This window comes from Rhodobacter maris, assembly GCF_900217815.1.
GTDB classification, from domain to species: Bacteria; Pseudomonadota; Alphaproteobacteria; order Rhodobacterales; family Rhodobacteraceae; genus Rhodobacter; species Rhodobacter maris.
In genome coordinates this window covers 391938-446308 of the sequence record NZ_OBMT01000001.1, presented here as the reverse complement: position 1 = coordinate 446308, position 54371 = coordinate 391938, and the positions used below count along the sequence as shown (strand labels likewise).

Below are 54371 nucleotides of genomic sequence, written 5' to 3'. Positions count from 1 at the left end.
TTCGGCGCGCGCCTCGAAACTCGAGACGCCAATCGCCGGAATGCCGAGCGACAGGGCGAGCCCGCGCGCGGCGGAGACGGCAATCCGCACACCGGTGAAATTGCCGGGACCAATGCCCACGCCAATCGCGGCAAGATCATGCCAGCCGAACCCGGCGCCTGCGAGCAGGTCTTCCAGAAGCGGCATCAGCCGTTCGGCCTGCCCCTTTGCCATCTCTTCGACCCGTTCGGCCAGCACCCGCTCGCCCGCAATCAAAGCGGCCGCGCAATGCGCGGCCGATGTGTCGAAGGCCAGAATGACGGGCTCAGCCGGCAACGGCGCGCACCTCGCTCACCTCGGGGATGTAGTGGCGCAAGAGGTTCTCGATCCCCATCTTCAGCGTGTAGGTGGAGGAGGGGCAGCCCGCGCAGGCGCCCTGCATGTGCAGATAGACCACGCCCTTTTCAAAGCCGTGGAAGGTGATGTCGCCACCATCGCGCGCCACCGCCGGACGCACGCGGGTGTCGAGCAGCTCCTTGATTTGGGAGATGATCGCGCCGTCCTCGCCATCATCGGCGCCGCCTTCGGTGTGGCCACCTGCCGCCGCGCCCATCAAGACCGGCTGGCCGGACTGGTAATGCTCCATGATCGCGCCGAGGATCGCGGGGCGGGCGTGCGACCAGTCGGTCGCCTCGTCCTTCGTCACGGTGACGAAATCGGCGCCCAGAAACACCGCTTTCACGCCTGCAACGCGGAAGATCCGGCCCGCGAGCGGCGAGACCTGTGCGGCCTCTTCGGTAGTGAAATCGGCGCTGCCTTCGCCCAGCACATCGAGCCCGGGCAGGAATTTCAGCGTGGCGGGGTTCGGGGTGGTCTCGGTCTGGATGAACATCGATGCCTCCTTGGCTTGCGGTCTATATGCGCGCGCCAAGAAAAATAATCAAGTTTGCGCCGCACGCGGCTCAGAAGATGCGCGGGGCAATCTCGGCGGGGTCTGCCACCTCGGGTTTCCAGAACGCCGTTGCTTCCGGGCCAAGCGCGGCAAGAACCCGCGCAAAGGCTGCGTGATCGACATAGCGCCAGAGCGCGAAAGCCGTGGCCTCGATGGCGTTATCGGGCGTGAGGTTGTGATGCGGACGAAGTGCCTGCGCGCGCTGCGTCATTTCTGCGCGGGTGCCGAAGGGCAGGGGCGCCGCGGCAAGATCCCAATGCGCCAGAAACAGGCCGCGCAGCACCACCGGCAGGCAATCGGCGAAAGCGAGCGCCTCGGGCGGCGTCAGGCAGGCGCGAAAAGCGCGCAACACACCCTCGACCGCAGTGAAGGCCATGTTGTCGGACACAAGTCCCATCCGCTCGCGCGCGTCGAGAAGGAAGGCCTGAAACTCCTTCTGGGCGTGCCGATAGGTCCAGGGCATCGGCATCTCAGGTGATCGCTTCGAGCCGTTCCTTCGACATGTCGCCCGGCACGATGGTGACCGGGATCGGCAAGTTGCCCGAATTGCGGCTCATCTGGGTGACGAGCGGGCCGGGCCCGGCCTTTTCGGTGCCCGCGCCGAGCACGAGCACCCCGATCTCCGGGTCTTCATGCACGAGCGCGAGGATCTCCGTCACCGGGTCGCCCTCGCGGATCACGAGTTCGGGGTTCACCCCCTGCTTGTCACGCATCCATTTGGCGAAAACCTCGAAATGCGCCTCGATCGCCTCGCGGGCTTCGGCACGCATGATATCGGCCACTCCGATCCAGTGCTGGAACTCCTCGGGCGAAATCACCGACAGGATCGTCACCCCCCCATGCGTATGCGCGGCCCGCATCGCGGCATAGCGCATCGCATTGAGGCATTCACGGGTCTGGTCGAGCACGACGAGAAACTTGCGCATCCGCACCTCCGGCATTGCCGCCATGATCACCCTCCCGATGCGTTTTGGCAACTGCGGTCCGGGCCCTCCCCGGCCCGGACCGCTTGCGTTCAGAGTCTTTGGCCCGCGGCGAAGTCCCAGTAAAGGCTGCGGATCCGGTCCGTCACCGGATGATCGCCATAGGTGACATCGTCAAAGGCGCTTACTGGCGTGACCTTGGCGAAGTTGCCCGAGAGGAACACCTCGTCGGCCTGCCGCACATCCTCGACGCTGAGCACGCATTCGCGCACCTCCATGCCCGCGGCGCGCATGTTGGCAATGTGGCGCGCCCGTGTGATGCCGGAAAGGAAGGTTCCGTTGGCGATGGGCGTCATCGCCACGCCATCCTTCACGATGAACAAATTGGCCGAGGCCGTCTCGGCGACATTGCCCATCGCGTCGCAGACGAGCGCATTGCCAAAGCCTTTGCGCTTGGCCTCTACCAGCATCCGCGCGTTGTTCGGATAAAGGCAGCCCGCCTTGGCGTTGCAGACGTTGTCGGCCAGCACCGGGCGGCGGAACTGGGTCGTCGTCAGCGTGGTTGCCTTGTCGGCAGCGGGCATCGCCACCTCTTCGAGGCAAAGCGCGAAGCGGGTGGAATTGGCGAGCGGCGAGATGCCGAGCTCGGAGCCGTCAATCGCCCAATACATCGGGCGCACGTAAACTGCCGCGCCGGGCGCATATTTGCGTAGCCCCTCGCGGGCGATCTCGACCATGTCTTTGGCGGAAATCGTCGGCGTGATCATCAGCGCTTCGGCGGAGCGGTTCACCCGCGCGCAATGCAGATCGAGATCGGGGATCAGTCCCTCAAAGAGCCGCGCCCCGTCGAACACCGAAGAGCCCTGCCAAAGCCCGTGGTCGGCGGCGCGCATAACCGCAATGTCGCCCTCGTGCCATGCGCCCTCGAACCATGTGCGGATATTCGTGCCGAATGCCATCTTGCGTCTCCTTTTCGTGGCCGGATGCTAAGCACCGCGCGGCGCAAAGGTCCAGAGCGCGGATTGTATCGGTTCGAGGCCCGGGGAATGGCTTGCGGGGCGGCGAGAGGCGTCTCGACGGGTTGGTGCCGCCCGTTCGAGATGCTATCGCTGGCCGGACCGATCACGACCGATGAAAGGCCTCCGATGCGTAAGGATCTTCAGATCAGCTCTGCCGTGGCGCCTGCGCTTTTGGTGGTGGGTGGTTCGGGGCGGCTCGGTCGGCTGCTGCGCCGGGCCTGGCCGCTTGCAGGGGCGGGCGTGCGGCCGCTCTGGCAGGCGCGGGACGCGGAAGCCTTCGCGGGGCTCGGCGGCCCCGATCTCGTTTTCGATCCGCTGGCGGAGCCCGCGGCCTTTGCCGCTGCTGCTGCGGCGGCGGATGCGGTGCTGATGCTGGCCGCGCCGGTTACGGGCGATGCGGCGCAGCTTGCGGTGACCACCGATCTGGCGCGGGCCGCGCTGCGGGCGGCGGCGGGGCGGCCGCTTTTTCTGGCCTCGTCGGCGGCGGTTTACGGGCATCCCTCAGGGCTTTGCCGCGAGGAGGAGCCGCCCGCGCCAGTGGCCGATTACGGCCGCGCCAAAGCCGCGATGGAGGCGGCGGTCGCGGGTGCGCCCGGCGTCGTAGTGCTGCGCATCGGCAATGTGGCGGGGGCGGATGCGCTTCTGGGCCGTCGCGTCGCAGGCGTGCGCCCGCTCCATGTCTTTGAAGACGGGCGCGCGCCGCGGCGCAGCTATATCGGGCCGCAAGCGCTGGTGCGCGCGCTGGCGCGGCTCGTGCGGCTCGCGGCGGCCGGGGCAGATTTGCCTGGCGTGATCAATCTCGCCCTGCCCGGCGCAGTGGGGATGGAGGCGCTGCTTGAGGCGGACGGCCAGAGCTGGGCGCCGCTTCCGGCACCTGCGGGGCTGATCCCGCGGGTCGAGTTTGAGCTGCGCCGCGCATGCCTGCTTGGCCTCGTGCCCGAGGAGGAAGCAACCGCGCGGCGCATTGTCGCGGATTTGCGGGCGCTTGAGACTGTGCCCGCAGAGGCATCGCAAAACACGGTTGGGGCCGGAGAAGGCAGGACGGCATGAGCTTTTCGAAACGTCTGTTCGACATCGTCTTTGCGGTGCTGCTGCTGCTGCCGATCGGGGTGATGGCGGGGACCGTTCTGGGGGTGCTGATGCTGACCCAGCCGCGGCCCTGGTTTTATGCCGCCGAGCGGATGAAAACGCCGACCGAGGCATTCCGGCTCTGGAAGTTCCGCACCATGACGGTGGTGGCCACCGACGCCGGGGTCTCTGGCGGCGACAAGGCGGCCCGGATTACCCCGGCGGGAAGGGTGCTGCGACGCTACCGGCTCGATGAACTGCCGCAAATCTGGAATATTCTGAAAGGGGATATCAGTTTTGTCGGGCCGCGCCCGCCGCTCCGGCTCTATGTCGAGCGCTTCCCCGAGATTTACGCGCGGGTGCTGCAAAACCGCCCCGGCGTGACCGGGCTCGCCTCGATCCATTACCACCGCCACGAGGAATGGCTGCTCGCCCGATGCCGCTCGGCGGCGGAGACTGACCGGATCTATTGCGCCCGCTGCATCCCCGCCAAGGCCCGACTCGACGGGATTTATGCGCGCCATGCGTCGGTCTGTTTCGATCTGCGTCTGATCGGGCGGACGATCGCGCGGATGCTGGGCGGTCGCCGGCGTCCCGCACGCCGGGGCTGAGGCCCGGTCCGAAGCGCAGATGGGCGAAACATTGCCTGAGGACGAGGCGTGGCGGGCAGTTCGGATGCAGACTGTGGCATTAAATCGCTAGTTGTGATTTTCTGCGACTGCAAATGGTTGACCCGAGTCGTTCGCGGGGTATTGTCGGGCATAAATTTGAACAGGAGGACGGGCGCTAAGTGTTCGTCAAGTCCATCATATCGCTGAACAGGCGCCAGAAGGCAGTCATTCTGCTGACGATGGATCTTCTGCTTGTCGCAGCGTCCTATTTGCTTGCGCTGATGCTTCTGACAATCGACGGACCGGTCCTTCCGGGCGGTCTGGGAGGGGCGCTGGCGCAGCTTCCGGCGCTGCTCGTGATGGCGGGGGCGCTGTCGCTGACGCTCGGGCTTTCTCGGCGTCGGCTGCGCGATTACGAGGGCACGGCCATCGCGCTCTCGGTCTTGCTTGCCGTCGTGCTGGCCGCCGGATCCTTTGTTCAGGCGCGGCTCACCGGGCTGAGCTTGCCCGGTGGCGTGCATGTCGTCTTTGGCCTGCTCTGTTTCATCGGCGTCTTCCTGAGCCGGCTCTCGCTGATCTGGGTGCTCACCGAAATTTACCGGCATTCCCGCAACTTCAAACGTGTGGCGATTTATGGGGCCGGGCGCACCGGCATGGCGCTTGCGCAAGAGCTGCGCAAGAGCGACGATTTCGTGGTCTGCGCCTTTCTGGACGACAATGCCGCGCTGCGCGGGATGACGCTTGACGGACTTCCGGTCTATCCCGGGGTGCAGGCCGGCAAGGTGATCGAGCGCTACAAGGTTGACCGGGTGATCCTGGCGATGCCCTCGCTTTCCATCGACAAGCAGACGTTCCTCTCGAAACGGCTCGAAAAGCTCGGGTTGCAGGTGCAGAGCCTGCCTGCTTTCACGCAGTGGCATGGCGGGGCGGAGCTGCGCAAGATGCTCACCCCGATCGGCCCGGCCACGCTCCTGAGCCGCGATCCGCTGTGCCAGAACCTTCCGGCCGGCAACAACGCCTATTGCGATGCCAAGGTGATGATTTCCGGCGCGGGCGGCTCGATCGGGCTGGAGCTGTGCCGTCAGGTGGTGGCCTGTCGCCCCCGCAAGCTCGTGTTGTTCGAACTCTCCGAACTTGCGCTCTACAATGCCGATGCCGAATTGCGGGTGCTGGCCGAGGCGGTGGGGGTCGAGATCGTCCCGGTGCTCGGATCTGTAGCCGATGCGGTGCAGGTGCGCCGCGTTCTCGCCGAGCACGAGATCGAGATCGTGCTGCATGCCGCCGCCTACAAGCATGTTCCGCTTGTCGAGATCAACCCGCGCACCGGGTTGGCCAACAACACACTCGGCACGGCGGTTCTGGCGCGGGCGGCCCGCGACGGCGGCGTCCGCCGTTTCGTGCTCGTCTCGTCCGACAAGGCGGTGCGGCCGGGCAATCTGATGGGCGCCTCAAAGCGCTTTGCCGAGCTTCTGGTGCAGGATCTGGCGGCGCGGCCGGGCAAAACTGTGTTCTCGATCGTGCGCTTTGGCAATGTGCTCGGCTCCTCGGGCTCGGTGGTGCCGCTGTTTCAGGAACAGATCGCCCGTGGTGGCCCGGTGACGCTGACCGACGAACGCGTGACGCGCTATTTCATGACGATCCAGGAAGCCTCCAAACTGGTGCTGCTGGCGGGTTCGTTTGCCGAGGGCGGCGAGGTCTTCGTGCTGGACATGGGCAAGCCGGTGCGGATCGGCGATCTGGCGCGCAAATTGATCTCGACGGCGGGCTATACCGTGCGCGATGCGCAGAACCCCGACGGCGATATCGAGATCGTCACCACCGGGTTGCGCCCCGGAGAGAAGCTGCATGAAGAACTGATGGTGCGCCGTGGCGCCACCACCACCGCGCATCCGAAGATCATTTCGGTGCGCGAGGATCATCTCTCCGAGCTGGAAACCGCTGCGGCGCTGCGCGATCTGCGCGATGCGATCGAGCGCGGCTCGGATGCCGATGCGATAGCCGCTGTGGCCTGGGCCGTGCCGGAATATGCGCCCAAGAGCCTGCCCGAGGACGCGCTGCAATGCCAGGTCGTGCGGGCACGGCGCAATCGGGACCGGGACGTTCCCGCCGAGTGATCACCCGAACGGATTGGCGGGATAGCCCACGCCGGTCAGGTAAAGCCCCTGTGGCGGGGCCACGGGGCCACAGGCGGCGCGGTCTTGCGCGGCAAGGGCCGCGGCAACATCTTCGGGCGCCCAGGCGCCAGCCCCCACCCGCTCCAGCGTGCCGACGATCGAGCGCACCTGATTGTGCAGAAAGCTGCGCGCGCGCAGCGCAAAACGGTATTCGTGTCCCTGGGGCAGGGCGATTTCCTCGAGCGTGATCTCGTCAAGCGTCTTTACCGGCGATTTCGCCTGGCACATCGTGGCGCGGAAAGTGGTGAAATCGTGATGTCCCACCAGATGCGCCGCCGCCTCCCGCATCGCGCCCGCATCGAGCGCGTTCTGCACTTGCCAGACCTGACCGCGCTCGAACACCACCGGCGCACGCCGCGCCACAAGACGGAACAGATAGCGCCGCTCGATGGCCGAGAACCGGGCGTGGAAATCCTCCCCCACCCGCGCACAGGCGGTGATCGCCACCGGGGCCGGGCGCAGATGGTGGTTGAGCGCCTCGGAAAGCCGGAACGGATCCCAGTCTTTCGTCAGATCTGCATGGGCGACCTGTCCCGTCGCATGCACCCCGGCATCGGTGCGCCCGGCCGCGGCGATGGTATGGGGCCCCGGTTCGAGCCGGGCAAGGGCCGCCTCCACGGCGCCTTGCACCGAGGGCTGATCGGCCTGCCTCTGCCAGCCGGCGAAAGGGGCCCCGTCATATTCGATCCTGAACGCATATCTGGGCATGGCGGGGCGATACCGCGGCCGCGTCTCCCGTGCAATGGTCTTGGCCGGGGCCGCGCCCCCTGCGCTGCTTTCGCCCCTGTGAATCGGCGTGTCCCGCGCCTATCTTGTTACAAAACAGGAAAGGCAGCGCAGTGGGTATCACCGAGATTGCCGATGACATCGGCCGCAGTATCGAGGGGCTCGGCTCCTCGGTTTCCGAAGCCCTGTTCGAGCCGGTTATCCGGCTCGGCGTCACCGGCCTCTCGCGGGCCGGCAAGACCGTTTTCATCACCTCGCTGGTGGCGAACCTGCTCGACCGGGGGCGGATGCCGGCGCTGACCGGTGCCGAGCGCATTCGCGCCGCTTACCTCAAACCGCAGCCCGACGACACGGTGCCGAGGTTTGATTACGAGGATCATCTCTCCGATCTGACCGGCCCCGAGCCCCATTGGCCCGAGGGCACGCGCGCGGTCTCTGAACTGCGCCTGAGCTTCCGCGTTGCTTCGGGCGGGCTTCTCGGGGGCTTGCGGGGCCTGCGCACCGTGCATCTCGATATTGTGGACTATCCCGGCGAATGGTTGCTCGATCTGGGCCTGATCGAGCAAAGCTTTGACGAATGGTCGACCGGCGTGCTCGATCGGTTGCCGGGACGACCCGGGGCGGATGACTTTCTCGCCGCGCTTGACGAGGTGGACCTCTACGCCGACCTGGAGGAGCCGCGCGCGAAAGCCCTCGCAGAGGCATTCACAAAGCATCTGCATGCCTCCCGCGAGGCAGGATTCTCGGATTGCTCGCCCGGCCGTTTCCTGCTTCCGGGCGAGATGGCGGGCTCGCCCGCGCTCACCTTTGCCCCGGTGCCGCCCGGCCGCTACCCGCGCCATTCGCTCGGCCGCGAGATGGCGCGCCGGTTCGACGCTTACAAGCGCGAGGTGATCAAGCCTTTCTTTCAAGACCATTTCTCCCGCATCGACCGGCAAGTGGTGCTGGTCGATGTGCTCGGCGCGATCCACGCCGGGCCGGCCGCGCTTGAAGATCTGCGCCAATCCATGGCGGGCATCCTCTCCGCCTTCCGCCCGGGGGTGCCGGGGCTTTTGCTCACGCTGATGGGGGTGAAAAAGGTCGAAAAGATCCTCTTTGCCGCGACCAAGGCGGACCATTTGCACCACGCCCAGCACGCGCGGCTCACCGCGATCACCGAGGCGCTGTTGCGCGAGGCGAAGGACCGGGCCGATTTCGCCGGCGCGCAGACCATGGCGATGTCGCTTGCGAGCCTGCGCACCACCTCGGAAGACATGATCCCGCATGAGGGCGAGGAGCTTCCCGCGGTGCGCGGGCGGCTGGAAAATGGCCGCTCGGTGGCGCTTTACCCGGGCGATCTGCCCGAAGACCCGGCGCAATTGCTCGCCCCGGCCCGCGAAGGTGCCGAGAGCTGGCTTGATGCCGATTTCGGGCTGATGAATTTTGCCCCCGCGCCCGTGGTGCTGCGCCCCGGTGAGGGGCCGCCGCATATCCGGCTCGACCGCGCGGCCGATTTCCTGCTCGGGGACAAGCTATGAGAAAACCGATCGTTCTCGACCTCGACGCCCCGCCGGTATCGCCTGCAGATGTGCCCCCCGTCGTCGACGTGCCCCCGCCCTCCGAGGTTCCGCAGGGGCGGGCGATGCAGATCGCCACGCGCCTTGCCGCAAGACCCCGCTCAAAACTCACCCGCTTTTTCTGGCAGGCAACTTCGGCGCTCGTGGGCTTTCTCGTCACCATTGCGCTTTGGCGCTTCGTTGACGGGCTCTTTGCCGCGAACCCGATCCTCGGCTGGGTGGCGAGCCTGCTTCTGGGCTTCTTCGTGCTTGCAAGCCTGCTTGTGACGTTGCGCGAGGTCTCGACCTTCGCGCGGCTCGACCGGCTCGACAAGATCCAGCAGGAGGTAACCGAGGCGGCCACGCAGGATCAGCTCAAGGCGGCACGCGCCGTGGTGAGCAAGCTGCAAAAGCTCTATGCCGGGCGGCCCGACATGGAATGGTCGCTCTCGCGCCTGAAGGAGCGCGCGCCCGAGCAGCTCGATACGCATACGCTTTTGCTTTTGACCGAGACCGAGCTGATGGCACCGCTCGATGCGGCGGCGCGGCTTGAGGTGGAGGCAGCGGCGCGCACCGTGGGCACGATCACGGCGATCGTGCCGCTTGCGCTCGCCGATGTGGCAACCGCGCTCATCGCCAATATCCGCATGATCCGCCGCGTGGCGGAAATTTATGGGGGCCGGGCCGGGGCGCTGGGGGCGCTGCGGCTTGCGCGCACGGTGATGACGCATCTGGTGGCAACGGGGGCGGTCGCCGCGGGGGACGATCTGATCGACACGGTCGCGGGCGGCCATGTCGCGGCCAAGCTCTCGCGCCGCTTTGGCGAGGGGATCGTCAACGGTGCGCTCACCGCGCGCGTCGGCATTGCCGCGATGGAGGTCTGCCGACCGATGCCGTTTTCGGCCTTGCCGCGCCCGAAAGTACGCAGCCTCACCGGGCGCGCGCTCTCGGGCGTGTTCTCGAAAGCGAAGGACGACTAGCGCAGGTTCGGCACGGCATCGGGGGGGCGTCCGACATCCTCGACGCCCATCCTGAGCCCCTTGCCGATCCGGTGCGCCAGCGCCGACCATGCCGCGGCGGCCTCGGGCGCAAGTGTCTCGCGCAGCACGGCATCGAAGGTGGCGAGCCAGAGCGGGAAATGCCCCCCCTCGACATCGCCCGCGCGGCGATGCGCGATCATCGGGCTGCCCTCGTAGCCTTTTTGATGCAGGATCGAGCCCTTCCAGAACCGCGCGATCTTCGCCTCGTGATGCGCCCAGTCGGTGACATGGGCGGCAAAGATCGGCGCAAGCTCCGGGTGGGCGCGCACGCGGGCATAAAAGCGCGCGACGACACGCTCGATCTCTTCCTCGGTGATGGTGAAGCGGGGGGGCGGCAGGGTGTTCATGGGGGAAATGATACGCCGAAGGCGGCGCGCGTCCAGTCACGCCCCGTCAAAGAGGTCGGATTGGCCCGGTCCTTGCGCATTGGGCGCTTGCGGTGCATCGAGCCCGAGGTGGCGCCAGGCGCGCGCGCCCAGCATGCGCCCGCGCGGGGTGCGCTGCACAAGGCCCTGCTGCAGAAGGTAAGGCTCGATTACCTCTTCGATTGCGTCGCGGCTTTCCGAGAGCGCGGCGGAGAGGGTTTCCACGCCCACCGGTCCGCCGCCGTAATGTTCCGCCATCAGCCGCATGTAGCGCCGGTCCGCGCCATCAAGGCCGAGATGGTCGACGCCAAGACGGGTCAGCGCATTGTCGGCCAGCGCACGGGTGAGGCGACCATCCCCCTCAACGAGCGCAAAATCGACCACCCGGCGCAAAAGCCTGCCAGCAATGCGCGGCGTGCCGCGGGCGCGCTTGGCGATCTCGCGGGTGCCATCGGCATCGGCGGGGATGCCGAGCATCCGCGCGCCGCGGCTCACGATCAGATCAAGCTCGTCCTCGGTGTAGAACTGCAGCCGCGTCGGGATGCCGAAGCGGTCGCGCAAGGGCGTGGTGAGCAGGCCCAGCCGCGTGGTGGCGCCGACGAGCGTGAAGGGCTGGAGTTCGATCCGCACGGTGCGCGCGGCCGGGCCCTCGCCGATCACGAGGTCAAGCTCGAAATCCTCCATCGCCGGGTAAAGCACTTCTTCGACCGCCGGGTTGAGGCGGTGGATCTCGTCGATGAAGAGCACATCGCGTGATTCAAGGTTGGTGAGAATGGCAGCAAGGTCGCCCGCCTTGGCCAGCACCGGGCCCGAGGTCATCTTGAAATTCACGCCCAATTCGCGCGCCATGATCTGCGCCAGCGTGGTTTTGCCCAAGCCCGGCGGGCCATGAAAGAGCGTGTGGTCCATCGCCTGACCGCGCATCTTCGCGCTTTCGATGAAGACGCGCAGGTTTGCCCGTGCCTCGGCCTGACCGATGAACTCCTCCAGCACCTGCGGGCGCAGGGCGCGGTCGGCATCCTCGGGGAGGCGGTCGGGGCGAAGGGTCGGGTCGGGGTCGGTCATCGTCTGCTTTCAGGATCCGTGGGGGCGCTGCCCCCACACCCCCGGGATATTTGGGGCAAGATGAAAAGGCTAGTCCTTTGGCGCAAGCAGGCGCAGGGCGGTGCGGATCAGCTTGGCGGTATCGGTGGCGGCGGGGTCATCTGCGGCGCGTGCGACGGCACTGGCGGCCTCTGCCGGCGCGTAGCCGAGGTTGGTGAGCGCAGAGAGGGCCTCGGCGGTGAAGTTGGTCTTTGGCGCGGGGGCCGGGCGTTTGGCGGGTTTGGCGGCGGGTTTTTCCGGCGCTTCAATCACGTCATCGGCGGGACCGGTGTCGATTGTCAGCGCGCCGCCCATCGCCATCACGCTCGGCGCCTTGTCCTTCAACTCCATCACCACGCGCTGCGCGAGTTTGGGGCCTACACCGGGGGCGGCCTTGATCGCCGCCCAATCGCCAAGGGCGAGCGCGCGGCTCACCCCTTCGGGGCCGAGCGTGCCGAGAATGGCGAGCGCGGCCTTCGCGCCGATCCCCTGCACCGAGGTCAGAAGCAGGTGCCATTCCTTCTCGATCAGGCTGGGGAAGCCGAAGAGTTGAAGCAGATCCTCGCGCACCACAAGCTCGGTATAGAGCGCGCAGGCCTCGCCCACGGGCGGCAGGTTGGAGGCCGTGCGGGGGGAGACATGGACGATATAGCCCACGCCGCGCACGTCGATCAGCACGTGATCCATGGCCCGGTGCAGGATCACTCCGGCGATGCGCCCGATCATCCGCGCGCCCTCCGGATCCGCGCCTGCCCGGCGGTGATCTCAAGGGCCGCGCGACCGAGCTGTGCCGCGCCGATGCGGCGCGCGGATTGCAGGTGATGGGCATGACAGATCGCAATCGCGAGCGCATCGGCCGCATCGGGGCTGTCAAAGACCACGCCGGGGAGCTGGTGGCGCACCATGTGCTGAACCTGCCCTTTCTCGGCATGGCCAACGCCGACCACGGCCTTTTTGACCGCATTGGGGGCATATTCGCCGATCTCCAGCCCCGCCTGCGCGGGTACCAGCAGCGCGATGCCGCGCGCTTGCCCGAGCTTCAGCGTGGCAACGGCGTCCTTGTTCACAAAGGTTTGCTCTACTGCTGCGGCCTCGGGGCGATGGGCGGCGATCACCTCTGTGAGCCCGGCATGAAGCGCGACGAGGCGCTGCGCGAGATCGGTGCCCTCGGAATGCAGCGTGCCATTGGCGATGTGGCGCAGCCGCGGCCCCTCCATCTCGATCACGCCCCAGCCGAGGTTGCGCAACCCCGGATCGATTCCGATCACCCGCATCAGCCCGCCTCTTTTGTGTGGCATTTTATCCACGGCTAGCACAAAAGAGGAACATCGCAAAGGACAAAGCCGGTCGAAAACTTTAACGCTGCCGTGCCGCGACGCCAGAAATTCGCGTGAAAACGCCTTGTTGTGCGGGAAAGCTCCTGCCAAAATGACGAAACCGCTTGGCAATTCGACGAATCCGTCACGAACCTGTTAACTTTCTGAAAAGCCATGCAAAATCTGCATGGCGGGGCTGATCCTGCGGGTGTTGTTTTCTCGCGGAGCCTCATCTAGATGCGGATTCATGGGTGCGATGCCCAAAGATTTTGCACTTTATGAAGGAAACGCGACATGTCCGCCCTCGACAGCTACCGCTTTTCTGCCCGGAATGCGCGGGCGGGTCTTTTCAACCGTGTTCTTGAGACATTCGTGGTCTGGAACGAGGCCCGGCTGACCCGCCGCGCGCTCGAACAGCTCAGCGACCGCGAGCTCAATGACATCGGGTTGAGCCGTTTCGACATCGACCGCATCGGTCGCTGAACCGGAAGGGCCGCGCCCGGCCCGAAGGCAAAAAAGAAGGCCGCGTCCCGGGACGCGGCCTTTCGCTTGTCTGCTGCGGTTCAGTAGAGCAAAGCGCGCAACTCTCCGGCGATCCAGCGCGTTGGTGCATCGGCCTGCATCGCCCAGCCGCCCAGCTGGTCGAGCGCGCTTCCGGCCTGCAGCTCCGCCACGCGGCGGTCATAGCTCTCGGCGCCGATCTGCGCGAGCAGGGCCCCTTTGAACAGGAGCGCGCCGATCAGGATCAGCGCCAGCGCCCGGATCGGCAGCGTGCGTCGATCGCGGCGGCGATGCGCATCGAAATAGCTGCGCCCAAGCGCGCCTTCAGCCTCGAAAGCACCGCCCGCAGCATGGATCGTGTCGATCCGTTCCAGACGATGCGCAAAATCACTTCTTCCGGTATCACTCATGACCAGGCTCCACAGTCGCATGGCCGTCAGCCCAATTGGCTAACGAAGACTTAACAGATATGGAGCAAATTTCGGTTTTTTGCGAGCGTGGCTTGCGCTCACTGGTTCCGCGTCAGAACCAATGTCGTCCAGTCGCCGTGTTCGTCGCGCATGCGGGGGGCAAATCCGGACGAAACATAGGCGGCCTGCACGTCCTCAGCCTGTTCGTTGAGAATACCGGAGAGGATCACATGCCCTGATTCGGCACAGAAGCGCGCCATGTCGGGGGCGAGCGCGATGAGCGGCGCCTTCAGGATATTGGCGAAAATGAGGTCGAAAGGGGCGGTCTCTTGCAGCATCGGATGGGCGAAGCCCGCCGCCTCAAGGCAGAGCACCTGGCCTTCGAGCCCGTTTGTCACCACATTGGCCGCGGCGGTCTGGACCGCCACCGGGTCGATGTCGGAGGCGAGCACCCGCTCGGGCCAGAGCTTTGCCGCCGCCATCGCCAGCACCGCGGTGCCGCAGCCGATATCCGCCACATTCCGCGCCCGCAGCCCCGCCGCTTCGAGCCGGTCGAGCGCGGTGAGGCAGCCGAGCGTGGTGCCATGGTGGCCCGTGCCAAAGGCCATCGCAGCATCAATGCGCAGCGCGATCGCCTCCGCGGGCACCTTGTCGGCATCGTGGCTGCCATGAACGAAGAACCGCCCCGCGACCACGGGGGCGAGCTCGCGCTTCACATGGGCGACCCAGTCTGTTTCGGGGAGCTCCGAGACGGTGAACCCGGTGCCGCGGAAGGCGACGGCGAGAATGTCGAGCACGACATCGTTCGGGCGTTCGAGGAAATAGGCGCCGACCTCGTATTTGCCCGATCCGTCCTCGATCTCGAACACGCCCACGCCATAGGGCGCGGGGTCGAGTTCTTCCACCCGCTCGGCCAGATCTTCGGCAAGCTCGCGTTCGGGCAGGACGGCGAAGGCGGTGAAGGTGGTCATGGCGGGCTCCGTTGCTTTCGCCCCCAATGGCGCGAAAGCGGGGCCGGGTCAACTGTAGCGGCTTTACAGGAAGCTCTGCGGGTCGATGTCGATGGCCAGCTTGACGGCATTGGGGAACTTGACGCCGCGCAGCCAGGCGCGGATCGCGCCTTGCAGGGGCGCGCTTTTCTCGGCCTTGATCAGGAGCCGCACCCGATGACGGCCGCGCACCCGGGCGATGGGCGCGGGGGCGGGGCCAAAGAGTTGCGCGCCAATGCGTGTGAGCGGGGCGGCATTGCGCGCGAGCTGGTTGCCAAGCTCGAAGAGCGGCGCAACCTCGGGGCCAGAGAGAATGATCCCCGCCATGCGGCCATAGGGTGGCACGCCCACGGCGCGCCGCCCCGCGGCTTCCGCGCGCCAGAACGCCTCCTCGTCGCCGCCCAGGATGGCGCGGATCACCGGGTGTTCGGGCTGACAGGTTTGCAAGAGCGCAAGGCCGGGCTTGTCGGCGCGCCCGGCGCGCCCCGCCACCTGTCGCATCAGTTGAAAGGTGCGCTCGGCGGCGCGCAGGTCCGAGCCTTGCAGGCCAAGGTCGGCGTCGATCACCCCGACAAGGGTCAAAAGCGGGAAGTTGTGCCCCTTCGCCACGATCTGCGTGCCGATAATGATATCGGCGCCGCCGGCGGCGATGCTTTCCACCGCCTCTTTCAGCGCGCGGGCCGAGCCGAAGAGGTCGGAGGAGAGCACCGCGGTTCGCGCCTTGGGGAAGCGCTCGGCCACCTCTTCCGCGAGCCGTTCGACGCCGGGGCCGACCGGGGCGAGCTTGCCCTCCACCCCGCAAGAGGGGCAGGCGGTGGGGATTGGTTTCGTCTCGCCGCATTGGTGGCAAACGAGGCGCTTCAAAAACCGGTGTTCCACCATCCGTGCATCGCAATGATCGCAGCCGATCTGATGGCCGCAGGCCCGGCAGATGGTGACGGGCGCATAGCCGCGGCGGTTCAAGAACAGCATCGCCTGTTCGCCGCGCGAAAGCGTGGCCTGCACCGCGCCCACAAGCGAAGGCGAGATCCAGTGCACCGATTCGATGCGTTCCTCGCGCATGTCGATCGCGCGCATCTCGGGAAGGTCGGCGGTGCCAAAGCGGCTTTGCAGATCGAGGCGGCGATATTTACCTGCCTCGGCATTGGCCCAGCTCTCGAGCGAGGGCGTGGCGGAGGCCAGCACCACCTGCGCGCCGGCAAGCGAGGCGCGCAGCACCGCCATGTCGCGGGCATTGTAAAGCGCGCCTTCTTCCTGCTTGTAGGAGCTGTCGTGCTCCTCATCGACAACGATCAGCCCGAGGTCTCGATAGGGCAGAAACAGTGCCGAGCGCGCCCCCACCACCATCTGCGCGCCGCCCTCGGCCACCATGCGCCAGAGCCTGCGCCGCTCGGCCTGGGTCGCGCCCGAATGCCATTCGCCCGGCCGCGCCCCGAACCGCGCCTCGACCCGCGCGAGGAATTCGGAGGTGAGCGCGATCTCGGGCAAAAGCACCAGAGCCTGCTGGCCCTTGGCAAGGCATTCCGCCACCGCTTCGAGATAGACCTCGGTTTTGCCCGAACCGGTAACGCCCTTGAGAAGCGTGACGCCAAATTGCCCGAGCCCGGCGCGCAACGCCGCCGCCGCCGCCGCCTGATCGCCGGACAGCGCCTTGCCCGGCAATTGCGGGTCGAGCCGCGGATAGGGCAGGTCGCGCGGCGCTTCGGTCTCCACCACCGCGCCCTGCGCCACGAGCCCCTTCACCACCTGCGGCGTCACTCCGGCGAGCTGCGCGAGTTCGGTGAGATAAAACCCCGCGCCACCGTGATCACCGAGCACGCCCAGCACCTTCTCGCGCGCGTCGGTCATCCGTGCAGGCGTGCCCGCGCCCAGCCGATAGATCTTGCGCGCGCCCGGCGGCTCGAAAAGCCCCGGCGTCCGGGTGGCCAGCCTGAGCACGCCGGGCCGCGAGGTCATCGTGTAATCGGCCATGCGGATCAGGAACTGCTGCAGCTCGGCGCGCATTGGCGGCACATCGAGCACACGAACGACGGCGCGCAGCTTCTCCGCCGCAAACCGCCCGTCCCCCGGCCCCCAGACCACGCCCACAACGCGACGTGGCCCAAGCGGCACCTCGACGAAGGCGCCCGGAAAACACCCGCCCTCGGGGGCAAGATAATCGAGCGGCTTGCCCACCGGCTCGGTCGTCAGCACCGAGACCCGCGCCCCTTCCGGATAGAACCCCGGCTCAGCCATGCGCGCCTCCGCGCCTCGTCGCCCCTGCGGCTGGGTGCAAATATCCTCGGGGGGAGAGGCCACAAGGCCGGCGGGGGCGGACAGCCGCCCCGTTCCTCTGTCCAGAGCGGTCGATCCGCTCTCGCATCCCGGTTCCGTTTGCGCTAAATCCCCGCTGGAGAGAGCGCAGGAGGCCCCCCATGAAATTCTTCGTCGATACCGCCGATGTCGCCGCCATCAAGGAACTTGCCGATCTCGGCATGGTCGATGGCGTCACCACCAACCCGTCGCTGATCCTGAAATCGGGCCGCGACATCCTCGAGGTGACGAAGGAAATCTGCGAGATGATCCCTGGCCCGGTCTCGGCCGAAGTGGTTGCCACCGAAGCGCCGGAGATGATCGCCGAGGGGCTGAAACTGGCCAAGATCGCCTCCAACATCGCCATCAAGGTGCCGCTGACCTGGGCCGGCCTCACCGCCTGCAAGGCTTTCGCATCCGAAGGCCACATGGTCAACGTCACTCTGTGCTTCTCCGCCGCGCAGGCGATCCTCGCCGCCAAGGCGGGGGCGACCTTCATCTCGCCGTTCCTTGGCCGTCTCGACGACATCAACCTCGATGGCGTGCAGCTGATCGACGACATCCGCACGATCTACGACAATTACGATTTCAAGACCGAGATCCTTGCCGCCTCGATCCGCTCGGTCAACCACATCACCGAAGTGGCCAAGATCGGCGCCGATGTGATCACCGCGCCGCCCTCGGTGATCAAGGCGATGGCGAGCCATCCGCTCACCGACAAGGGGCTCGACCAGTTCCTGAAAGACTGGGCGAAAACCGGCCAGAAAATCGTCTGAACCGGCCTGAAACCGGCAACAGACCCGCCTTTCGGGGCGGGTCTTTGCATATTTGACCGAAATTTAACCTGCAATTAACTAGAATCTGTGTCAATTTGCACAGTAACCCGCTGACCACGAGGACGGCATGAGCGACACGGCATTTGCACCCGAACTCCGCACCAAGATCATCAACGACCCCGATGTGATCCTCGAGGATCGCGACCTGATGCGGGCTCTGATCTCGGCCAATGAACGCGCCATGGGCGCCAATATCGTCGATCTGCGCGGCGTGGCGATGGAGCGGCTCGAACGCCGACTCGACCGCCTCGAAGACACGCATCGCTCGGTGATCGCGGCCGCCTATGAAAACCTCGCCGGCACCAACCAGATCCACCGCGCGGTGCTGCGCATGCTCGACCCGATCGAGTTCGAGACCTTCCTGAAGAACCTTGCCACCGAAGTGGCCGACATCCTGCGCGTCGACAGTGTCAAACTCGTGCTTGAGACCGAGCAGGAGGGCGAAGAGGTCGCGCTGCGCCGCCTTGGCAATGTGCTTTGCGTCGCTGAGCCGGGGTTCATCGCGGAATACATGCGCTCGGGCAAGGGCTCGCAATTGCGCCCCGTGGTTCTGCGCCAGACCCTGCCGCAGTCGGAAACGATCTACGGCGAGGCCTCGACCTGGGTGCGCTCGGAAGCGCTGATGCGGCTCGATCTTGGCGAAGGCCGTCTGCCGGGCATGCTGGTGATGGGCGCGGAAGATCCGCACCAGTTCAAACCCTCGCAGGGCACGGACCTTCTGGCCTTCTTTGCGGGCGTGTTTGAGCGCGCGATGCGGCGCTGGCTGGCCTGACATGGGCATCGGATTTTCGCCCGCCGCGGGCATGGCGCTCGGGCGCTGGCTTGAGCATATGCGCGCGCTCAAGGGGGCCTCTCCGCATACGTTGACCGCCTATCGCAACGATGTGAGCGGCTTTCTCGGCTTCTTGCATCTGCATTACGGCGAAAGCCTGGGCATGGCACGGCTGGGCGAGCTTACCCCCGCCGATATGCGCGCCTGGATGGCCTATGAGCGCAACCGTGGCCTGTCGGGCCGCTCGCTCGCCCGGGCGCTCTCGGCGGTGAAAAGCTTCATGCGCTGGCTGGCTGAGCGCGAGGGGTTCGACGCCACCCATGTGCTCTCGACCCGCGCGCCCAAATATCAGCGCAACCTGCCCCGTCCGCTCGCCGAAGATGCGGCGCAGGCGGTGATCGAACAGGTGGAGTTGCAGGCCAACGAGCCTTGGGTGGCCGCGCGCGACGCGGCGGTGATGACGCTCCTTTACGGCTGCGGGCTGCGGATCTCCGAGGCGCTCAGCCTCAAGGGCGAAGACGTGCCGCTGCCCGAAGTGCTGCGCATCCGCGGCAAGGGCGACAAGGAACGGATGGTGCCGGTGCTGCCCGCGGCGCGCGATGCGATGGCCGAATATCTGCGGCTCTGCCCCTTCGTGCCCGCGCCCTGGGAACCGGTGTTCCGCGGCAGCCGCGGTGGCGCGCTCAACCCGCGCATCGTTGCCAAGTCGATGGAACGCGCGCGGCTCGCGCTTGGCCTGCCGGCTTCTGCCACGCCGCATGCGTTGCGCCACAGCTTTGCCACGCATCTGTTGTCCGCGGGCGGTGATCTGCGGGCGATCCAGGAGTTGCTGGGGCATGCGAGCCTTGCCACCACGCAGGTCTACACGGCCGTCGATTCGGCCCGCCTCATGGAAGTCTATCAGGCGGCCCATCCGCGCGCCTGATAGTATAACCCAATAAAATCAGAACCTTTTCAAACCAAGGTTTATGGCCTGGGTAAGGAGTCGTTCATCAGTCCAGACGAGCCTCAGGGCACGTTGTCATCCAGAAAGGATCTCTGATGAACGTCTCTTCCCTCTCTTCGCTGTCTGGCTATTCCAGCAGCACGGCGCTTGCGCTGTTGAAGCAATCCTCCTCCAGCAGCACGACGCAAAGCACCAGTTCCACGACCACGACGCAGAGCAGCGGTTCGCCGCCGCCGCCCCCGCCGCCGCCCGCGTCCAGCTCGGGCGGTGCGGATTCCCAATCCCTGTTCGAGGCGCTTGCCACGAACGACGATACCGACGGGGATGGTCTGCTTTCCGAAACGGAAGTCGCAGCCAGCCCCGTGGCAGACCTGCTGTCGAGCCAGTTCTCGACGATCGACAGCGATGGCGATGGTCTGCTGAACCAGACCGAGCTCGACACGGCAGAAGCCGCGAGCCGGTCCGGTGGAACGAGCGAGGCGCAGGGCTCGCGGCCCCCGCCGCCGCCCGGCCCGCCGCCGTCGGAGTCCTCGGAGGAAACAGAGGATGACATCACCTCGTTGTTCGAAGCGCTTTCGACCAACGATGATACGGACGGGGACGGTCTGCTTTCCGAAACGGAAATTGCAGCCAGCCCCGTGGCCGACCTGCTGTCGAGCCAGTTCTCGACCATCGACAGCGACGGGGATGGCCTGCTGAGCGAAACCGAGCTCGATACGGCAGAAGCCGCGAGCCGGTCCCAGGGCGCGGGCGGCGCCCAGGGAGCCATGCCGCCGCCGCCTTCCGGCCCGCCGCCGGGGGCTGAAGACACAGAAAGTGACAGCGGCACCTCCTCGACCAGCACCGAGACCACGGCTCAATCGCTTTATGAGTCGCTCTTCAACGCTCTGGCCACCCAGGATGACAACTCCAGCAGCGTCTCCCTCGACCGCGACCTTGCGAACCAGTTCATGTCGCTGCTCGAGGAAATCTCCTGAGTCACGCGTGACCCAGCGTTCGGGCCGGGGGCTTCGCTCCGGCCCGGATCTTTTCCGTCCAGGCTCGGGGGAGCGGCGACGGACAATGAAGACAATGCACCGCAACGGGGCGGCGCGCAGTAAGCCCGCCTTCACCCCGTCCGGGCATAGTGGCGCCAAACCGTCGCCAGGGGGACAGAATGATGGATCTACCGCAGCTTTCCGGTCTCGGCACGCAAAGCACCGCGAGCACGGTGGCGGCTGCGCCGCCGAGCCCCTCTCCACCCGCCGCTTCCGTCAGTTTCGAGGAGATGCTCGCGCCTTCAGGCAGTGCGGAGATGCAGGCTCTGGTGATGGCACTGGCCAGTGTCGATCCTGTCGCCGGGGCCGGGGACGGGGACGGGGCGGGGGCCGAGGCGGTGGCGATGCCCCGGTCCGAAACCGGGTCTCTCGCACCCGCGGAAGGATTGGCCCCCCCCTCGCTTGCCGAGTCGCTCTTTTCGGCGCGGAACAATGCGGAGGGGACCGCGCGCGACACCATGTCCGGCGGCGTGCTCTCGCAGCAATATAAGGCGCTCCTGAACGGAATCCGCTGAAGCGGGCGGCAAAGGAAGCGCTTCTGCCCGCGGCGCCTTGCGCGCTCCGGGGGTTTGCGGCAGGAAGGGCCATGGACATTCGTATCAAGGCGCTCTCGGTTCACCTTTTTACCGCCACCGGTGCGGTGCTTTCGATGCTGGCGATGCTGGCGGCCGTGGAAGAGAAATGGTCGCTGATGTTTCTGTGGCTCGTGGTGGCGCTCGTCGTCGATGGCATCGACGGGCCGCTCGCGCGCCGCTATGAGGTGAAGACCAACTGCCCCACCTATGACGGGGTGTTGATGGATCTGATCATCGACTACCTGACCTATGTCTTCATTCCCGCTTATGCGCTCTTCAAATCCGGTCTGCTGCCCGGCTGGACCGGCTGGCTCGCGATCATCGCCATCACCTATCTGAGCGTGATCTATTTCGCCGATACCCGGATGAAGACGAAAGACTGTTCCTTCTCCGGCTTTCCGGCGTGCTGGAACATGGTGGTGCTGGTGCTGTTCGCGATCAGCCCGGGCTATTGGGTGACGCTTGCCGTGGTGCTGGCGCTGGCAGTGGCGATGTTCTTTCCCCTCAAGTTCATCCATCCCACGCGCACGAAACGCTGGCGCCCGCTCTCGCTCAGCACCGCACTCTTGTGGACGGTGTTTGCCGCTTGGGCGGCCTGGGTGAATTTCCATGAGGGGAGCTGGGCGCATTGGGGTCTTGTCGTGACCTCGGTCTATCTGCTCGGCGCGGGGATCTTGCAGCAGATCTTCCCGGCGCGGCACGCCGACTAAAGCCGCGTCAGCACCACGCCCGCCACGATCAGCACCGCCGCAATCGCTTTCGAGCGCGTCATCCGCTCGCCAAAGGCGAGCCAACCGATCAGCACCGCAAACAGGATCGCGGTTTCCCGCGTGGCCGCGACGAGCGCAATCGGCGCCTTCGTCATAGCCCAGATCGAGATCGCATAGGCGCCGTAGGAGGCCGCCGCGCCAAGGGCCGCCATGCCCCAGTCGCGGGCGGGCGAAAGCGTCAGAAACCCCTTCGGACGGCGCAAGCTCATGGTGAGGCCAAAGAGCAGCCCGCCTCCGACCATCAGCCAGCCGACATAGCCTGCCGCATCGCCCGCCACCCGGGCGCCGAGCCCGTCGGTGAGGGTGTAGGTGGCCGTCGCGCAGGCGGAGCCGAAGGCATAGGGCAGCAGCCGCCGGCTCTCGCCATCGGTAAAAACGCCGCGCGCCATGAAGAGGATGCCGAGCCCGAGCACGCCGACACCGAGGTAGCCGAGCGGGCGCACCACATCGAGCGCCAGAAGCGCCGTGACAATGGCCACAAGCATCGGTGCGGTGCCGCGCGCGATCGGATAGACCCGGCTCAGATCGCCCTGTTCATAGGCGTGGGCAAGAAAATACTTGTAGGCAAAATGCACGAGGCAGGCGGCGGCGACCCATTTCCATGCTGCCGGCTCGGGGAGGGGACGGGCCAGCGCGATGGCAAGGCCGACCAAAGCTTCCATCAGGCTCAGCATTACCATGGCGCGGATTTTTGACCCGCCAAAGCGCAAAAGGGCGTTCCAGAGCGCATGCAGGAAAGCGGCGGAGAGCACCGCGAGGAAAATGTGCAGGCTCATCGCGGGCCGGATCTCGCTGTCATGAAACTGTCACACCGCTACCCGAGCCGGGCGAGGCCCACAAGGGGGGACGGCGCAGGGCAACAGCCGCATACCGGCGCTGCCTCAGTCCTTGAGCAATTCCTTCAGGCGGGCTTGCTCGGCGACGCTCAGCGCCACGGTGGGCGCGGCCTCGTCCTTGCGCCGCCCGCGCAGCCACAAGAACACGCCGCCAAGTGCAATCACCAGAACCACCGGCCCCATCCAGTAAAGGATCAGGTTCGCGCCGCTGCGCTCGGGCTCGAAAAGCACATATTCCCCGAACCGATCCTTCACATAGTCGATCACCTGCGTGTCGGTATCGCCCTCAACGAGCCGTTCGCGCACGGCAAGGCGCAGATCGCGCGAGACGCCGGCGTTCGATTCGTCGATATTCTCGCCTTGGCAGACCGGGCAGCGCAGCACTTGGGAGATCTGCCGCGCCCGTGCCTCAAGCGCGGGATCGGCGAGCACCTCGTCGGGTTGCACGGCATGTGCTGGTGCGGCGAGGGTAAGAAGGGCGAGCAGCAAAACACGTTTCAGCATCGGTTCACTCCGCAGGAACGGCCGTGAGAGGCGCGGCCTTGCGCGCTCCGGCGGCGACCCGGTAGCGCCGGTCCGAGAGGCTCATCAGCCCGCCAAAGGCCATGATCAGGCAGCCCGCCCAGATCCAGTTCGCGAAGGGTTTGATATAGGTGCGCACTGCCCAGCCCCCGCCCTCCTGCGGATCGCCGATGACAAGGTAGATGTCGCGCCAGAAGCCGTTGTCGATATCGGCCTCGGTCGTGGGCATCGCCTGCACTGGATAGACGCGCTTTTCGGGGTGGAGCGTCGCAATGAGCCTGTCACCGCGGTGCACCTCCATCGTCGCGCGCTGCGCGGTGTAGTTTGGCCCCGGCACAGCCTCGACCCCGTCAAGCGTGATCTCGAAGCCCGCGACCGTGAAGCTGTCGCCCGCTTTTGCCACGCGGATATCTTCGACCTGACCGGCCATCAAAAGCCCGATCCCGGCGATGGTGATGCCAAGCCCGCCATGCGCCAGCGCCTTGCCCCAATCGGCGCGCGGCAACCGGGCGATGCGGGCGGGGGTGTGGCCCGCACGCTGCCAGATCTCGGCAAGCGCTCCGAACACGAGCCAGGAGCCGAGCCCGGCGGAAACGAGAGCGAGCACCGGCCGCCCGGTGGCCATCGTCCAGACGAGCGCCATCACCGCGAGGGTGAGGATCGCGGCGGGCGCGAGCGGGCCGACCAGACGGGCGAGGTTTGCGCGCTTCCACGGCATCATCGCGCCGATTGGCAGCAGGACCGCCAGCGCCACCATGAAGGGGGTGAAGGCCTTCTCGAAGAAGGGCGCGCCGACCGAGAGCTTGCGATCCCACAAGAGTTCCGCCACCAGCGGCCAGACCGTGCCGGTGAAGACGACAAGCGCCGCGACGGCAAGCAGGATGTTGTTGATCACCAGCGCAGATTCGCGGCTGACCATCGAGAAGATGCCCTTGGCCTGCATCTCCCCCGCCCGCGCCGCATAGAGCATCAGCGCGCCACCGGTGAAGGCGGCGAGGATCATCAGGATGAACACGCCGCGCTCCGGGTCATTGGCGAAGCTGTGCACCGAGGAAATGACCCCCGAGCGCACGAGGAACGTGCCGATCAGCGAGAAGCCGAAGGCCATGATCGCAAGGAGAATCGTCCAGCTTTTCAGCGCCTCGCGTTTTTCGACCACGATGGCGGAATGGAGCAGCGCCGCCGCGAGCAGCCAGGGCATGAAAGAGGCATTCTCGACCGGATCCCAGAACCAGAAGCCGCCCCAGCCGAGCTCGTAATAGGCCCACCACGAGCCGAGCGCGATACCGATGGTGAGGAACACCCAGGCCGCGAGCGTCCAGGGCCGCACCCAACGCGCCCAGGCGGCATCGACCCGCCCCTCGATCAGCGCGGCGACGGCGAAGGAAAACGCCATCGAGAGCCCGACATAGCCGAGATAGAGGAAGGGCGGGTGGAAGGCGAGGCCGGGGTCTTGCAAAAGCGGGTTCATGTCACGCCCGTTGAAGGGCACATCGACGATCCGCGTGAACGGGTTCGAGGTGAAGAGGATGAAGGCAAGGAACGCAAGCCCGATCGAACCCTGCACAGAGAGCACCCGCGCGCGCAGCCGCTCGGGCAGCGCGCCGCCAAAGGCCGCCGCCGCTGCGCCGAACAGCGACAGGATCAGCACCCACAAGAGCATCGAGCCCTCATGGTTGCCCCAGACGCCAGAGACCTTGTAAAGCATCGGCTTGTCGGTATGCGAATTGGCATAGACGAGCTCGAGCGAGAAATCGGAGACGACGAAGGCATAGGTCAGCGCGGCAAAGGCGGTGGCAATGAGCAGGAATTGCGCCAGTGCCGCGGGGGCGGCGACCGCCATCCAGCCCGACCAGCCCTTGTGCGCGCCGACAAGTGGCACGGTGGTTTGCACCAGCGCCACGAACAGCGCGAGGATCAGGGCAAAATGCCCGGTTTCGACGATCATCCGGGGGTCCTCCTCAAGTCGCTGGGATCATAGAGGCGCGCGCCCCCCGGGCCAAGTCAGTTGCGCATCTGCGCTGCATCTTTCGCAAAAGCGTGAAGCATGCCGCCGTTTGGCTTTGACAGCGCGGGACGGATTCGCTAAGCGCAGCCCATGATCCCCCGGACCGCAAATATCGCCCGTCCCCGACGTCGCCGCAGCCGCGCCTGACGCCAGATCTGCCGTGGCTTCTCGCCACATCTCTCCACAAAACCGCCCATCCCGGCCAGACAGAGTTGACAGCCGCCGCGCGCCTGTTGCACCCCTTGGCCTTCCTTTTCCGGAGCACAAAATGATCGCTTCCATCCTGCCCACCTATTCCCGTGCGCCCCTCGCCTTTGTGAAGGGCGAAGGTTCCTGGCTCGAGGCGGCAGATGGCAGCCGATATCTCGACCTCGGCGCGGGCATTGCGGTGAATGCACTTGGCCATGCCGCGCCCGCGCTTGTGGCCACGCTCACCGAACAGGCGGGCAAGCTCTGGCATGTCTCGAACCTCTACCAGATCCCCGAGCAGGAAAAGCTCGCCGATCTGCTCGTGGCCACCACGTTTGCCGATACTGTCTTCTTCACCAACTCGGGCACCGAAGCCTGCGAGCTTGCGGTGAAGATGGTGCGCAAATACTGGTATGAGAAAGGCGCGCCCGAGCGCACCGATATCATCACCTTTGCCGGTGCCTTCCATGGCCGGTCTTCCGCCGCCATCGCCGCGGTTGGCTCGGAAAAGATGACCAAGGGCTTTGGCCCGCTGCTGCCGGGCTTCGTGCATCTGCCCTGGGATGACCTTGAGGCCGTCAAGGCCGCGGTCGGCGAGACCACCGCCGCGATCCTGATCGAGCCGGTGCAGGGCGAGGGCGGCATCCGCCCGGCGACGGACGCCTTCCTCAAGGGGCTGCGCGAGATCTGCGATGCGACCGGCACGCTTCTGGTGTTTGACGAGGTGCAATGCGGCATGGGCCGCACCGGCAAGCTCTTTGCGCATGAATGGGCCGGCGTCACGCCCGATGTGATGATGGTGGCCAAGGGCATCGGCGGCGGCTTCCCGCTTGGCGCGGTGCTCGCCACCGAAAACGCCGCCTCCGGCATGACCGCGGGCACCCATGGCTCGACCTATGGCGGCAACCCGCTTGGCTGCGCCATCGGCGCGAAGATGATGGAGATTGTCACCGCCGAGGGGTTTCTTGACGCGGTGAGCCGCAAGGCGGCCTTTTTGCGCCAGCGCCTTGAAGGGCTTGTTGCGGCCCATCCCGAGGTGTTCACCGAGGTGCGCGGCCAAGGCCTGATGCTTGGCCTCAAATGCGTGCCCGCGCCTGCCGATGTGGTCAAAGCCGCTTACGCGGAACATCTGCTCACCGTGCCCGCGGCAGATAATGTGCTGCGCCTCCTGCCCGCGCTGACGATCTCGGAAGACGACATGGCCGAGGCCGTGCGCCGCCTCGATGCCGCCGCCGCGCATCTGGAACAGAACCCGGCCTGATTTCATCTTGCCGAAAATATCCTCGGGGGTCCGGGGGCAGACAGCCCCCGGCTTCGCAAGAAAGAAAAGATGATGACCCATTTCCTCGACATCCACACCACCGCGCCCACCGAACTGCGCGCGATGATCGACAGCGCCCGCGCCATGAAAACCGCCCGCCTCGGCCGCCCGAAAGGCGCGCCCGATGACGACAAGCCGCTCGATGGCTGCATGGTGGCGCTCATCTTCGAGAAACCCTCGACCCGGACCCGCGTGAGCTTCGACGTTGGCGTGCGGCAGATGGGCGGCCAGACGATGGTGCTCTCGGGCAAGGAAATGCAGCTCGGACATGGCGAGACCATCGCCGACACCGCCCGCGTGCTGAGCCGTTATGTCGATCTGATCATGATCCGCACCTTCGAGGAGCAGACGCTCCTTGAGATGGCCGAATATGCCTCGGTGCCGGTGATCAACGGGCTGACGAACCGCACCCATCCCTGCCAGATCATGGCCGACATCATGACCTATGAGGAGCACCGTGGCCCGATCGCGGGGCGCAAGGTGGTCTGGTCGGGCGACGGCAACAACGTCTGCGCCTCCTTCCTGCAGGCGGCGGGGCAGTTCGGTTTTGACTTCACCTTTACCGGCCCCTCGACGCTCGACCCCGAGCGCGACTGGATCGCGTTCGCGCGCGAAAAGGGTGTTGAGGTGACGATCGAGCGCGACCCGGCAAAGGCGGTCGAGGGCGCAGATCTGATCGTGACCGACACCTGGGTGTCGATGCATGACCCGGAATCGGCCAAGGAGCGTCGCCATAACCAGTTGCGTCCCTATCAGGTGAACGAGGCGCTGATGGCCAAGGCGAAGCCCGATTGCCTGTTCATGCATTGCCTGCCCGCGCATCGCAACGACGAAGCGACAAGCGCGGTGATGGATGGCCCGCATTCGGTGATTTTCGACGAGGCGGAAAACCGGCTCCATGCGCAAAAGGCCGTGATGCGCTGGGCTTTGGGGAAGTAAGACAGAAGGGGGGCGCTGCCCCCCTCTTTTGCGCTGACGCGCAAAATTCACCCTCCGGGATATTTGGACAAAGTCGAAGGGGCGAGGATGGGCAAGACGGCGCTTTTGATCATCGACATGCAGATGGAGATGCAGGCGCGACTGGATGGGGGGCGCGCGGCGATGAACCCCGAGGCCGGGGCCGCTATTGCCCGGCTCGCCACGGCCTGCCGGGAAAAGGGGTTCGCGGTCGTGCATGTGCGCCATCATGACGCCGATCCCGCCTCGCCGTTTTATCCCGCAGCGCCCGGGGCGCAGCCGATGCCTTGCGCCGAGGCCCTGCCGGGGGAAGCGGTGTTTTACAAATCCACCTCTTCGGCTTTTGCCTCGACCGATCTTGCCGCGCATTTGCGCGCCGAGGGGATCACCCGGCTCATCGTCACCGGCGCGGTGCTTGGCTTTTGTGTCACCTCCGCGGTGCGGGCCGCCGCCGATCTGGGTTTTGAGGTGATCTTGCCACGCGATGCCTGTCTGGGCTTCGATCTGCCGATGATGGGTCTTTCGGCCGAGGCGATCGCCGCGGTGACCTTCGGCCTCCTTGGCGCCGATTTCGCCACGCTGTCGCGCTCGGAGGCGGTGATCGCTGGGCTCTAGGTGCCCCGCGGTTTCGCGCGCGTGGTCGGGTCGGCCTCGCGCGGGTTCTCCGGCCAGGGGTGGCGCGGGTAGCGGCCCCGCATGTCCTTGCGCACCTCGGCATAGGAGCCATCCCAGAAGCCGGGCAGGTCCATCGTCACCTGAATAGGTTTTGCGCCCGGGGAGAGGAGCGCGATGCGCAGCGGATGGCGCTTCGGGCCCACGGTGGGGTGGTGCGTCACGCCATACATCTCGGGCAGCTTCACCTCGATCGTCGGCACCTCGGCGCCGTAATCGATAGGCACGCGCCGCCCGAGCGGGGTTTCGAAATGGCCGGGCACGAGCCGGTCGAGATCGGCCATCTGGGCCCAGTCAAGCTGGGCGCGCAGCGCCTCGGTGAGATCGAGACCGCGCAGGTCGGATTCGGTGCGCGCGCGTTTGAGCCATGGCAGCAGGGCCTCACCCGCGAGCAGGGCCGCGTCGGAGAGGTCCGGGAACGCGGCGCCATCGCCGCGCAAAATATCGACACGGGCGCGGAAGCGGGCGGCGGCGGGCGTCAGCGGGAGCCCGATCTGGCGCAGCCCGTCGAGCGCGCCGCGCGCCAGCGCTTCGGGCGGGGCCTCGGGCCAGTGCCGATCTTCGAGCACCAGCGCGCCAAAGCGCTCCTGGCGGCGCGCCACAACGCGCCCGTCGCGCTTTGACCAAGCGCAAACGTCGTGCCACGCGATCTGGTCCCCATAAAGGCGGCGCAACTCGGCATCGGCGAGCGCGAGGCCTTGGCGAACCCGCGCCTCGCGGGGGTCTCCGTCAAGGTCGGAGGCTACGATCAGCCGATGCTTGCCAAGCCCGTCGGCCTCGTCCACCACCGCGCCCTTGCCGCCCGAGAGCACATAGCGCGCGGCATCGCCCTTCCGGCGCAGGCCGATCCGGTCGGGGTAGGCGAGGGCGAGCATTTCGGCGGGGCTGAAGCGCTCGGCCGGGGCCGGGACCATGCGCGCGAGGCGTTTGGCCTCGGTGCGGATGCGCTCCAGCGTGCCGCGATGGAGCTGGCCGGGGTGGTGCGCCTCGTAGCGGCCCGGATCGCGGATCGCGCTCAGCCGCAGCGTGAGGTCTGCCGGGGCGCCGCGGATCGGGTCGCGTTCCTCCAAGAGCGCGGCGAGCGGCGCCGCTTCGGGCCCGGCCATCACCAGCATATGCGCGAGGCGCGGATGGAGCGGCAGCGCGGCGAGGGCCTTGCCATGCGCGGTGATGCGGCCCGCATCGAGCGCGCCAAGGCTTTCGAGAAGCGCGCGGGCCTCGGCCAGCGCCGGGCCGGGCGGCGGGGTGAGAAAGGCAAGGTCCGCGCCATCCGAACCCCATGCCGCAAGCTCAAGCGCAAGCGCCGCGAGATCCGCCACCGCCATCTCGGGCGGCGCAAAGGCGGGGAGTGCGCCCTCTTCGCCCTTGGTCCAGAGCCGGTAGCAGATCCCCTCGGCGACACGGCCCGCGCGGCCGCGGCGCTGCTCGGCCTCGGCGCGGGAGACGCGTTCGGTGACCAGCCGCGCCATGCCGGAGGCGGGGTCAAAGCGCAGCCGCCGCGCGCGGCCTGCATCGACCACCACACGGATATCCTCGATGGTGAGCGAGGTTTCGGCGATGGAGGTGGCGAGCACCACCTTGCGGCCCCGCTCGCAAGGCGCAATCGCAGCGCGCTGGGCGGCAAATTCCATCGCGCCAAAGAGCGGGCGCAGGGCGACATCGGCGGGCAAGCGGTCGCGCAAAAGCGCCTCGACGCGGCGGATCTCTCCTTCGCCAGGCAGGAACACGAGCACGCCGCCGGTGGTCTCTTCCACCGCGTGGTGCACGAGCCCCGCGAGCGCCGCCTCAAGCCGCATCCCCGGCGCGACGGGGCGCGGCAGCCATCGTGTTTCCACCGGAAAGGCGCGCCCCTCGGAGCGCAGGATCGGGGCATCGTCCAAAAGCGCCGCCACCGGCGCGGCGTCGAGCGTGGCCGACATCACCACAAGCGCAAGATCGGGGCGCAGCGCCGCGCGCGCCTCCCAGGCGAGCGCGAGGCCGAGATCGGCATTGAGCGAGCGTTCGTGAAATTCGTCGAAGATCAGGCAGCCGACGCCCGCAAGTTCGGGGTCGGATTGCAGCATGCGGGTAAGAATGCCCTCGGTCACCACCTCGATCCGGGTTGCCTTCGAGAGCTTCGCCTCGCCGCGGATGCGGTAACCCGCCGTGGCGCCGACGCTCTCGCCCAGCGTTTCCGCCATCCGCTCGGCCGCGGCGCGCGCGGCGAGGCGGCGCGGCTCCAGCATCAGGATCCGGCCCGCGACCTGATCGCGGAGTGCCAGCGGCACCCGCGTGGTCTTGCCCGCGCCGGGCGGAGCCATCAGCACAACACGCCCCGCCGCAGCAAGGGTGCGGCAGAGGTCAGGCAGGATCGCATCGATGGGCAGTGCGTCTTTCACCCGGCCCTTATCGCCGTTTCAGGCGGCCTTTGCCAAGGATCGTTTCGGTGGAAATATCGACGACCTGCAGATGGGCGCCATCCGCGGTGGGCGCATAAGTCAGCGTGAAGGGAAAGCGGGTCTTTTCCGCCATCTCCTTGTCGGAAAACCCGGCGATGCGGCGGTATTCGCCTGCGCAGGTCACGCCCTTGCCGGAAGGCCGGGGCGCGGAGAGGGCCACTTCAGAGCGTTTGGTGCCATCAAACATCGTCACCGAAAGCTTGCAGGCCTCGGCGGGGGGGACATCGCGCAAAACGGCGTAAAGCGCGGTGAGCGGGTCGATCGTGCCGCCCTGCTTCGCGGGGTCGACGTCGTTGGGCCGGGAAGCGCGGGGCGGTTCATGGATCACCGACACCGGCACGCCGCCGTTGTAGATCACCGTATTGCGCGAGCGGTTGTCGCCGCGCTGCGACAAAACCTCCGTGCTGCGCGGGCTGAAGCGGCCCTGCGCAAACCGGCCATCGGCCGCGGCCTCGTAGCGGATCTTCTTGAGCATGCCGGCAAGGCCGGTTGTCTGCATCATGCCCTGTGCGCCGTAGCGACCCGCGGTGATCTTGCCGTCAATCACCAGTTCGCCTGCCTTGATCCCGCCCAGCACAACATCGAAGACGATGTGATCTGTCTGGTCGGCCTGGACCGGTTGCGCCAGCGCGAGCGCGAGCCCGGTGGCAAGGGCAGTCAGGGAACGAAGAGCGGCTCTCATCGGTGCCTCGGGACTATCTGGGGGTTCACTCTGGACATACACTGCCCACCTCGGGCATGAAACCGGAACAGATCGACGCGCCGATGACAGTTTCGTTAGGCGACCGCATTGAGGAAGGGCTGAAATGACCGTGTTGACCGACCCCGCGACCGATCTTGCCCCCCGGATCCTGACGGGGGAGCGCCGGGCGCTGGCGCGGGCGATCACGCTGGTGGAATCGGGGCGGGCGGATCATCGCGCGCAGGCGGCGGCGCTTCTGGACGTGCTCGCAGGGCGGGGAAAACAGGCGCTGCGGATCGGCCTTTCCGGCACGCCCGGGGTGGGCAAATCGACCTTTATCGAGAGCTTCGGCATGATGCTGGTGGGGCAGGGGCTCAAGGTCGCCGTGCTGGCGGTCGACCCTTCCTCGGCGCGTTCGGGCGGCTCGATTCTGGGCGACAAGACGCGGATGGAACGGCTGTCGCGCGAGCCGATGGCCTTCATCCGGCCCTCACCGAGCCAGGCACAGCTCGGCGGCGTGGCGCGGCGCACGCGGGAGGCGGTGTCGCTGTGCGAGGCGGCGGGCTTCGATGTGGTACTGATCGAGACTGTGGGGGTTGGCCAGTCGGAAACGCTTGTGGCCGAGATGACCGACCTGTTCATCCTCCTCATGGCGCCTGCGGGGGGCGACGAGTTGCAGGGGGTGAAGCGCGGCATCATGGAAATGGCCGACATGATTCTCGTCAACAAGGCGGATGGCGATCTGAAGGCCGCCGCCCTGCGCACCCGGTCCGATTATGCGGGCGCGCTGCGGCTCTTGCGCCGCCGTCCACAGGACCCCGAGGGCTTCCCGAAGGCCGTTGCCGTCTCTGCGCTCGCCGAAGAAGGGTTGAAGGCTGCCTGGGAAGACATGCAGGCGCTTGCCGAATGGCGGCGCGCGCAGGGCCATTTCGAGCGGCGCCGGGCCGAGCAGGCACGGCACTGGTTTGAGACCGAAGTGCGCGAGGGGCTGCTGGCGCGGCTGCACACCGACCCCGAAGTGCGGGCCCGGATGCAGGCGCTGGGGGCCTCGGTGGCCGCGGGCCACGCCGCCCCCGCGGCTGCAGCGGCCGAGATGCTCGCTGCGCTGGGGCGCTGATTGAAAAGCAAAAACCCCGCCGAAGCGGGGCCTTGCGCGAACCATCGGAAGCGATCAGGCAGCGGCCTGGGCTTTCTGGATGGCTTTCTTGATTTTCAGCGCCGTCGCCGAAAGCTCGGTGTCCGAGGCTTTCATCAGGAAAGCGTCGAGGCCACCACGGTGGTCAACGGTGCGCAGGCCGGCGGCCGAAACGCGCAGCTTGAACGACTGGCCCAGCACGTCCGAGATCAGGGTGACGTCATTCAGGTTCGGCAGAAACCGGCGACGCGTCTTGTTGTTCGCGTGGCTGATGTTGTTGCCCGACATCGGGCCTTTGCCGGTCAGTTCGCAGACGCGCGACATGGCGATGTTCCTTCGTTTCCTCGGGCGCTCGCGGCCCACTTCCAATACTGCGAGATCCGCTGGCGCGGTTCCCGGAAATCCGTTCGCGGGGCATAAGGGCAAAGCGGCCCCGCGTCAAGCGATTCATCTGTCGCGGGCCAGCATCTCATGCACCCAACCGGGCACCACCTGTGTTGCCGGGCCATGGCGCGCTGCGTCGAACATCCGGGTGCCTGCAGAGGGGTCGAGGTTGAGTTCGAGCGTGGGCACACCGGCATGCATCGCATCGGCAACAAACCCCGCCGCGGGGTAGACATTGCCCGAGGTGCCGATCGAGACGAAGAGATCGGCCTGCCGCAGCGCGGCCCAGATCTCTTCCATCCGGTAGGGCATTTCCCCAAACCAGACGATATCGGGGCGGGTCTTCGGCTTGCCGCAGGCGGGGCAGGGGTCGGTGACCTGCATCTGCGTCGGCGCAGGCCAGCGATGGCCGCAGCCCGCGCACAGTGCCCCCGCAAGCGTGCCATGCATGTGGATGAGGTTTTGCGTGCCCGCACGCTCGTGCAGATCGTCCACATTCTGCGTCACCACCAGAACCGTGTGCCGCCCGTCGGCCTCCAGCGCGGCCAAAGCTTGATGCGCGGCATTTGGCGCCGCAGCCGCGGCGGCGGCCCGGCGCGCATTGTAAAAGCGATGCACCAGCTCCGGGTTGCGGGCGAATCCCTCCGGCGTGGCCACGTCCTCGATGCGGTGCTCTTCCCACAGCCCATCCGAGGCCCGGAAAGTGCGGATGCCGCTCTCGGCCGAAATTCCCGCGCCGGTGAGAATCACGATTCTGGCCATGCGCGCGCTCCTTCGTTACAGATGACCCATGCGTATCCTGTTTCTCTGCCTTGGCAATATCTGTCGCTCTCCTGCCGCCGAGGGGATTTTCCGGGGGATGGCCGAAGGCGCCGGGTTCGATGCCATGCTCGACAGCGCAGGCACCGGCGGATGGCACGCGGGCGAGCCGCCCTATGCGCCGATGCAAAGAGCGGCATCGCGCCGCGGCTATGACCTGAGCGCGCTGCGGGCGCGCCAGCTCACCCGTGCCGATTTTGTGGAATTCGATCTGATTCTGGCGATGGACGGGCAGAATCTGCGCGATGCGCAATCCGCACGCCCGGCAGGAGCAACGGCGCGGCTCGAGATGTTCCTGCAGGGAACGCAAGGGCATTCAGAGGTGCCCGACCCCTATTACAGCCGTGATTTCGATGGATGCCTCGATATTATCGAGGCAGGTGCGCAGGCGTTGCTCGCACGGCTTCAGGGAGCGCAATAGGCCTCGGCGGCTTCGGCGAAGCTCTTGTAGCGCAGCCAGAAATCCTCGTCTGCGCGGCTGTCGGACATGCGCACATCCTGGGCCATGTCCGGGTCGGTGAAGAACTTCGCCGCGCGGCGCTGATCGGCGCGGGAAAGCGTCGCATCCGCGACTTGCTGGATGCAACCGCAAAGCGCCCGGTCCGCAGTGCGCCCGGCCTGCAGGCAGGCGCCATCAATCGGGCCTGCAAAAGCCGCGCTGCCCGCAAGGGTGAGCGTTGCCGCGATAACGAGGGTCTTCATGCTGATGTTCCCAAGGTTGTCTTCATGCCGGTCCAGGCGGTCGCTGCCGCGCCGGTTGATTTGACAAAGTTTTTAAGGGATTTGCGCGGCAGATACAATGCATTCGGCGGCATTTCATCCCGGGTGCGAGGCCGGCCAAGATATGGGGAGGCCCCGCACTGCAGCCGCAATTTGTGGCGCAAGGCGGCCGCGTCCGGCCAGTCTCAGGCGATCACCTCGGCCTCGTAGCCTGCGGCTTTCAGCGCCGCGAGCACGGTTTCCTCGGGCAGGCCGTTCACCTCGACTTCGCGGTCCTCAAGGCTGACAAGGGCAGTGCCGCCCACTTCGGTGATGGCATTCTCGACGGCGGCCTTGCAATGGCCGCAGGTCATGTTGGGGACGGACAGGATCATGGGTGCCTCCGGGGGTCTGTGCTGCGATTGATCGACCAAGCGGAGCGCGCGGTCAATGGCAATATCGCGACGCGTGCGAGAGCCTTGTCAGACGCGGTGAAAGACCCTTTGCAGCGCTTCCGAGACCCCTTCCCGGCCTGCCTGTTTGCCGCTATACGCGCGGCATGAAAAAGCTCGATCACATCCGCAACTTCTCCATCGTGGCGCATATCGACCACGGCAAATCCACGCTGGCCGATCGTCTGATCCAGATGACGGGCACGGTGGCGCAGCGCGACATGAAGGAGCAGCTCCTTGACAGCATGGATATCGAGCGTGAGCGCGGCATCACCATCAAGGCGAACACCGTGCGGATCGAATATCCGGCGAAGGATGGCCAGACCTATATCCTGAACCTGATCGATACCCCCGGCCATGTCGACTTCGCCTATGAAGTCTCGCGCTCGATGCGCGCGGTCGAGGGCTCGCTTCTGGTCGTTGACGCCTCGCAGGGCGTTGAGGCGCAGACGCTCGCCAATGTCTATCATGCGCTCGATGCGGGCCATGAGATCGTGCCGGTCCTGAACAAGATCGACCTGCCCGCGGCCGACCCGCAGGCGGTGAAGGCGAATATCGAGGATGTGATCGGCCTCGATGCCTCCGACGCGGTTCCGATTTCGGCCAAGACCGGGCTCGGCATTCCCGATGTGCTCGAAGCAATCGTGCACCGGCTGCCCCCGCCCGAAGGGGAGCGCGACGCGCCGCTCAAGGCGATGCTGGTGGACAGCTGGTATGATGCTTATCTCGGTGTTGTCGTGATGATCCGCGTCATGGACGGGGTGATCCGCAAGGGCGACCAGATCAAGATGATGCAAACCGGTGCGGCCTACCGCATCGACAAGCTGGCCGTGCTGAAGCCGCAGATGGTCGATATTGCCGAGCTTGGCCCGGGCGAGATCGGCGTTCTCACCGCCTCGATCAAGCAGGTGCGCGATACCCGCGTGGGCGACACGATCACGCATGAGAAAAAGCCCTGTGACAAGCCGCTGCCGGGCTTCAAACCGGCGCAACCGGTGGTGTTCTGCGGCCTCTTTCCGGTCGACGCGAATGATTTCGACGCCCTGCGCGACGCGATTGAAAAACTCGCGCTCAACGACGCAAGCTTCAGCTCCGAGATGGAGACCTCGGCCGCGCTCGGCTTTGGCTTCCGTTGCGGCTTCCTCGGGCTTTTGCACCTCGAGGTGATCCGTGACCGGCTCGAGCGCGAATATGATCTTGATCTGATCACCACCGCGCCCTCGGTTGTGTTCAAGCTCTACATGAAGGACGGCGAGGTGCGGGAACTCCACAACCCCGCCGACCTGCCTGACCTCACCTATGTCGACCATATCGAGGAGCCGCGCATCAAGGCGACGATCATGGTGCCCGACGAATATCTGGGCGACGTGCTCAAGCTCTGCCAGGACCGGCGCGGCATCCAGATGGATCTCACCTATGCGGGCTCGCGCGCGATGGTCGTTTATGACCTGCCGCTCTCCGAGGTGGTGTTCGATTTCTACGACCGGCTGAAATCCGTCACCAAGGGCTATGCGAGCTTTGACTATCAGCTTGCCGAATATCGCGAGGATTTTCTCGTGAAAATGTCGATCCTTGTGAATGACGAGCCCGTGGACGCGCTCTCGATCATGGTGCACCGTGACCGCGCCGAGGGCCGGGGCCGGGCGATGGTGGAAAAGCTCAAGGAGCTGATCCCGCGCCACATGTTCAAGATCCCGATTCAGGCAGCGATCGGCGGGCGGGTGATTGCGCGCGAGACGCTTTCCGCCATGCGCAAGGACGTGACCGCGAAATGCTATGGCGGCGATGCCACCCGCAAGAAGAAGCTTCTGGAAAAGCAGAAGGCGGGCAAGAAGAAGATGCGCCAGTTCGGCAAGGTCGAGATCCCGCAAAGCGCCTTCATCGCCGCGCTGAAGATGGACGACTGAGCCCCTCGGGCGCGGGTGTGAAAGCCGCTGCCGGGAGGTGACAAGCGCCCCGGCAGTGCCTATAAGGCGTCCGACTTCACACCATCAGATCACCCGAGGAACGCATGACCACCAAGGTTTTCGGCCATAAATCTCCTGACACCGATTCCACCGGCTCGCCCATCGCCTGGGCCTGGTACATGACCGAAGTGCTGGGCCAGCCCGCGCGCGCCGCGCTGCTCGGCGAGCCCAACACCGAAGCCGCTTTCGTGCTCAAGCACTGGGCGCTTGAAAAACCCGAGATCATCTCGGGCGTGGCCGAGGGCGAGAAAGTGGTGATCGTCGACACCAACAACCCTGCCGAGCTGCCCGAGGGCATCAACAAGGCCGACATCACCGCGATCATCGACCACCACAAGCTGGTGGGCGGGCTTGAGACCAAGGGTCCGATCGACATCACGATCCGCCCGCTCGCCTGCACCGCCACTATCATGTATGACCTGATGGGCGAGGCCGTGGCCAAGGCGCCGCGCGGCATCAAGGGCGCGATGCTGTCGTGCATCCTCTCCGATACGCTCGAATTCCGCTCGCCCACCACCACCGCGCATGACAAGGAAGTCTGCGCCGCGCTGGCAGCCGATCTCGGCGTCGACATGGGCGCGCTCGCCACGGCGATGTTCGAGGCGAAATCCGATGTCTCGGCCTTCTCGGATGCCGAACTGCTGCGCATGGACAGCAAGGAATACACCGTCGATGGCAAGGAGCTGCGCGTGAGCGTGCTCGAAACCACCGCACCGAAGCTGGTGCTCGACCGCAAGGCGAGCCTGATGGCCTCGATGGTCGACGTGGCCAAGGAAGACGGCGCCGATCAGGTGCTCCTTTTCGTCGTCGACATCCTCAACGAGGAAGCGACGCTGCTGGTGCCGAACGACTTCGTGAAAAAAGTCGCCGAGGCGAGCTTTGGCTGCACCGTCACCGGCGACAGCGTCGTGCTGCCGGGCATCATGAGCCGCAAGAAGCAGATCATCCCCGCGCTCAAGGTCTGAACCGGATCGAGAGGAGAGGTTTCGCGCCCCGCAAGCGGGGCGCGGCCCTTGCGGGGGCGCTGCCCCCCCCGCATCCCTTGGGGTATTGACGGCTTCCATTGCGGGTGCTGTTGAGATATTTATTTTTTTCAATGCCTTGTGGGTGGGTATTTCGCCGAATTGGTTGCGTGACGCGGGAACACACCGCCCGCGACGTCAGATGAAGACGTCCCAAAGCAGTTTCAGCGAGATCAGGAGCAGCGCCCAGGTGACGATCTTGTAGAAGGTCTCATGCGGGATCACGCGCACGAGCTTTACTCCGCTCCAGACGGCGAGGGCCGCGAAGGGCGCCAGTTTCAAGGCCAGCTCGAGGCTCGAGAAATTGAGCTGGCCAAGCGCCGCATAAGGAATGAGCTTGATCGCATTGACCCAGGCAAAAAGGATCGTGGAGGTGCCCGCAAAAACCGTCCGCGGCAAGCCGAGCGGGATCACATAGGCCTGATAAGGCGGGCCGCCCGAGTGGCTGACAAAACTCGTGAAGCCGGTAAGCGCTCCCCAGAACAGGCCCGGGCCGACTTTCGCCGCGCGCGCCATGCCCAGATGCGGGCGGATCAGCGCATTGAGCGCAAAGACCACACCGATGCCCCCCACAAGCGCCGTTACCGCCCGTTCGGGCACCACCGAGGCGGTTGCCCAGCCGAACCCGACGCCGAGCATCGTCGCAGGGATCATGATTTTCAGCACCCGGGCGTCGAATTCCCGCCGATAGGCAATCAGCCCGAAGATGTCGGAGATGATGTAGACCGGCAGCAACAGCCCCGCCGCGGCGACCGGGTTCATCACCCCCGCCAGAAGCGGCACCGAGAGCGAGGAGGCCATTGGCAGCCCGCCCTTTGCAATTCCGACGCTGATCGCGGCAAGGATCGCCATTGCCCAGCCAAAGCCGTCCAGTTCCATTCCGTCTCCGAGATTCGGCCGGTCCGGACCGGCTTCGTCCGGCCCAGACCTCCTCGGCCCCGGATGAACCATCAAACGGGCGCCTGCAAGGAAATGTTTAGCGCAAACAGTGCCGAAATACGGCATGCAATCGCATACAATTTACACGCACCCGCCGCGCGGCACCGCAGCGCTATGGACAGACGGGCGCCGAAACGCTAGTCCTTCGCGCAACACCCATAACAGCATGACCTCTGGAGGAACCCATGGCCCGACCCAAGATCGCCCTCATCGGCGCCGGTCAGATCGGTGGCACGCTTGCCCACCTCGCCGCGATCAAAGAACTGGGGGACGTTGTCCTCTTCGACATCGCCGAGGGCACGCCGCAGGGCAAGGCGCTCGACATTGCGGAATCCGGCCCCTCGGAAGGCTTCGACGGCTGCTTCAAGGGCACCAACTCCTACGAAGACATCGCCGGCGCGGATGTCTGCATCGTCACCGCGGGCGTGCCGCGCAAGCCGGGCATGTCGCGCGATGACCTTCTCGGCATCAACCTGAAAGTCATGAAATCGGTGGGCGAAGGCATTGCCGCCCATGCGCCGAACGCTTTCGTGATCTGCATCACCAACCCGCTCGACGCGATGGTCTGGGCGCTGCAGCAATTCTCCGGCCTGCCGGCGGAAAAGGTTGTCGGCATGGCCGGCGTGCTCGACTCGGCGCGCTTCCGCCACTTCCTCTCGGTCGAATTCGGCGTGTCGATGAAAGACGTCACCGCCTTCGTGCTCGGCGGCCACGGCGACACGATGGTGCCGCTCGCGCGTTACTCGACTGTTGCCGGTATCCCGCTGCCGGATCTGGTCTCGATGGGCTGGACCACGCAGGAAAAACTCGACGCGATCGTCCAGCGCACCCGGGACGGCGGCGCCGAGATTGTTGGCCTGCTGAAAACCGGGTCGGCCTTCTACGCCCCCGCCACCTCCGCGATCGAGATGGCGGAAGCGTACCTCAAGGACCAAAAGCGCCTGCTGCCCTGCGCGGCCTGGGTGGATGGCGCCTTCGGTCTTGACGGCATGTATGTCGGCGTGCCGACGATCATCGGCGCCGGCGGCATCGAGAAGGTTGTCGACATCAAGCTCAACGATGCCGAACAGACGATGTTCGACAAATCCGTCGATGCTGTCAAAGGCCTCGTGGCCGCTTGCAAGACGATTGATCCGTCGCTGGCCTGAGCCGCGCAAAGGATTGCCCGGACCGGGCTGGAGAGGGCGGGGTTTCCCCGCCCTTTTCCTTTGTGGCGCGGCGACGGGGCTTATGCTGCACTGCGGCTGATTCCGTTATCGCAAGCATTTTTGCTGGTCCCGAAATTTTGTGATCACACTCTGCGAATGCGTGATCACAAAACCCGTTTTCTTCGCCATCTGCCTGCAAATCACGCATTTATCGTTTTGTTACAACAGAGGGATGTGCGACACCGGGGCGAACAAATCAGCATGGGAACCAAGCCATGAATATTCATGAATATCAGGCCAAACAGCTCCTCAAGAGCTACGGCTGCCCGATCTCCGAGGGCCGCGTCGTGCTCAAGGCCGACGAGGCAAAATCGGCGGCGGGCGAGCTTGATGGCCCGCTCTGGGTGGTCAAGGCGCAGATCCACGCCGGCGGCCGCGGCAAGGGCCATTTCGTCGAGCCCGAGGCGGGCGAAAAGGGCGGCGTGCGGCTCGCCCGGTCGGTCGCCGAAGCCGAGACCGAGGCGCGCAAGATGCTGGGCCGGACGCTTGTCACCCATCAGACCGGCCCGGCGGGCAAGCAGGTCAACCGCATCTATATCGAGGAGGGCTCGGACATCGACCGCGAGCTTTATCTCGCGCTCTTGATCGACCGCAAGACCTCGCGGATCTCCTTTGTCTGCTCGACCGAGGGCGGCATGGATATCGAGGAAGTCGCGGCGCATACGCCCGAAAAGATCCTGTCCTTCTCGGTTGACCCGGCCACCTCGCTCAGCGACTTCCACGGTCGCCGTATCGCCTTTGCGCTCGGGCTCGAGGGCAACCTGATCAAGCAATGTTCGCAGCTCGTCAAAAAGCTCTACAAGGCCTTCCTCGAGAAGGACATGGAGATGCTGGAGATCAACCCGCTGATCGTCACCACCGACCATCACCTCAAAGTGCTCGACGCGAAGCTCGGCTTTGACAACAACGCGCTTTACCGCCAGCCCGACATTCTCGACCTGCGCGACGTGACCGAGGAAGACCCGAAAGAGCTGGAAGCCTCGCGGTTCGATCTGAACTACATCGCACTCGACGGCGAGATCGGCTGCATGGTGAACGGCGCGGGCCTCGCCATGGCGACGATGGACATCATCAAGCTTTACGGCGCGGAACCGGCGAACTTCCTTGACGTGGGCGGCGGCGCGACCAAGGAAAAGGTCACCGAGGCGTTCAAGATCATCACCTCCGACCCGAAGGTGAAGGGTATTCTCGTCAACATTTTCGGCGGCATCATGCGCTGCGATATCATCGCCGAGGGCGTGCTGGCGGCGGTGAAGGAAGTGGGGCTGAAGGTGCCGCTCGTCGTGCGCCTTGAGGGCACCAATGTGGAACTGGGCAAGGAGATCATCGCGAAATCCGGGCTCAACGTGATTGCGGCCGACGATCTGGCCGATGGCGCGAAGAAAATCGTCGCAGCGGTGAAAGGATGAACACTCACGTCGGCCTTGCCATGCTCGGCTTTGCTCTCTTCGTGATGTGCGTGCTGATGGCTCTCTTCGCAGAGGCCATGCAGCGGACGCGCAAGGAGAGCAGCTACATGGCATGGCGGCGTGAGGTGGCAAAGACATGGCGCCAAGGCGGCATGGAGCGTTTGGCCCAGAATCCGACCGTGCTCTTGGCACAAGTCTGGATGCTTCGCGGCTTCGCTCTGGTCGCCTTCGGCTTTACCGGCTGGCACCTCGTCAGCGCAATCTTCTCGTAATAGGAGACTGACCCATGGCGGTCCTCGTCAACGAAAACACCAAGGTCATCTGCCAGGGCTTCACCGGCTCGCAGGGCACCTTCCACTCCGAACAGGCGATCGCCTATGGCACCAAGATGGTCGGCGGCGTGACGCCGGGCAAGGGTGGCAGCGAACACCTCGGCCTGCCGGTCTTCAACTCGGTCCATGAAGCCAAGCACGTGACCGGCGCCGATGCGACGGTGATCTATGTGCCGCCGCCCTATGCCGCTGACAGTATCCTTGAGGCGATCGACGCGCAGATGGAACTCATCGTCTGCATCACCGAGGGCATTCCGGTGCTCGACATGATGCGGGTGAAACGCGCGCTCGTCGACAGCAAGTCCCGCCTCATCGGCCCGAACTGCCCCGGCGTGATGACGCCCGACGCCTGCAAGATCGGCATCATGCCGGGCTCGATCTTCAAGCGCGGCTCGGTGGGCGTGGTCTCGCGCTCGGGCACGCTGACCTATGAAGCGGTGAAGCAAACCACCGATGTGGGCCTTGGCCAATCCTCCGCCGTGGGCATCGGCGGCGACCCGATCAAGGGCACCGAACATATCGACGTGCTTGAGATGTTCCTCGCCGACCCGGAAACCACCTCGATCATCATGATCGGTGAAATCGGCGGCTCCGCCGAGGAAGAAGCCGCCGAATTCCTGATGGCGGAAAAGAAAAAGGGCCGCTGGAAACCCACCGCGGGTTTCATCGCGGGGCGCACCGCCCCTCCGGGCCGCCGCATGGGCCATGCCGGGGCGATCGTCTCGGGCGGCAAGGGCGATGCCGAAAGCAAGATCGAGGCGATGAAGCGCGCGGGCATCGTCGTGGCCGACAGCCCGGCGAGCCTCGGCGAGGCCGTGCTGAAAGCGATCAAGGGCTGAGGCCCGGACCATCGGAAGGGGCGGAGCCGCCCCTTCCCTCTTGGGGGCATGCCCCCCGTCCCGCGACCGGTCTCCGGTCGTGAGATGAAGTCTTTGGAGGTCAAGATGACGAGGAAACGGGTAACAATCCTGGCTGGGGGCGCCGCGCTGATGCTTGCCGGATGCGCGAGCACCCCGACAACCGCCCCGCCGCCCGGTCCGGTCACCACCGCTCCGGCGCGCGTTGTCGCGGCGGTCCCGGCGGGCATGATCTCCACCGGCGCGACCGGCTATGCGCAGGCCACCCCGGGGGCGATCGTCGCGATGCCGCTTCCCGCCCCGGCTGCCGTTTCCGGCCCCGGCGCGGCTTCGGTCGCCGCTCAACCGCTCGTCGAAACCTTCGGGGCGCTCTGTGCCGCCCATCTCGACGATCCTGCGGCCATTGCCAATGCGGCAAGGGCGCGCGGCTTCGGCCCGAGCGCGCTCAGCGGCTCGGGCCTGCTCGGCCCCACCGCCTATATCGCCGAAAACCCCGCCCTCGATCAGAGCGTTCAGGTCAATGTCACGACGCCGCACGGGTTTGAATGCGCCGTCACCGGCGCCGATGTCGCCGCCCCCGAACTCCTGCGACAGGCCTTCTTTGCTGCGCAGGGGCTTACCGGCGCTGGCACCACCGCGCAGAAGGTGGTGAACGGCAAGCGCTACATCTTCGTATTCAACACCAATGGCGGCGAAGCGCTCGTCGTCTATCGCGACTGAGGGAGACCGGCATGTCCCTGTTCCGCCTTTCCACGCTTGGCCTCGCGGCGCTTACGCTTTCGGCTTGCATCAGCCCGACGACGCCCGCCACTGCGCCCGATCTGGCGCCGCCGATCCCGCGCGATGACCGGCCGAAGGCCGAGTTCACCGCGATCACCGGCATCAACAGCGATGCGGTGGCCGCGCTCTCGGGAGATGCTCGCCAGAGCGTGATCTATTACGACCTTTTCGCCGCTGACAAGGCGGCGGTCGCGGCCGCCCCGGCGCGGCTGTGCGGCCATTATGGCCGGGCGCTGAAAGACTCGCATGTCACCGAACCCGGCGACCGGGTTCCCGGCATGAAAGCGCTCGTGGTGCGCTGCAACTGATACCGACCGGCCCCGGCGCCGCCCCCGCGCCGCAGCCCAGCCCCTCAACCGATCTCGCAAGGATCACGCCGATGAATGATCATTCTCCGAACGACCAGCTGCATGCCTCGTCCTTTCTGCAGGGCGCGAATGCCGATTACGTCGAGCAGCTTTACGCCAATTACGCCAATGACCCCGGCTCGGTCGACCCGGCCTGGGCCTCCTTCTTCGCCTCGCTCGGCGACAGTGAGGTGGATGCGAAACGGTCTGCCCACGGGCCGAGCTGGGCGCGCGCCGACTGGCCGCCGAGCCCCGATGACGACCTGACCGCGGCGATGACCGGCGAATGGGCGATGCCGGTCGCGCCGAAGGAAAGCAAGGCCGCCGCCGAGAAGATCGCCGCTGCGGCCAAGGCCGCGGGGGTGCAGGCCTCGGAGGACTCGATCAAGCGCGCCGTGCTCGATTCCATCCGTGCGCTGATGATCATCCGCGCCTACCGGATCCGCGGCCATCTGATCGCCGATCTCGACCCGCTCGGCATGCGCTCGGGCGACCCCCACCCCGAACTCGATCCGCGTTCCTACGGCTTCACCGAGGCCGACATGGATCGGATGATCTTCATCGACAACGTGCTCGGGCTGCAGATCGCCTCGATGCGCCAGATCATCGACGTGCTCAAGCGCACCTATTGCGGCACTTTCGCGCTGCAGTACATGCATATCTCGAACCCCGAGGAAGCCGCCTGGCTGAAGGAACGGATCGAGGGCTACGGCAAGGAGATCCAGTTCACCCGCGAGGGGCGGCGCGCGATCCTCAACAAGCTCGTCGAAGCCGAGGGGTTCGAAAAGTTCCTGCATGTCAAATACACCGGCACCAAGCGCTTTGGCCTTGATGGCGGCGAAGCGCTCATTCCGGCGATGGAGCAGATCATCAAGCGCGGCGGCAATCTCGGGCTGAAGGAAATCGTCTTCGGCATGCCGCACCGGGGCCGTCTCTCGGTGCTCGCCAATGTGATGATGAAGCCCTACCGGGCGATCTTCCACGAATTTCAGGGCGGCTCCTACAAGCCCGACGATGTCGATGGCTCAGGCGATGTAAAATACCACCTCGGCGCCTCCGCCGACCGGACTTTTGACGAGCATACCGTGCACCTGTCGCTCACCGCGAACCCCTCGCACCTTGAGGCGGTGAACCCGGTGGCGCTGGGCAAGGTGCGCGCCAAGCAAGACCAGCTTAACGATCCTGACCGCACGCAGGTGATGGCGGTGCTGCTGCATGGCGACGCGGCCTTTGCCGGTCAGGGCGTGGTGGCGGAATGCTTCCAGCTTTCCGGCATTCGCGGCCACCGCACCGGCGGCACGATCCATATCGTCGTCAACAACCAGATCGGCTTCACCACGGCGCCGCACTTCTCGCGTTCCTCGCCCTATCCGACCGATATCGCGCTGATGGTGGAAGCCCCGATCTTCCACGTCAACGGCGACGACCCGGAGGCGGTGGTGCATGCCGCGAAAGTGGCCATCGAATTCCGCCAGAAGTTCCACAAGGACGTGGTGCTCGACATCTTCTGCTATCGCCGCTTCGGCCATAACGAAGGCGACGAGCCGATGTTCACCAACCCGGCGATGTATAAAAACATCAAGGGCCACAAGACCACGCTCCAGCTCTATACCGAGCGGCTGGTGGCCGACGGGCTGATCCCCGAAGGCGAGATCGACGACATGAAGGCCGCCTTCCAGGCCGTGCTGAACGAGGAATACGAGGCCGGCAAACAGTTCCGCCCGAACAAGGCGGACTGGCTCGATGGCCGTTGGAAGCATCTCGACCGGCAAACCTCGGATTATGACGCGGGCGTCACCCCGATCTCGCCCGAACTGATGGCGGAAGTGGGCAAGGCTCTCACGAGCCACCCGGAAGATTTTGACATCCATCGCACCGTTGCGCGCCAGCTCGAGGCGAAAAAGGCGATGTTCGAGAGCGGCCAGGGTTTTGACTGGGCCACGGCCGAGGCGCTCGCCTTCGGCTCGCTTCTGGCCGAGGGCTTCCCGGTACGCCTTGCGGGGCAGGATTGCACCCGCGGCACCTTCTCCCAGCGCCATTCCGGGCTGATCGACCAGACCACGGAAGAGCGCCACTACCCGCTCAACCACATCAAGCCCGGTCAGGCAAAATACGAGGTCATCGACTCGATGCTCTCGGAATATGCGGTGCTCGGCTTCGAATACGGCTATTCGCTCGCGGAGCCGAACGCGCTCACCCTCTGGGAAGCGCAATTCGGCGATTTCGCGAACGGCGCGCAGATCATGTTCGACCAGTTCATCAACTCGGGCGAGCGCAAATGGCTGCGGATGTCGGGGCTGGTCTGCCTGCTGCCGCATGGCTTTGAGGGTCAGGGCCCCGAGCACTCCTCGGCGCGCCCCGAGCGCTTCCTGCAACTCTCCGCGGAAGACAACTGGATCGTCGCCAATGTCTCGACGCCCGCGAACTATTTCCACATCCTGCGCCGCCAGATCCACCGCAACTTCCGCAAGCCGCTGATCCTGATGACGCCGAAATCGCTGCTGCGCCATCCGCTCTGCATCTCGCGCGCCGAGGATTTCACCACCGGCTCGTTCTTCCGCCGCGTGAACTGGGATGATGCCGATCCGCAGCATCCGGGCAATTCGGAACTCACGGTGAAGCCCGATGCCGAGATCAGCCGCGTCGTGATCTGCTCGGGCAAGGTCTATTACGACCTGCTGGCCGAGCGCGACAAGCGCGGGCTCGAAGATGTCTACATCCTGCGGCTTGAGCAGTTCTACCCGTTCCCGGCGCATTCGATGGTGACCGAGCTGGGCCGTTTCAAGGATGCCCAGGTGATCTGGTGCCAGGAAGAGCCGAAGAACCAGGGCGGCTGGACCTTCGTCGAGCCGAACCTCGAATGGGTACTCTCGAAGATCGGCGCCAAGCATCAGCGCCCGCGCTATGCCGGCCGCGCCGCCTCCGCCTCGCCCGCCACGGGCCTCGCCTCGCGCCACAAGGCCGAGCAGGACGCGCTCGTGAACGACGCGCTGGAGGGCTGAGCCGATGAGTGATGTGCGTGTCCCCACGCTTGGCGAAAGCGTCACCGAGGCGACGGTTGCCACCTGGTTTGTCAAACCCGGGGCGGCGGTCGGTGCCGACGAAATCCTGTGCGAGCTCGAAACCGACAAGGTGACGGTCGAGGTCCGCGCGCCCGAGGCGGGCGTGCTGGGCGAGATCGTCGCCGCCGAAGGCGAGACGGTGGGCGTGAATGCCCTCCTCGCCACGCTGCTGCCTGCTGGCGCGAAAGCCGCGCCCGCCCAACCCAAGCCCGAAGGCCCGGCCGCCCCGCGTTCCGCCGCGCCCAATTCTCAAGAGGTCAAGATGACGGATGTAATGGTGCCTGCGCTGGGCGAAAGCGTGTCGGAAGCCACCGTTTCCACCTGGTTCAAGAAACCGGGTGATGCCGTGGCGCAAGATGAGATCCTGTGCGAGCTTGAGACCGACAAGGTCTCGGTGGAAGTGCCCGCCCCCGTCGCGGGCACGCTGAGCCAGATCCTCGCCGCCGAGGGCGAGACCGTCGCCGCGGGGGGCAAGCTTGCGGTCATGGCCGAGGGTGCTGGCGCGGCCGCCGCGCCGAAAGCCGCTGCTCCGGCAGCCGCTCCGACCCCGGCTGCGGCGGGCAAGGATGTCGAACATGCGCCCGCCGCGAAAAAGGCGATGGCCGAGGCCGGGCTTTCCCCCGATCAGGTCACCGGCACCGGTCGCGACGGCCGGATCATGAAGGAAGATGTGGCGGCTGCCGCGGCTGCCCCCGCGCCCGCAGCCGCGCCTGTGCAGACCACGCAGCTTTCGATTGCGCCGCCGCCCGCTTCAGTGCCGCGCGCGCCCGTTCCGGCCGAGGATGCCGCCCGCGAAGAGCGCGTGAAGATGACCCGTCTGCGCGCCACCATCGCGCGCCGCCTCAAGGATGCGCAGAACACCGCCGCGATGCTGACCACCTATAACGAGGTGGACATGTCGGCAGTGATGGATCTGCGCAACGCCTACAAGGACCAGTTTGAGAAAAAACACGCCGTCAAGCTCGGCTTCATGGGCTTCTTCGTGAAGGCCTGCTGCCATGCGCTCAAGGAGGTGCCCGAGGTCAATGCCGAGATCGACGGCGGCGACATCATCTATAAAAACTACGTCCATATGGGCGTGGCCGTGGGCACGCCCTCGGGCCTCGTCGTGCCGGTGGTGCGCGATGCCGATGCCAAGGGCTTTGCGCAAATCGAAAAGGAAATCGGCGCGCTCGGCAAACGCGGCCGCGACGGCAAGCTGACCATGCAGGAAATGCAGGGCGGCTCCTTCACGATCTCGAACGGCGGCGTCTATGGCTCCCTGATGTCCTCGCCGATCCTCAATCCGCCGCAATCGGGCATCCTTGGCATGCACAAGATCCAGGAGAGGCCCGTGGTGGTGAACGGCCAGATCGTGATCCGCCCGATGATGTATCTGGCGCTCAGCTACGATCACCGGATCGTCGACGGCAAGGGCGCGGTGACCTTCCTCGTGCGCGTGAAAGAAGCGCTCGAAGATCCGCGCCGCCTCTTGATGGATCTCTGATCCCTTCCGATGCCGCAGGGGGCGGAAACCCGCCCCCTTCACGCAAACCGCTCCCCTTTATCTTGCTGAAAATATCCCGGGGGGCCCGGGGGGCAGCGCCCCCCGCCATTCGTCAGGGGAATGACCATGGCAGACTTCGACGTGATCATCATCGGCGGCGGCCCGGGCGGCTATGTCTGTGCGATCCGCTGCGCGCAACTGGGCCTGAAAACCGCCTGTGTCGAGGGGCGCGGCAGCCTTGGCGGCACCTGCCTCAACGTGGGCTGCATCCCCTCCAAGGCGCTGCTGCATGCCACCCACGAACTTCACGAAGTGCATGAAAACTTCGAGAAAATGGGGCTGATGGGCGCCAAGGTGAAGGTCGATTGGGCAAAGATGCAATCCTACAAGCAGGATGTCATCGACGGGAACACCAAGGGCATCGAGTTCCTGTTCAAAAAGAACAAGGTCACCTACCTGCAGGGCTGGGGCTCGATCCCGGCGCCCGGTCAGGTGAAGGTGGGTGAAGAGGTGCATTCGGCCAAAAGCATCGTCATTGCCACCGGGTCGGAGGCCGCGAGCCTGCCGGGCATCGAGATCGACGAGCAGATGGTCGTCACCTCCACCGGCGCGCTCAGTCTGCCGAAAGTGCCAAAATCGATGGTGGTGATCGGCGCGGGCGTGATCGGGCTTGAGCTTGGCTCGGTTTACCGTCGCCTCGGCGCCGAGGTGACGGTGGTCGAATATCTTGATGCGATCACCCCCGGCATGGATGGCGAGGTGGCCAAGGGGCTGCAGAAGATCCTTGCCAAACATGGCCTTAAATTCGTGCTCGGCGCCGCCGTTAGCGGGGTCGAGAAGACCAAAGGCAAGGCCACGGTGAAATATGCGCTGCGCAAGGACGAGAGCACGCATGAGATCGAGGCCGAGGTGGTGCTGGTGGCGACCGGGCGCAAGCCCTTCACCGGCGGGCTCGGGCTGGAAGCGCTCGGCGTCGAGATGCTGCCGCGCGGGCAGGTGAAGACCGACAGCCACTGGGCGACCTCCGTTCCCGGCATCTATGCGATTGGCGATGCGATCGTGGGCCCGATGCTGGCGCACAAGGCGGAAGACGAGGGCATGGCCGTGGCCGAGGTGATCGCGGGCAAGCATGGCCATGTGAATTACGACGTCATCCCCGGCGTGATCTACACCACGCCCGAGGTCGCTTCGGTCGGCAAGACCGAGGAAACCCTGAAACAGGAAGGCCGCGCCTACAAGGTTGGCAAATTCTCCTTCATGGGCAATGGCCGCGCCAAGGCGGTGTTCCAGGCCGATGGTTTCGTGAAGATCCTTGCCGATGCGGCAACGGACCGGATTCTCGGCTGTCACATCATCGGCCCCGGCGCGGGCGACATGATCCACGAGATCTGCGTGGCGATGGAATTCGGCGCCTCGGCGCAGGATGTGGCGCTGACCTGCCATGCCCACCCGACCTATTCGGAAGCGGTGCGCGAGGCAGCCCTTGCTTGCGGAGATGGCGCGATCCACGCCTGACTGGTTTCGCCCCGCTTGCGCGGGGCGCGACCCGCCGGGGGGCTGCGCCCCCCGGACCCCCTGCAGGTTCAGCGAAGATGTGCGCTTATTCGGATTTGCCGAGGGCCGCCGCGTCCATCTGCTGCTCGTGCTCGCGGCGCAGCGCCTTGCGCAATTCCGCAGCCTTCCAGCGCAGTTTTTCGGTTTCGGTCGCAGGCTCCAGAGGCGGAACCGGCACGGTTTTGCCCGCCTCATCCACCGCCACCATGGTGAAATAGCAGCTGTTGGTGTGGCGCCGCGTGCCCTCGCGGATGTTTTCCGCCTCGACCCGGATGCCGATTTCCATCGAGGAGCGCCCGGTATGGTTCACGCTGGCGCGAAACCGCACCAATTCGCCCACATGGATCGGCTCCTTGAAGATCACCTGGTCCACCGAGATCGTCACCGCATAGCGGCCCGAATAGCGCGAGGCGAGCGAGAAGGCGACGCGGTCCAGCCAGTTCAGAAGCGCGCCCCCATGCACCTTGCCGGAGAAATTGGCGAGATCCGGTGTCATCAGGACGGTCATCTCGAGCGTCTTGCGCTCGGCTTCGGCGATCGTGTTGGTCATGGCGCTCTCCAACGGAAATCCTGCCCCTGACTAACGGTTTTGCTCGCCGGATACCACGCCCGATCCGGGGCGCGCTCCTGCGACCAAGCGCGCGCTCAGCCCGCCTCGCCCGGCCCCAGTTCGGCCTCGAGAAAGCGCTCGAACGCGTCGAGGTCGAGCGGCTCGAACTGGCCAAAACTCTGGATCCAGGTGATCGCCCCCTCCATCGCCGCGGGCTCGAGCTTGCACCATTTCACACGGCCACGCTTTTCCTGACTGATCAGCCCGGCCTCCGCGAGGATCGCCAGATGCTTCGAGATTGCCGCAAGCGACATGGCAAAGGGCTCGGCCACATCGGTTACCGCCATGTCGTCTTCAAGAAGCATGGTGAGGATCGTCCGCCGGGTCGGGTCTGCCAGCGCGGCAAAAACGGCATCGAGAGCGGGGCTGGGCGGGGCAATCATGGCGGCAGAATGCGCGCGCGCCCCGAAAACGTCAACCGATCGGTTGAATATGCGCGCGCAGCGAGATTGCGCTAACGCCAGCGCGCCTCATCGCGCGAATGACTCGAAGATCAACAAAATCATGCGCTTGCAACGTGCCAACCCGCGACCCAACGGCGTTGACTCAGGGGCCTCTCATGGTTAGACAAACCTCAACCTGCGGGGGGCGTCTCATGTCGGATCCAGTTTCGGAAGAACCCGATCCCGAGCGCCTCGCGGCGCTGGAAAAACGCCTTGCGACGCTGCGCAAGGAAGAAGCCACGCCCAAACCTGCGGCAACGGGTGATTTTCGGATGGCCGAGATGGGCTACCGGATGATCATCGATCTGATTGCGGGGCTGGGGATCGGCTTCGGTATCGGTTACGGGCTCGACGCCATTCTTGGCACCAAGCCTTTTCTGATGCTGGTGTTCATCTTCCTCGGCTTTGCGGCGGGCGTGAAGGTGATGCTGCGCTCCGCCGACGAGATGACAAAGGCACAGGCGGCGGCCCAGTCCGCTGGCAAAGAGGGGAAATAGTCGTGGCAGAAGAAGCTGGCACCGGCCTTGTGTTCCACCCGATGGAACCGTTCAAGATCCATCCGCTGTTCGGCGATGGTCCGATCCACTGGTACACCCCCACCAACGTGACGCTGTGGATGTTCATCGGCATTCTGGCGATCACGCTGTTGCTCGTGGTGGGCACGCGCGGTCGCGCCGTGGTGCCGAGCCGGGTGCAGTCGGTTGCCGAACTCGCTTATGGCTTCGTGCACAAGATGGTCGAAGACGTCGCGGGCAAGGACGGGCTGAAGTATTTCCCCTATATCTTCACGCTGTTCCTGTTCATCGTCTTCTCGAACTTCCTTGGCCTGATCCCGATGGCCTTCACCCCCACCTCGCATATTGCGGTGACCGGGCTGATGGCGATTGCGGTGTTCCTTGGCGTGACGATCCTTGGCTTTGTCAAGCACGGCGCGGGCTTCCTCGGCCTGTTCTGGATCACCTCCGCGCCGCTCGCGCTGCGCCCGCTTCTGGCGCTGATCGAAGTGATCTCCTACTTCGTGCGCCCCGTCAGCCACTCCATCCGGCTTGCGGGCAACATGATGGCCGGCCACGCCGTGATGGAAGTGTTTGCCGCCTTTGCGCCGCTGATCCTCGTTTCGGCCGTCGGCATTGCCGTCACGCCGCTCTCGGTCCTCGCGATCACCGCCATGTATGCGCTTGAGACGCTGGTGGCCTTCGTGCAGGCCTATGTCTTCACCATCCTGACCTGCGTTTACCTGAAGGACGCGCTGCATCCGGGCCACTGAGCCCCCGCAGCCGCGCCCTTGGGTAAATCACAAGTCTTCAACCTATCTAGCCAATTCCAACCTCAAGGAGTGTCGATCATGGAAGGCGATATCGTTCAAATGGGTGCCTACATCGGTGCCGGCCTCGCGTGCACCGGCATGGGCGGCGCTGCCGTCGGTGTGGGCCACGTCGTGGGCAACTTCATCTCGGGCGCGCTGCGCAACCCCTCGGCGGCTGCCTCGCAAACCGCCACCATGTTCATCGGTATCGCGTTCGCCGAAGCGCTGGGGATCTTCTCGTTCCTCGTCGCGCTTCTGCTGATGTTCGCCGTCTGATCCCACTACCTCATCCTTGCGGTCGGGTGGGCGGCACACGCCCGCCCGGTAACTGAGGGGTCCAGGGGGACGACATGGCAAACGAAACACAGGCGGTCGACGCCGCTGCCGCTGTCGCCGGTCATGCCGCCGAAGCCGCAGAAAAAGGCGGGATGCCGCAGCTCGACTTCTCGACCTTCCCGAACCAGATCTTCTGGCTTCTGGTGTCGCTCGGCGTCATCTACTGGTTGCTGACGCGGATTGCGCTGCCGCGCATCGCCTCGGTGCTGGCGGACCGTCAGGGGACCATCTCGGGCGATCTGGCGGCGGCCGAGGAATACAAGCTCAAGGCCAAGGACGCGGAAGCGGCCTATGCCAAGGCGCTCGCCGATGCTCGCGCGCAAGCGCAAAAGATCATCGCCGAGACCCGGGCCGAGATCCAGAAAGAGCTCGACGCCGCGACGGCCAAGGCCGATGCGGAAATCGCCGCACGTGTGGCGCAATCGGAAGTCGCGATCGACGAGATCCGCGCCGGTGCGCTCGAGGCGGTGCAGGCGGTTGCCGCCGAGACGGCGGCGGAAATCGTCGTGGCGCTCGGTGGCAAGGCGGATGCCAAGGCGCTGGGCGCGGCGGTTGATGCGCGGGTGAAAGGGTAACACGATGAAGAAACTGATGTTCCTGCTCGTGACCCTTTCGGCCTCGCCGGCTTTCGCCTCCGAAGGGCCATTCTTCTCGCTGCGCAACGCGCATTTCGTCATCTTGGTGGCGTTCCTGATCTTCATCGGCGTGTTGCTTAAAGTGAAGGTGCCCTCGAAGCTGGCGGGCATGCTCGACAAGCGCGCGGCGGGCATCCGCTCCGAGCTCGAAGAGGCCCGGGCGCTGCGCGAAGAAGCGCAGACGATCCTCGCCTCTTACGAGCGCAAGGCGCGCGAAGTGCAGGCCCAGGCCGAAGAGATCGTGGTGGCGGCGAAGCGCGATGCGCAGCTTGCAGCCGATCAGGCCAAGGACGATCTGAAGGTGGCGATCGAACGCCGCCTGAAAGCGGCCGAAGACCGGATCACCTCGGCGGAAGCCGCGGCGCTGAAGGAAGTCAAGGACCGCGCCGTGCTGGTGGCTGTTGCCGCTGCGGGCGAAGTTCTGGCGAAACAGATGTCGGCTTCGGAGCAGGCCGGTCTGATCGACAAGGCGATTGGCGACGTGGAAACGCGCCTGAACTGAGCCGATCCGGTCCAGATAAGATCCAGAAACCCGGCCTCGTGCCGGGTTTCTGCTATTCTCAACGTGCTGTCTTTCGCCTCGCTTTGGCGAGGCGGCCCGTGCGGGGGCTCCGCCCCGCTCCGATACCGCCATTCTGCGCTGCGGCAAATCAGGACTTGCCGAATGTGTCTGCCTCATGTTCTTTGGCGCAAGATTGTTTCGAGGAGAGAATCATGACCGCCGCCGCCCGCCCTTATCGCTCGGTGCTCTATATCCCCGGTTCCAAGGACCGCGCGCTGGAAAAGGCCGCCACGCTCGCCTGTGACGCGATCATCTTCGATCTCGAAGATGCGGTGGCAGTGGAGGAAAAGGTTAATGCCCGTGCCACGCTGATCAAGGCCTTGACCGAGGCCGATTACGGCTCTCGCGCGCGGATCGTGCGGGTGAACGGGCTCGACACCCCATGGGGCAGGGACGATGTGCTCGCCATGGCCGAGGCGGTGCATGCGGGCGCGAAGATCGACGCGATCCTGATCCCCAAAGTGTCGATGAAGGGGGATCTCG

General features: G+C 65.7%; 59 protein-coding genes (2 of these 59 cut by a window edge). 34 read left to right on the top strand and 25 right to left on the bottom strand.

The genetic code is table 11. From position 1 onward, the window contains the following. The 5 genes from tsaB to CRO22_RS02090 all read right to left on the bottom strand — a co-directional run. A protein-coding gene (gene tsaB, locus CRO22_RS02110) for a tRNA (adenosine(37)-N6)-threonylcarbamoyltransferase complex dimerization subunit type 1 TsaB (protein WP_097068447.1) crosses the window boundary here: on the bottom strand, positions 1 to 315 show its 5' portion. Its footprint begins 300 nt before the window's first position; 315 of the gene's 615 nt are visible here — the first part of the coding sequence; it begins with the start codon at positions 313 to 315; its stop codon lies off the left edge, out of view. Continuing rightward, a complete protein-coding gene (locus tag CRO22_RS02105; RefSeq protein WP_097068446.1) occupies positions 305 to 871 on the bottom strand; it encodes a NifU family protein in 567 nt (188 codons plus the stop codon). Before CRO22_RS02105 ends, tsaB begins: the two co-directional genes overlap by 11 nt. Before the next feature lie 70 nt (positions 872 to 941). After that, entirely contained in the window at positions 942 to 1394 is a 453-nt protein-coding gene (locus CRO22_RS02100) for a DUF2267 domain-containing protein (protein WP_245860852.1), read from the bottom strand. A gap of 7 nt (positions 1395 to 1401) precedes the next feature. Further along, positions 1402 to 1857 (bottom strand): universal stress protein, encoded by a 456-nt coding sequence (locus tag CRO22_RS02095; protein WP_097068852.1) that lies wholly within the window; start codon positions 1855 to 1857, stop codon positions 1402 to 1404. A gap of 89 nt (positions 1858 to 1946) precedes the next feature. Continuing rightward, on the bottom strand, positions 1947 to 2813 hold the full coding sequence (locus CRO22_RS02090; RefSeq protein ID WP_097068444.1) for a branched-chain amino acid aminotransferase: 867 nt from the start codon (positions 2811 to 2813) through the stop codon (positions 1947 to 1949). A 186-nt stretch (positions 2814 to 2999) separates the two neighbouring features. On the opposite strand from CRO22_RS02090, the gene CRO22_RS02085 reads away from it, so the two are divergent. The 3 genes from CRO22_RS02085 to CRO22_RS02075 all read left to right on the top strand — a co-directional run bounded on the left by CRO22_RS02085 (position 3000) and on the right by CRO22_RS02075 (position 6666). Then, positions 3000 to 3923 (top strand): NAD-dependent epimerase/dehydratase family protein, encoded by a 924-nt coding sequence (locus CRO22_RS02085; protein WP_245860851.1) that lies wholly within the window; start codon positions 3000 to 3002, stop codon positions 3921 to 3923. After that, positions 3920 to 4552, top strand: coding sequence for a sugar transferase (locus CRO22_RS02080; RefSeq protein WP_097068443.1), 633 nt, complete (start codon positions 3920 to 3922; stop codon positions 4550 to 4552). Before CRO22_RS02085 ends, CRO22_RS02080 begins: the two co-directional genes overlap by 4 nt. 239 nt (positions 4553 to 4791) lie before the next feature. Beyond that, on the top strand, positions 4792 to 6666 hold the full coding sequence (locus CRO22_RS02075; RefSeq protein WP_141399403.1) for a polysaccharide biosynthesis protein: 1875 nt from the start codon (positions 4792 to 4794) through the stop codon (positions 6664 to 6666). Here the strand turns inward: CRO22_RS02075 and truA are convergent, their stop codons facing one another. Then, on the bottom strand, positions 6667 to 7434 hold the full coding sequence (truA, locus tag CRO22_RS02070) for a tRNA pseudouridine(38-40) synthase TruA (RefSeq protein WP_097068441.1): 768 nt from the start codon (positions 7432 to 7434) through the stop codon (positions 6667 to 6669). Positions 7435 to 7565: 131 nt separating this feature from the next. Between truA and CRO22_RS02065 the strand changes: the two genes are divergently transcribed. Then, positions 7566 to 8969 carry a YcjX family GTP-binding protein gene (locus CRO22_RS02065; protein ID WP_097068440.1) on the top strand — a complete coding sequence of 468 codons (1404 nt, stop codon included), beginning with the start codon at positions 7566 to 7568 and terminating at the stop codon, positions 8967 to 8969. Further along, positions 8966 to 9967 (top strand): YcjF family protein, encoded by a 1002-nt coding sequence (locus CRO22_RS02060; protein WP_097068439.1) that lies wholly within the window; start codon positions 8966 to 8968, stop codon positions 9965 to 9967. Before CRO22_RS02065 ends, CRO22_RS02060 begins: the two co-directional genes overlap by 4 nt. On the opposite strand, the gene CRO22_RS02055 is transcribed toward CRO22_RS02060, so the two are convergent. From CRO22_RS02055 to ruvC, 4 genes are all read right to left on the bottom strand, one after another. Continuing rightward, positions 9964 to 10374 (bottom strand): group III truncated hemoglobin, encoded by a 411-nt coding sequence (locus CRO22_RS02055; protein ID WP_097068438.1) that lies wholly within the window; start codon positions 10372 to 10374, stop codon positions 9964 to 9966. The two genes, CRO22_RS02060 and CRO22_RS02055, sit on opposite strands and share 4 nt — an antisense overlap. A gap of 36 nt (positions 10375 to 10410) precedes the next feature. Next, positions 10411 to 11457: a Holliday junction branch migration DNA helicase RuvB gene (ruvB, locus tag CRO22_RS02050; RefSeq protein WP_097068437.1), complete on the bottom strand. Its 1047-nt coding sequence runs from the start codon at positions 11455 to 11457 to the stop codon at positions 10411 to 10413. 69 nt (positions 11458 to 11526) lie between these two features. Next, entirely contained in the window at positions 11527 to 12201 is a 675-nt protein-coding gene (ruvA, locus tag CRO22_RS02045; protein ID WP_097068436.1) for a Holliday junction branch migration protein RuvA, read from the bottom strand. Beyond that, positions 12198 to 12749 (bottom strand): crossover junction endodeoxyribonuclease RuvC, encoded by a 552-nt coding sequence (gene ruvC, locus CRO22_RS02040; RefSeq protein ID WP_097068435.1) that lies wholly within the window; start codon positions 12747 to 12749, stop codon positions 12198 to 12200. Before ruvC ends, ruvA begins: the two co-directional genes overlap by 4 nt. 336 nt (positions 12750 to 13085) lie before the next feature. Between ruvC and CRO22_RS02035 the strand changes: the two genes are divergently transcribed. After that, positions 13086 to 13274 carry a DUF1127 domain-containing protein gene (locus CRO22_RS02035; RefSeq protein ID WP_097068434.1) on the top strand — a complete coding sequence of 63 codons (189 nt, stop codon included), beginning with the start codon at positions 13086 to 13088 and terminating at the stop codon, positions 13272 to 13274. A gap of 80 nt (positions 13275 to 13354) precedes the next feature. Here CRO22_RS02035 and CRO22_RS02030 read toward each other — a convergent pair whose 3' ends face one another. The 3 genes from CRO22_RS02030 to CRO22_RS02020 all read right to left on the bottom strand — a co-directional run bounded on the left by CRO22_RS02030 (position 13355) and on the right by CRO22_RS02020 (position 16926). Then, positions 13355 to 13702 carry a hypothetical protein gene (locus CRO22_RS02030; RefSeq protein ID WP_097068433.1) on the bottom strand — a complete coding sequence of 116 codons (348 nt, stop codon included), beginning with the start codon at positions 13700 to 13702 and terminating at the stop codon, positions 13355 to 13357. Between the two features lie 98 nt (positions 13703 to 13800). Beyond that, positions 13801 to 14673: a 50S ribosomal protein L11 methyltransferase gene (locus tag CRO22_RS02025; protein WP_097068432.1), complete on the bottom strand. Its 873-nt coding sequence runs from the start codon at positions 14671 to 14673 to the stop codon at positions 13801 to 13803. A gap of 63 nt (positions 14674 to 14736) precedes the next feature. Beyond that, complete coding sequence (locus tag CRO22_RS02020) at positions 14737 to 16926, bottom strand: primosomal protein N' (protein WP_097068431.1); 2190 nt, start codon at positions 16924 to 16926, stop codon at positions 14737 to 14739. 179 nt (positions 16927 to 17105) lie between these two features. Between CRO22_RS02020 and fsa the strand changes: the two genes are divergently transcribed. The 6 genes from fsa (at position 17106) to CRO22_RS01990 (ending at position 21859) form a co-directional block, all read left to right on the top strand. Beyond that, on the top strand, positions 17106 to 17759 hold the full coding sequence (gene fsa, locus CRO22_RS02015; protein WP_097068430.1) for a fructose-6-phosphate aldolase: 654 nt from the start codon (positions 17106 to 17108) through the stop codon (positions 17757 to 17759). A 127-nt stretch (positions 17760 to 17886) separates the two neighbouring features. Beyond that, entirely contained in the window at positions 17887 to 18591 is a 705-nt protein-coding gene (locus CRO22_RS02010) for a DUF484 family protein (RefSeq protein WP_097068429.1), read from the top strand. Position 18592: 1 nt separating this feature from the next. Next, positions 18593 to 19516, top strand: a complete 924-nt coding sequence (locus CRO22_RS02005) for a tyrosine recombinase XerC (RefSeq protein ID WP_097068428.1) — start codon at positions 18593 to 18595, stop codon at positions 19514 to 19516. Between the two features lie 116 nt (positions 19517 to 19632). Next, positions 19633 to 20514: an EF-hand domain-containing protein gene (locus CRO22_RS18775; protein ID WP_097068427.1), complete on the top strand. Its 882-nt coding sequence runs from the start codon at positions 19633 to 19635 to the stop codon at positions 20512 to 20514. A gap of 179 nt (positions 20515 to 20693) precedes the next feature. Beyond that, a complete protein-coding gene (locus CRO22_RS01995; RefSeq protein ID WP_141399402.1) occupies positions 20694 to 21089 on the top strand; it encodes a hypothetical protein in 396 nt (131 codons plus the stop codon). 71 nt (positions 21090 to 21160) lie between these two features. Beyond that, on the top strand, positions 21161 to 21859 hold the full coding sequence (locus CRO22_RS01990; RefSeq protein ID WP_097068425.1) for a CDP-alcohol phosphatidyltransferase family protein: 699 nt from the start codon (positions 21161 to 21163) through the stop codon (positions 21857 to 21859). Here the strand turns inward: CRO22_RS01990 and CRO22_RS01985 are convergent. The 3 genes from CRO22_RS01985 to CRO22_RS01975 all read right to left on the bottom strand — a co-directional run bounded on the left by CRO22_RS01985 (position 21856) and on the right by CRO22_RS01975 (position 25225). Continuing rightward, positions 21856 to 22695, bottom strand: coding sequence for a DMT family transporter (locus CRO22_RS01985; protein WP_097068424.1), 840 nt, complete (start codon positions 22693 to 22695; stop codon positions 21856 to 21858). The genes CRO22_RS01990 and CRO22_RS01985 overlap by 4 nt on opposite strands. A gap of 105 nt (positions 22696 to 22800) precedes the next feature. Next, a complete protein-coding gene (locus CRO22_RS01980; protein ID WP_097068423.1) occupies positions 22801 to 23259 on the bottom strand; it encodes a cytochrome c-type biogenesis protein in 459 nt (152 codons plus the stop codon). Positions 23260 to 23263: 4 nt separating this feature from the next. After that, on the bottom strand, positions 23264 to 25225 hold the full coding sequence (locus CRO22_RS01975) for a heme lyase CcmF/NrfE family subunit (protein ID WP_097068422.1): 1962 nt from the start codon (positions 25223 to 25225) through the stop codon (positions 23264 to 23266). 328 nt (positions 25226 to 25553) lie between these two features. On the opposite strand from CRO22_RS01975, the gene CRO22_RS01970 reads away from it, so the two are divergent. The 3 genes from CRO22_RS01970 to CRO22_RS01960 all read left to right on the top strand — a co-directional run bounded on the left by CRO22_RS01970 (position 25554) and on the right by CRO22_RS01960 (position 28367). Continuing rightward, positions 25554 to 26735 carry an aspartate aminotransferase family protein gene (locus CRO22_RS01970; RefSeq protein ID WP_097068421.1) on the top strand — a complete coding sequence of 394 codons (1182 nt, stop codon included), beginning with the start codon at positions 25554 to 25556 and terminating at the stop codon, positions 26733 to 26735. 72 nt (positions 26736 to 26807) lie between these two features. Next, a complete protein-coding gene (argF, locus tag CRO22_RS01965; protein ID WP_097068850.1) occupies positions 26808 to 27734 on the top strand; it encodes an ornithine carbamoyltransferase in 927 nt (308 codons plus the stop codon). A gap of 87 nt (positions 27735 to 27821) precedes the next feature. After that, positions 27822 to 28367, top strand: coding sequence for a cysteine hydrolase family protein (locus CRO22_RS01960; RefSeq protein WP_097068420.1), 546 nt, complete (start codon positions 27822 to 27824; stop codon positions 28365 to 28367). Here the strand turns inward: CRO22_RS01960 and hrpB are convergent. Together hrpB and CRO22_RS01950 are read right to left on the bottom strand one after the other, a co-directional pair. Next, entirely contained in the window at positions 28364 to 30802 is a 2439-nt protein-coding gene (gene hrpB / locus CRO22_RS01955) for an ATP-dependent helicase HrpB (protein ID WP_097068419.1), read from the bottom strand. The genes CRO22_RS01960 and hrpB overlap by 4 nt on opposite strands. Before the next feature lie 7 nt (positions 30803 to 30809). Next, positions 30810 to 31544, bottom strand: a complete 735-nt coding sequence (locus CRO22_RS01950; RefSeq protein WP_097068418.1) for a DUF3108 domain-containing protein — start codon at positions 31542 to 31544, stop codon at positions 30810 to 30812. Positions 31545 to 31668: 124 nt separating this feature from the next. On the opposite strand from CRO22_RS01950, the gene meaB reads away from it, so the two are divergent. Further along, positions 31669 to 32661 carry a methylmalonyl Co-A mutase-associated GTPase MeaB gene (gene meaB / locus CRO22_RS01945; protein WP_097068417.1) on the top strand — a complete coding sequence of 331 codons (993 nt, stop codon included), beginning with the start codon at positions 31669 to 31671 and terminating at the stop codon, positions 32659 to 32661. Positions 32662 to 32715: 54 nt separating this feature from the next. On the opposite strand, the gene rpmB is transcribed toward meaB, so the two are convergent. After that, positions 32716 to 33003 carry a 50S ribosomal protein L28 gene (rpmB, locus tag CRO22_RS01940; protein ID WP_097068416.1) on the bottom strand — a complete coding sequence of 96 codons (288 nt, stop codon included), beginning with the start codon at positions 33001 to 33003 and terminating at the stop codon, positions 32716 to 32718. Between the two features lie 123 nt (positions 33004 to 33126). Further along, positions 33127 to 33825 carry an NAD-dependent deacylase gene (locus CRO22_RS01935; RefSeq protein WP_097068415.1) on the bottom strand — a complete coding sequence of 233 codons (699 nt, stop codon included), beginning with the start codon at positions 33823 to 33825 and terminating at the stop codon, positions 33127 to 33129. 28 nt (positions 33826 to 33853) lie between these two features. On the opposite strand from CRO22_RS01935, the gene CRO22_RS01930 reads away from it, so the two are divergent. After that, positions 33854 to 34303 (top strand): low molecular weight protein-tyrosine-phosphatase, encoded by a 450-nt coding sequence (locus CRO22_RS01930; RefSeq protein WP_097068414.1) that lies wholly within the window; start codon positions 33854 to 33856, stop codon positions 34301 to 34303. On the opposite strand, the gene CRO22_RS01925 is transcribed toward CRO22_RS01930, so the two are convergent. After that, a complete protein-coding gene (locus tag CRO22_RS01925; protein WP_097068413.1) occupies positions 34288 to 34584 on the bottom strand; it encodes a hypothetical protein in 297 nt (98 codons plus the stop codon). The genes CRO22_RS01930 and CRO22_RS01925 overlap by 16 nt on opposite strands. A gap of 203 nt (positions 34585 to 34787) precedes the next feature. Next, the gene (locus tag CRO22_RS01920) at positions 34788 to 34976 is read right to left on the bottom strand and encodes a heavy-metal-associated domain-containing protein (protein ID WP_097068412.1); all 189 of its coding nucleotides are present in this window, start codon (positions 34974 to 34976) and stop codon (positions 34788 to 34790) included. A 164-nt stretch (positions 34977 to 35140) separates the two neighbouring features. Between CRO22_RS01920 and lepA the strand changes: the two genes are divergently transcribed. Beyond that, positions 35141 to 36940, top strand: coding sequence for a translation elongation factor 4 (gene lepA / locus CRO22_RS01915; protein WP_097068411.1), 1800 nt, complete (start codon positions 35141 to 35143; stop codon positions 36938 to 36940). A gap of 104 nt (positions 36941 to 37044) precedes the next feature. Then, entirely contained in the window at positions 37045 to 37965 is a 921-nt protein-coding gene (locus CRO22_RS01910) for a manganese-dependent inorganic pyrophosphatase (RefSeq protein WP_097068410.1), read from the top strand. 195 nt (positions 37966 to 38160) lie between these two features. On the opposite strand, the gene CRO22_RS01905 is transcribed toward CRO22_RS01910, so the two are convergent. Continuing rightward, positions 38161 to 38895 (bottom strand): sulfite exporter TauE/SafE family protein, encoded by a 735-nt coding sequence (locus CRO22_RS01905; RefSeq protein WP_176518540.1) that lies wholly within the window; start codon positions 38893 to 38895, stop codon positions 38161 to 38163. Positions 38896 to 39146: 251 nt separating this feature from the next. Here CRO22_RS01905 and mdh point away from each other — a divergent pair, with 251 nt between their 5' ends. The 9 genes from mdh (at position 39147) to lpdA (ending at position 49957) form a co-directional block, all read left to right on the top strand. Further along, the gene (mdh, locus tag CRO22_RS01900) at positions 39147 to 40109 is read left to right on the top strand and encodes a malate dehydrogenase (RefSeq protein ID WP_097068408.1); all 963 of its coding nucleotides are present in this window, start codon (positions 39147 to 39149) and stop codon (positions 40107 to 40109) included. Positions 40110 to 40384: 275 nt separating this feature from the next. Next, positions 40385 to 41578, top strand: a complete 1194-nt coding sequence (gene sucC, locus CRO22_RS01895) for an ADP-forming succinate--CoA ligase subunit beta (protein ID WP_097068407.1) — start codon at positions 40385 to 40387, stop codon at positions 41576 to 41578. After that, positions 41575 to 41850 carry a hypothetical protein gene (locus CRO22_RS01890; protein WP_097068406.1) on the top strand — a complete coding sequence of 92 codons (276 nt, stop codon included), beginning with the start codon at positions 41575 to 41577 and terminating at the stop codon, positions 41848 to 41850. The genes sucC and CRO22_RS01890 overlap by 4 nt, the downstream gene beginning before the upstream one ends. 14 nt (positions 41851 to 41864) lie before the next feature. Next, a complete protein-coding gene (gene sucD, locus CRO22_RS01885; RefSeq protein WP_097068405.1) occupies positions 41865 to 42749 on the top strand; it encodes a succinate--CoA ligase subunit alpha in 885 nt (294 codons plus the stop codon). 105 nt (positions 42750 to 42854) lie between these two features. Continuing rightward, complete coding sequence (locus tag CRO22_RS01880; RefSeq protein ID WP_141399401.1) at positions 42855 to 43487, top strand: hypothetical protein; 633 nt, start codon at positions 42855 to 42857, stop codon at positions 43485 to 43487. Between the two features lie 11 nt (positions 43488 to 43498). Beyond that, positions 43499 to 43855: a hypothetical protein gene (locus tag CRO22_RS01875; protein ID WP_097068403.1), complete on the top strand. Its 357-nt coding sequence runs from the start codon at positions 43499 to 43501 to the stop codon at positions 43853 to 43855. 71 nt (positions 43856 to 43926) lie between these two features. Beyond that, entirely contained in the window at positions 43927 to 46896 is a 2970-nt protein-coding gene (locus CRO22_RS01870) for a 2-oxoglutarate dehydrogenase E1 component (protein ID WP_097068402.1), read from the top strand. Positions 46897 to 46900: 4 nt separating this feature from the next. Next, on the top strand, positions 46901 to 48442 hold the full coding sequence (gene odhB / locus CRO22_RS01865; protein WP_097068401.1) for a 2-oxoglutarate dehydrogenase complex dihydrolipoyllysine-residue succinyltransferase: 1542 nt from the start codon (positions 46901 to 46903) through the stop codon (positions 48440 to 48442). A 126-nt stretch (positions 48443 to 48568) separates the two neighbouring features. Beyond that, the gene (lpdA, locus tag CRO22_RS01860; protein ID WP_097068400.1) at positions 48569 to 49957 is read left to right on the top strand and encodes a dihydrolipoyl dehydrogenase; all 1389 of its coding nucleotides are present in this window, start codon (positions 48569 to 48571) and stop codon (positions 49955 to 49957) included. Between the two features lie 85 nt (positions 49958 to 50042). On the opposite strand, the gene CRO22_RS01855 is transcribed toward lpdA, so the two are convergent. After that, positions 50043 to 50546, bottom strand: a complete 504-nt coding sequence (locus CRO22_RS01855; protein WP_176518518.1) for an acyl-CoA thioesterase — start codon at positions 50544 to 50546, stop codon at positions 50043 to 50045. Positions 50547 to 50641: 95 nt separating this feature from the next. After that, on the bottom strand, positions 50642 to 50989 hold the full coding sequence (locus CRO22_RS01850; RefSeq protein ID WP_097068399.1) for an ArsR/SmtB family transcription factor: 348 nt from the start codon (positions 50987 to 50989) through the stop codon (positions 50642 to 50644). Between the two features lie 212 nt (positions 50990 to 51201). Here CRO22_RS01850 and CRO22_RS01845 point away from each other — a divergent pair, with 212 nt between their 5' ends. From CRO22_RS01845 to CRO22_RS01820, 6 genes are all read left to right on the top strand, one after another. Continuing rightward, on the top strand, positions 51202 to 51546 hold the full coding sequence (locus CRO22_RS01845) for an AtpZ/AtpI family protein (RefSeq protein ID WP_097068398.1): 345 nt from the start codon (positions 51202 to 51204) through the stop codon (positions 51544 to 51546). Between the two features lie 2 nt (positions 51547 to 51548). Next, positions 51549 to 52316 (top strand): F0F1 ATP synthase subunit A, encoded by a 768-nt coding sequence (locus CRO22_RS01840; protein WP_245860850.1) that lies wholly within the window; start codon positions 51549 to 51551, stop codon positions 52314 to 52316. 78 nt (positions 52317 to 52394) lie between these two features. Then, a complete protein-coding gene (locus CRO22_RS01835; protein WP_013066486.1) occupies positions 52395 to 52631 on the top strand; it encodes a F0F1 ATP synthase subunit C in 237 nt (78 codons plus the stop codon). A 74-nt stretch (positions 52632 to 52705) separates the two neighbouring features. Beyond that, positions 52706 to 53266, top strand: coding sequence for a F0F1 ATP synthase subunit B' (locus tag CRO22_RS01830; RefSeq protein ID WP_097068397.1), 561 nt, complete (start codon positions 52706 to 52708; stop codon positions 53264 to 53266). 4 nt (positions 53267 to 53270) lie between these two features. Further along, complete coding sequence (locus tag CRO22_RS01825; RefSeq protein ID WP_097068396.1) at positions 53271 to 53828, top strand: F0F1 ATP synthase subunit B; 558 nt, start codon at positions 53271 to 53273, stop codon at positions 53826 to 53828. Between the two features lie 212 nt (positions 53829 to 54040). After that, on the top strand, positions 54041 to 54371 hold the beginning of the coding sequence (locus CRO22_RS01820; protein WP_097068395.1) for an HpcH/HpaI aldolase/citrate lyase family protein. Its footprint extends 539 nt past the window's final position; the window shows 331 of its 870 coding nt (coding positions 1-331); the start codon lies at positions 54041 to 54043; the stop codon falls past the right edge of the window.

Bases quoted from the DNA above. Each gene is read 5' to 3' on its own strand.
- CRO22_RS02105 (WP_097068446.1), bottom strand. From the start codon at position 871: ATGTTCATCCAGACCGAGACCACCCCGAACCCCGCCACGCTGAAATTC.
- CRO22_RS02100 (WP_245860852.1), bottom strand. From the start codon at position 1,394: ATGCCCTGGACCTATCGGCACGCCCAGAAGGAGTTTCAGGCCTTCCTT.
- CRO22_RS02095 (WP_097068852.1), bottom strand. From the start codon at position 1,857: ATGCGCAAGTTTCTCGTCGTGCTCGACCAGACCCGTGAATGCCTCAAT.
- CRO22_RS02090 (WP_097068444.1), bottom strand. From the start codon at position 2,813: ATGGCATTCGGCACGAATATCCGCACATGGTTCGAGGGCGCATGGCAC.
- CRO22_RS02085 (WP_245860851.1), top strand. From the start codon at position 3,000: ATGCGTAAGGATCTTCAGATCAGCTCTGCCGTGGCGCCTGCGCTTTTG.
- CRO22_RS02080 (WP_097068443.1), top strand. From the start codon at position 3,920: ATGAGCTTTTCGAAACGTCTGTTCGACATCGTCTTTGCGGTGCTGCTG.
- CRO22_RS02075 (WP_141399403.1), top strand. From the start codon at position 4,792: ATGGATCTTCTGCTTGTCGCAGCGTCCTATTTGCTTGCGCTGATGCTT.
- truA (WP_097068441.1), bottom strand. From the start codon at position 7,434: ATGCCCAGATATGCGTTCAGGATCGAATATGACGGGGCCCCTTTCGCC.
- CRO22_RS02060 (WP_097068439.1), top strand. From the start codon at position 8,966: ATGAGAAAACCGATCGTTCTCGACCTCGACGCCCCGCCGGTATCGCCT.
- CRO22_RS02055 (WP_097068438.1), bottom strand. From the start codon at position 10,374: ATGAACACCCTGCCGCCCCCCCGCTTCACCATCACCGAGGAAGAGATC.
- ruvB (WP_097068437.1), bottom strand. From the start codon at position 11,457: ATGACCGACCCCGACCCGACCCTTCGCCCCGACCGCCTCCCCGAGGAT.
- ruvA (WP_097068436.1), bottom strand. From the start codon at position 12,201: ATGATCGGGCGCATCGCCGGAGTGATCCTGCACCGGGCCATGGATCAC.
- ruvC (WP_097068435.1), bottom strand. From the start codon at position 12,749: ATGCGGGTGATCGGAATCGATCCGGGGTTGCGCAACCTCGGCTGGGGC.
- CRO22_RS02035 (WP_097068434.1), top strand. From the start codon at position 13,086: ATGTCCGCCCTCGACAGCTACCGCTTTTCTGCCCGGAATGCGCGGGCG.
- CRO22_RS02030 (WP_097068433.1), bottom strand. From the start codon at position 13,702: ATGAGTGATACCGGAAGAAGTGATTTTGCGCATCGTCTGGAACGGATC.
- CRO22_RS02025 (WP_097068432.1), bottom strand. From the start codon at position 14,673: ATGACCACCTTCACCGCCTTCGCCGTCCTGCCCGAACGCGAGCTTGCC.
- CRO22_RS02020 (WP_097068431.1), bottom strand. From the start codon at position 16,926: ATGGCTGAGCCGGGGTTCTATCCGGAAGGGGCGCGGGTCTCGGTGCTG.
- fsa (WP_097068430.1), top strand. From the start codon at position 17,106: ATGAAATTCTTCGTCGATACCGCCGATGTCGCCGCCATCAAGGAACTT.
- CRO22_RS02010 (WP_097068429.1), top strand. From the start codon at position 17,887: ATGAGCGACACGGCATTTGCACCCGAACTCCGCACCAAGATCATCAAC.
- CRO22_RS02005 (WP_097068428.1), top strand. From the start codon at position 18,593: ATGGGCATCGGATTTTCGCCCGCCGCGGGCATGGCGCTCGGGCGCTGG.
- CRO22_RS18775 (WP_097068427.1), top strand. From the start codon at position 19,633: ATGAACGTCTCTTCCCTCTCTTCGCTGTCTGGCTATTCCAGCAGCACG.
- CRO22_RS01995 (WP_141399402.1), top strand. From the start codon at position 20,694: ATGATGGATCTACCGCAGCTTTCCGGTCTCGGCACGCAAAGCACCGCG.
- CRO22_RS01990 (WP_097068425.1), top strand. From the start codon at position 21,161: ATGGACATTCGTATCAAGGCGCTCTCGGTTCACCTTTTTACCGCCACC.
- CRO22_RS01985 (WP_097068424.1), bottom strand. From the start codon at position 22,695: ATGAGCCTGCACATTTTCCTCGCGGTGCTCTCCGCCGCTTTCCTGCAT.
- CRO22_RS01980 (WP_097068423.1), bottom strand. From the start codon at position 23,259: ATGCTGAAACGTGTTTTGCTGCTCGCCCTTCTTACCCTCGCCGCACCA.
- CRO22_RS01975 (WP_097068422.1), bottom strand. From the start codon at position 25,225: ATGATCGTCGAAACCGGGCATTTTGCCCTGATCCTCGCGCTGTTCGTG.
- CRO22_RS01970 (WP_097068421.1), top strand. From the start codon at position 25,554: ATGATCGCTTCCATCCTGCCCACCTATTCCCGTGCGCCCCTCGCCTTT.
- argF (WP_097068850.1), top strand. From the start codon at position 26,808: ATGACCCATTTCCTCGACATCCACACCACCGCGCCCACCGAACTGCGC.
- CRO22_RS01960 (WP_097068420.1), top strand. From the start codon at position 27,822: ATGGGCAAGACGGCGCTTTTGATCATCGACATGCAGATGGAGATGCAG.
- CRO22_RS01950 (WP_097068418.1), bottom strand. From the start codon at position 31,544: ATGAGAGCCGCTCTTCGTTCCCTGACTGCCCTTGCCACCGGGCTCGCG.
- meaB (WP_097068417.1), top strand. From the start codon at position 31,669: ATGACCGTGTTGACCGACCCCGCGACCGATCTTGCCCCCCGGATCCTG.
- rpmB (WP_097068416.1), bottom strand. From the start codon at position 33,003: ATGTCGCGCGTCTGCGAACTGACCGGCAAAGGCCCGATGTCGGGCAAC.
- CRO22_RS01935 (WP_097068415.1), bottom strand. From the start codon at position 33,825: ATGGCCAGAATCGTGATTCTCACCGGCGCGGGAATTTCGGCCGAGAGC.
- CRO22_RS01930 (WP_097068414.1), top strand. From the start codon at position 33,854: ATGCGTATCCTGTTTCTCTGCCTTGGCAATATCTGTCGCTCTCCTGCC.
- CRO22_RS01925 (WP_097068413.1), bottom strand. From the start codon at position 34,584: ATGAAGACCCTCGTTATCGCGGCAACGCTCACCCTTGCGGGCAGCGCG.
- CRO22_RS01920 (WP_097068412.1), bottom strand. From the start codon at position 34,976: ATGATCCTGTCCGTCCCCAACATGACCTGCGGCCATTGCAAGGCCGCC.
- lepA (WP_097068411.1), top strand. From the start codon at position 35,141: ATGAAAAAGCTCGATCACATCCGCAACTTCTCCATCGTGGCGCATATC.
- CRO22_RS01910 (WP_097068410.1), top strand. From the start codon at position 37,045: ATGACCACCAAGGTTTTCGGCCATAAATCTCCTGACACCGATTCCACC.
- mdh (WP_097068408.1), top strand. From the start codon at position 39,147: ATGGCCCGACCCAAGATCGCCCTCATCGGCGCCGGTCAGATCGGTGGC.
- sucC (WP_097068407.1), top strand. From the start codon at position 40,385: ATGAATATTCATGAATATCAGGCCAAACAGCTCCTCAAGAGCTACGGC.
- CRO22_RS01890 (WP_097068406.1), top strand. From the start codon at position 41,575: ATGAACACTCACGTCGGCCTTGCCATGCTCGGCTTTGCTCTCTTCGTG.
- sucD (WP_097068405.1), top strand. From the start codon at position 41,865: ATGGCGGTCCTCGTCAACGAAAACACCAAGGTCATCTGCCAGGGCTTC.
- CRO22_RS01880 (WP_141399401.1), top strand. From the start codon at position 42,855: ATGACGAGGAAACGGGTAACAATCCTGGCTGGGGGCGCCGCGCTGATG.
- CRO22_RS01875 (WP_097068403.1), top strand. From the start codon at position 43,499: ATGTCCCTGTTCCGCCTTTCCACGCTTGGCCTCGCGGCGCTTACGCTT.
- CRO22_RS01870 (WP_097068402.1), top strand. From the start codon at position 43,927: ATGAATGATCATTCTCCGAACGACCAGCTGCATGCCTCGTCCTTTCTG.
- odhB (WP_097068401.1), top strand. From the start codon at position 46,901: ATGAGTGATGTGCGTGTCCCCACGCTTGGCGAAAGCGTCACCGAGGCG.
- lpdA (WP_097068400.1), top strand. From the start codon at position 48,569: ATGGCAGACTTCGACGTGATCATCATCGGCGGCGGCCCGGGCGGCTAT.
- CRO22_RS01855 (WP_176518518.1), bottom strand. From the start codon at position 50,546: ATGACCAACACGATCGCCGAAGCCGAGCGCAAGACGCTCGAGATGACC.
- CRO22_RS01850 (WP_097068399.1), bottom strand. From the start codon at position 50,989: ATGATTGCCCCGCCCAGCCCCGCTCTCGATGCCGTTTTTGCCGCGCTG.
- CRO22_RS01845 (WP_097068398.1), top strand. From the start codon at position 51,202: ATGTCGGATCCAGTTTCGGAAGAACCCGATCCCGAGCGCCTCGCGGCG.
- CRO22_RS01835 (WP_013066486.1), top strand. From the start codon at position 52,395: ATGGAAGGCGATATCGTTCAAATGGGTGCCTACATCGGTGCCGGCCTC.
- CRO22_RS01830 (WP_097068397.1), top strand. From the start codon at position 52,706: ATGGCAAACGAAACACAGGCGGTCGACGCCGCTGCCGCTGTCGCCGGT.
- CRO22_RS01825 (WP_097068396.1), top strand. From the start codon at position 53,271: ATGAAGAAACTGATGTTCCTGCTCGTGACCCTTTCGGCCTCGCCGGCT.